The sequence below is a fragment of the Carboxylicivirga fragile genome (assembly GCF_050589805.1).
Lineage (GTDB): Bacteria > Bacteroidota > Bacteroidia > Bacteroidales > Marinilabiliaceae > Carboxylicivirga > Carboxylicivirga fragile.
On record NZ_JBNGOY010000034.1, the window covers coordinates 1 to 57671 of the forward strand.

50 protein-coding genes (1 of these 50 running past the window's edge) are annotated in these 57671 nt (G+C 37.4%); 26 read left to right on the forward strand and 24 right to left on the reverse strand.

All coding sequences use genetic code 11. The features are described 5' to 3' along the window. Positions 1-169 precede the first annotated feature (169 nt). From ACRD7B_RS14995 to ACRD7B_RS15005, 3 genes are all read right to left on the reverse strand, one after another. Positions 170-661, reverse strand: a complete 492-nt coding sequence (locus tag ACRD7B_RS14995; RefSeq protein ID WP_430825389.1) for a hypothetical protein — start codon at positions 659-661, stop codon at positions 170-172. 180 nt (positions 662-841) lie between these two features. Next, positions 842-1285, reverse strand: coding sequence for a DUF4395 domain-containing protein (locus ACRD7B_RS15000; protein WP_430825391.1), 444 nt, complete (start codon positions 1283-1285; stop codon positions 842-844). A gap of 235 nt (positions 1286-1520) precedes the next feature. Continuing rightward, on the reverse strand, positions 1521-1865 hold the full coding sequence (locus ACRD7B_RS15005; protein ID WP_430825392.1) for a hypothetical protein: 345 nt from the start codon (positions 1863-1865) through the stop codon (positions 1521-1523). A 163-nt stretch (positions 1866-2028) separates the two neighbouring features. Between ACRD7B_RS15005 and ACRD7B_RS15010 the strand changes: the two genes are divergently transcribed. The 3 genes from ACRD7B_RS15010 (at position 2029) to ACRD7B_RS15020 (ending at position 7613) form a co-directional block, all read left to right on the forward strand. Then, positions 2029-3192 (forward strand): metallophosphoesterase, encoded by a 1164-nt coding sequence (locus ACRD7B_RS15010; protein WP_430825393.1) that lies wholly within the window; start codon positions 2029-2031, stop codon positions 3190-3192. Positions 3193-3311: 119 nt separating this feature from the next. After that, positions 3312-5720: a TonB-dependent receptor gene (locus tag ACRD7B_RS15015; protein ID WP_430825394.1), complete on the forward strand. Its 2409-nt coding sequence runs from the start codon at positions 3312-3314 to the stop codon at positions 5718-5720. Between the two features lie 210 nt (positions 5721-5930). Further along, positions 5931-7613: a DEAD/DEAH box helicase gene (locus ACRD7B_RS15020; protein WP_430825395.1), complete on the forward strand. Its 1683-nt coding sequence runs from the start codon at positions 5931-5933 to the stop codon at positions 7611-7613. A 60-nt stretch (positions 7614-7673) separates the two neighbouring features. Here the strand turns inward: ACRD7B_RS15020 and ACRD7B_RS15025 are convergent, their stop codons facing one another. Continuing rightward, positions 7674-8519 carry a DUF6599 family protein gene (locus ACRD7B_RS15025; protein WP_430825396.1) on the reverse strand — a complete coding sequence of 282 codons (846 nt, stop codon included), beginning with the start codon at positions 8517-8519 and terminating at the stop codon, positions 7674-7676. A gap of 17 nt (positions 8520-8536) precedes the next feature. Next, a complete protein-coding gene (locus tag ACRD7B_RS15030) occupies positions 8537-9730 on the reverse strand; it encodes an aldo/keto reductase (protein WP_430825397.1) in 1194 nt (397 codons plus the stop codon). 230 nt (positions 9731-9960) lie between these two features. Here ACRD7B_RS15030 and dpp5 point away from each other — a divergent pair, with 230 nt between their 5' ends. Then, positions 9961-12045, forward strand: a complete 2085-nt coding sequence (gene dpp5, locus ACRD7B_RS15035; protein WP_430825398.1) for a dipeptidyl-peptidase Dpp5 — start codon at positions 9961-9963, stop codon at positions 12043-12045. Positions 12046-12350: 305 nt separating this feature from the next. Then, positions 12351-13109 carry an energy transducer TonB gene (locus ACRD7B_RS15040; protein ID WP_430825399.1) on the forward strand — a complete coding sequence of 253 codons (759 nt, stop codon included), beginning with the start codon at positions 12351-12353 and terminating at the stop codon, positions 13107-13109. Positions 13110-13207: 98 nt separating this feature from the next. On the opposite strand, the gene ACRD7B_RS15045 is transcribed toward ACRD7B_RS15040, so the two are convergent. Then, entirely contained in the window at positions 13208-15601 is a 2394-nt protein-coding gene (locus tag ACRD7B_RS15045) for a TonB-dependent receptor (protein ID WP_430825400.1), read from the reverse strand. Positions 15602-15877: 276 nt separating this feature from the next. Between ACRD7B_RS15045 and ACRD7B_RS15050 the strand changes: the two genes are divergently transcribed. Beyond that, entirely contained in the window at positions 15878-17584 is a 1707-nt protein-coding gene (locus ACRD7B_RS15050) for a chloride channel protein (protein WP_430825401.1), read from the forward strand. On the opposite strand, the gene ACRD7B_RS15055 is transcribed toward ACRD7B_RS15050, so the two are convergent. Next, a complete protein-coding gene (locus ACRD7B_RS15055) occupies positions 17581-18636 on the reverse strand; it encodes a tRNA dihydrouridine synthase (protein WP_430825402.1) in 1056 nt (351 codons plus the stop codon). The genes ACRD7B_RS15050 and ACRD7B_RS15055 overlap by 4 nt on opposite strands. Before the next feature lie 396 nt (positions 18637-19032). On the opposite strand from ACRD7B_RS15055, the gene ACRD7B_RS15060 reads away from it, so the two are divergent. Beyond that, positions 19033-19596 carry an NUMOD4 domain-containing protein gene (locus tag ACRD7B_RS15060; RefSeq protein ID WP_430825403.1) on the forward strand — a complete coding sequence of 188 codons (564 nt, stop codon included), beginning with the start codon at positions 19033-19035 and terminating at the stop codon, positions 19594-19596. Between the two features lie 104 nt (positions 19597-19700). After that, entirely contained in the window at positions 19701-21521 is a 1821-nt protein-coding gene (locus ACRD7B_RS15065) for a chloride channel protein (protein ID WP_430825404.1), read from the forward strand. A gap of 97 nt (positions 21522-21618) precedes the next feature. Here ACRD7B_RS15065 and ACRD7B_RS15070 read toward each other — a convergent pair whose 3' ends face one another. Both ACRD7B_RS15070 and ACRD7B_RS15075 read right to left on the reverse strand, forming a co-directional pair. After that, a complete protein-coding gene (locus tag ACRD7B_RS15070; protein ID WP_430825405.1) occupies positions 21619-21903 on the reverse strand; it encodes a DUF2752 domain-containing protein in 285 nt (94 codons plus the stop codon). 111 nt (positions 21904-22014) lie between these two features. Then, positions 22015-22353 (reverse strand): TM2 domain-containing protein, encoded by a 339-nt coding sequence (locus tag ACRD7B_RS15075; protein WP_430825406.1) that lies wholly within the window; start codon positions 22351-22353, stop codon positions 22015-22017. A gap of 187 nt (positions 22354-22540) precedes the next feature. Between ACRD7B_RS15075 and glyA the strand changes: the two genes are divergently transcribed. Further along, a complete protein-coding gene (glyA, locus tag ACRD7B_RS15080) occupies positions 22541-23821 on the forward strand; it encodes a serine hydroxymethyltransferase (RefSeq protein ID WP_430825407.1) in 1281 nt (426 codons plus the stop codon). Positions 23822-23949: 128 nt separating this feature from the next. Here glyA and ACRD7B_RS15085 read toward each other — a convergent pair whose 3' ends face one another. After that, complete coding sequence (locus ACRD7B_RS15085) at positions 23950-24144, reverse strand: hypothetical protein (RefSeq protein ID WP_430825408.1); 195 nt, start codon at positions 24142-24144, stop codon at positions 23950-23952. 324 nt (positions 24145-24468) lie between these two features. On the opposite strand from ACRD7B_RS15085, the gene ACRD7B_RS15090 reads away from it, so the two are divergent. From ACRD7B_RS15090 to ACRD7B_RS15125, 8 genes are all read left to right on the forward strand, one after another. Then, positions 24469-25143, forward strand: a complete 675-nt coding sequence (locus tag ACRD7B_RS15090; protein WP_430825409.1) for a hypothetical protein — start codon at positions 24469-24471, stop codon at positions 25141-25143. 124 nt (positions 25144-25267) lie between these two features. Then, the gene (locus ACRD7B_RS15095; RefSeq protein WP_430825410.1) at positions 25268-25513 is read left to right on the forward strand and encodes a hypothetical protein; all 246 of its coding nucleotides are present in this window, start codon (positions 25268-25270) and stop codon (positions 25511-25513) included. 39 nt (positions 25514-25552) lie between these two features. Then, a complete protein-coding gene (locus ACRD7B_RS15100) occupies positions 25553-26380 on the forward strand; it encodes a GLPGLI family protein (protein ID WP_430825411.1) in 828 nt (275 codons plus the stop codon). 433 nt (positions 26381-26813) lie between these two features. Continuing rightward, positions 26814-27008 carry a hypothetical protein gene (locus ACRD7B_RS15105; RefSeq protein WP_430825412.1) on the forward strand — a complete coding sequence of 65 codons (195 nt, stop codon included), beginning with the start codon at positions 26814-26816 and terminating at the stop codon, positions 27006-27008. 59 nt (positions 27009-27067) lie between these two features. After that, positions 27068-27913 (forward strand): GLPGLI family protein, encoded by an 846-nt coding sequence (locus ACRD7B_RS15110; RefSeq protein WP_430825413.1) that lies wholly within the window; start codon positions 27068-27070, stop codon positions 27911-27913. Positions 27914-27929: 16 nt separating this feature from the next. Further along, positions 27930-28769: a GLPGLI family protein gene (locus tag ACRD7B_RS15115; protein WP_430825414.1), complete on the forward strand. Its 840-nt coding sequence runs from the start codon at positions 27930-27932 to the stop codon at positions 28767-28769. Positions 28770-28792: 23 nt separating this feature from the next. Beyond that, positions 28793-31423 carry a TonB-dependent receptor gene (locus ACRD7B_RS15120; protein WP_430825415.1) on the forward strand — a complete coding sequence of 877 codons (2631 nt, stop codon included), beginning with the start codon at positions 28793-28795 and terminating at the stop codon, positions 31421-31423. 186 nt (positions 31424-31609) lie between these two features. After that, positions 31610-32380 carry a sulfite exporter TauE/SafE family protein gene (locus ACRD7B_RS15125; RefSeq protein WP_430825416.1) on the forward strand — a complete coding sequence of 257 codons (771 nt, stop codon included), beginning with the start codon at positions 31610-31612 and terminating at the stop codon, positions 32378-32380. A gap of 105 nt (positions 32381-32485) precedes the next feature. Here ACRD7B_RS15125 and ACRD7B_RS15130 read toward each other — a convergent pair whose 3' ends face one another. The 5 genes from ACRD7B_RS15130 to ACRD7B_RS15150 form a co-directional block, all read right to left on the reverse strand. Continuing rightward, positions 32486-33391 carry a TonB family protein gene (locus ACRD7B_RS15130; RefSeq protein WP_430825417.1) on the reverse strand — a complete coding sequence of 302 codons (906 nt, stop codon included), beginning with the start codon at positions 33389-33391 and terminating at the stop codon, positions 32486-32488. Between the two features lie 2 nt (positions 33392-33393). Next, positions 33394-33789, reverse strand: a complete 396-nt coding sequence (locus ACRD7B_RS15135) for an ExbD/TolR family protein (RefSeq protein ID WP_430825419.1) — start codon at positions 33787-33789, stop codon at positions 33394-33396. After that, a complete protein-coding gene (locus ACRD7B_RS15140; RefSeq protein WP_430825420.1) occupies positions 33789-34178 on the reverse strand; it encodes an ExbD/TolR family protein in 390 nt (129 codons plus the stop codon). The genes ACRD7B_RS15135 and ACRD7B_RS15140 overlap by 1 nt, the downstream gene beginning before the upstream one ends. A gap of 3 nt (positions 34179-34181) precedes the next feature. Continuing rightward, complete coding sequence (locus tag ACRD7B_RS15145; RefSeq protein ID WP_430825422.1) at positions 34182-34877, reverse strand: MotA/TolQ/ExbB proton channel family protein; 696 nt, start codon at positions 34875-34877, stop codon at positions 34182-34184. Between the two features lie 64 nt (positions 34878-34941). Continuing rightward, positions 34942-39336, reverse strand: coding sequence for a translocation/assembly module TamB domain-containing protein (locus ACRD7B_RS15150; RefSeq protein WP_430825424.1), 4395 nt, complete (start codon positions 39334-39336; stop codon positions 34942-34944). A gap of 137 nt (positions 39337-39473) precedes the next feature. Here ACRD7B_RS15150 and tsaD point away from each other — a divergent pair, with 137 nt between their 5' ends. The 6 genes from tsaD to ACRD7B_RS15180 all read left to right on the forward strand — a co-directional run bounded on the left by tsaD (position 39474) and on the right by ACRD7B_RS15180 (position 44312). Continuing rightward, positions 39474-40493, forward strand: coding sequence for a tRNA (adenosine(37)-N6)-threonylcarbamoyltransferase complex transferase subunit TsaD (gene tsaD, locus ACRD7B_RS15155; RefSeq protein WP_430825425.1), 1020 nt, complete (start codon positions 39474-39476; stop codon positions 40491-40493). 125 nt (positions 40494-40618) lie between these two features. Further along, on the forward strand, positions 40619-40918 hold the full coding sequence (locus tag ACRD7B_RS15160) for a PqqD family protein (protein ID WP_430825426.1): 300 nt from the start codon (positions 40619-40621) through the stop codon (positions 40916-40918). 2 nt (positions 40919-40920) lie between these two features. Next, on the forward strand, positions 40921-41124 hold the full coding sequence (locus ACRD7B_RS15165) for a hypothetical protein (protein WP_430825427.1): 204 nt from the start codon (positions 40921-40923) through the stop codon (positions 41122-41124). 9 nt (positions 41125-41133) lie between these two features. Next, complete coding sequence (locus ACRD7B_RS15170; RefSeq protein WP_430825428.1) at positions 41134-42018, forward strand: hypothetical protein; 885 nt, start codon at positions 41134-41136, stop codon at positions 42016-42018. Then, positions 42008-42439 carry a S24/S26 family peptidase gene (locus ACRD7B_RS15175; RefSeq protein WP_430825429.1) on the forward strand — a complete coding sequence of 144 codons (432 nt, stop codon included), beginning with the start codon at positions 42008-42010 and terminating at the stop codon, positions 42437-42439. The genes ACRD7B_RS15170 and ACRD7B_RS15175 overlap by 11 nt, the downstream gene beginning before the upstream one ends. Before the next feature lie 85 nt (positions 42440-42524). After that, complete coding sequence (locus ACRD7B_RS15180) at positions 42525-44312, forward strand: ABC transporter ATP-binding protein (protein ID WP_430825430.1); 1788 nt, start codon at positions 42525-42527, stop codon at positions 44310-44312. A 5-nt stretch (positions 44313-44317) separates the two neighbouring features. Here the strand turns inward: ACRD7B_RS15180 and ACRD7B_RS15185 are convergent, their stop codons facing one another. The 4 genes from ACRD7B_RS15185 to ACRD7B_RS15200 form a co-directional block, all read right to left on the reverse strand. Continuing rightward, positions 44318-45685 (reverse strand): outer membrane beta-barrel protein, encoded by a 1368-nt coding sequence (locus ACRD7B_RS15185; protein WP_430825431.1) that lies wholly within the window; start codon positions 45683-45685, stop codon positions 44318-44320. Continuing rightward, positions 45679-46245, reverse strand: coding sequence for an RNA polymerase sigma factor (locus ACRD7B_RS15190; RefSeq protein WP_430825432.1), 567 nt, complete (start codon positions 46243-46245; stop codon positions 45679-45681). The genes ACRD7B_RS15185 and ACRD7B_RS15190 overlap by 7 nt, the downstream gene beginning before the upstream one ends. Before the next feature lie 150 nt (positions 46246-46395). Continuing rightward, entirely contained in the window at positions 46396-46857 is a 462-nt protein-coding gene (gene smpB / locus ACRD7B_RS15195) for an SsrA-binding protein SmpB (RefSeq protein ID WP_430825433.1), read from the reverse strand. Next, positions 46854-47465 carry a hypothetical protein gene (locus ACRD7B_RS15200; protein ID WP_430825434.1) on the reverse strand — a complete coding sequence of 204 codons (612 nt, stop codon included), beginning with the start codon at positions 47463-47465 and terminating at the stop codon, positions 46854-46856. Before ACRD7B_RS15200 ends, smpB begins: the two co-directional genes overlap by 4 nt. Before the next feature lie 119 nt (positions 47466-47584). On the opposite strand from ACRD7B_RS15200, the gene miaA reads away from it, so the two are divergent. Further along, entirely contained in the window at positions 47585-48514 is a 930-nt protein-coding gene (gene miaA / locus ACRD7B_RS15205; RefSeq protein ID WP_430825435.1) for a tRNA (adenosine(37)-N6)-dimethylallyltransferase MiaA, read from the forward strand. A 9-nt stretch (positions 48515-48523) separates the two neighbouring features. Here miaA and ACRD7B_RS15210 read toward each other — a convergent pair whose 3' ends face one another. Further along, a complete protein-coding gene (locus tag ACRD7B_RS15210) occupies positions 48524-49360 on the reverse strand; it encodes a hypothetical protein (RefSeq protein ID WP_430825436.1) in 837 nt (278 codons plus the stop codon). Positions 49361-49540: 180 nt separating this feature from the next. Between ACRD7B_RS15210 and ACRD7B_RS15215 the strand changes: the two genes are divergently transcribed. Continuing rightward, positions 49541-50938, forward strand: coding sequence for an adenylate/guanylate cyclase domain-containing protein (locus ACRD7B_RS15215; RefSeq protein WP_430825438.1), 1398 nt, complete (start codon positions 49541-49543; stop codon positions 50936-50938). A 173-nt stretch (positions 50939-51111) separates the two neighbouring features. Continuing rightward, positions 51112-52752 carry a dipeptidyl-peptidase 3 family protein gene (locus ACRD7B_RS15220; protein WP_430825439.1) on the forward strand — a complete coding sequence of 547 codons (1641 nt, stop codon included), beginning with the start codon at positions 51112-51114 and terminating at the stop codon, positions 52750-52752. A gap of 395 nt (positions 52753-53147) precedes the next feature. Here ACRD7B_RS15220 and ACRD7B_RS15225 read toward each other — a convergent pair whose 3' ends face one another. The 4 genes from ACRD7B_RS15225 to ACRD7B_RS15240 all read right to left on the reverse strand — a co-directional run. After that, positions 53148-53468: a rhodanese-like domain-containing protein gene (locus tag ACRD7B_RS15225; RefSeq protein WP_430825440.1), complete on the reverse strand. Its 321-nt coding sequence runs from the start codon at positions 53466-53468 to the stop codon at positions 53148-53150. 45 nt (positions 53469-53513) lie between these two features. Then, complete coding sequence (locus tag ACRD7B_RS15230) at positions 53514-55808, reverse strand: FAD-dependent oxidoreductase (protein WP_430825441.1); 2295 nt, start codon at positions 55806-55808, stop codon at positions 53514-53516. A gap of 82 nt (positions 55809-55890) precedes the next feature. Continuing rightward, positions 55891-56532, reverse strand: a complete 642-nt coding sequence (locus ACRD7B_RS15235; RefSeq protein WP_430825442.1) for a Crp/Fnr family transcriptional regulator — start codon at positions 56530-56532, stop codon at positions 55891-55893. A 59-nt stretch (positions 56533-56591) separates the two neighbouring features. Next, on the reverse strand, positions 56592-57671 hold the 3' portion of the coding sequence (locus ACRD7B_RS15240; protein ID WP_430825443.1) for a DEAD/DEAH box helicase. It continues 63 nt past the right edge of the window; the window shows 1080 of its 1143 coding nt (coding positions 64-1143); its start codon lies beyond the right edge, outside the window; its stop codon occupies positions 56592-56594.

The following is a 57671-nucleotide window of genomic DNA, read 5'->3' on the forward strand; positions in this document are numbered from 1 at the left end:
ACTTTAGGGGAGGTTTGGAGGGGTAGAAATAAAGGTTAAGTTTTAATCTATAAGTTGTCTGGATTTTAAATTCTCTTTTGAGACAGCCTCTTTTTTTTATTGGATCAAAACAATCCATAATAAAAGACCCTGAAGCAAAATGCACCAGAGCCAAACAGACAAGTTTATTTTATTTACTTAAATACGCTTCTAACTTTCCTTCTTCAAGCACCTCAACTAATCGCTTCAGCTCCTTAGTTAATTTCATCTTATTGATAGGGTTATTGCAATAATTTAGCAACGAAACTAAAGTTCCATCCTCTATTTCTTTCTGACTCGCACCTTCATTTTCTATTACCGTTAAGGCATAGCAACTCAAATATAAATTCTTTAAATCATCGCGCTCTTCCGTCATTAAGAAAACATCCTCATTGATTAAAGCAGACAAATCTTCTGATTTTGATAACCAAGCTTTCACAAAAGCAGTAGCCCTATCACGCTGAACATCTTTTTTATCGTAGCGTGTTGCCGTTAAATAATAACAACAATCCAAAACATATTCTTCTGCATCTTTTAATTGCTCCTTATCATTTAATTCAATATCGTTTAAATAAGAAAAATCTTGAGCCTTTGTTGAAACTGCTAGAACTAAAGCTATCAGTGTTATAATTAATTGTTTCATAATTTCAGTTTTCATTTAATAATTTCTGAAAGTGTTAAGTAGTACGGCCTTACGGATAAACGACTCAATTATTTTGACAAACAGCCACATCACATAGACTAACACACAAAAATCATTAACGAAAGTTTTCAACAAAAGAGCTAACAATCAGATTTACAAAGCAGTAAAACAATGGATTATTTAAGCTCTTTTTAGCAATAAATAATTAAGGAAAGTATAGATATAACACCCAACACAAAAATTAAAGAAACACTCTAAACCAGCAAACACCATTAACAACAAACTAAAGGCATTTGCCAAGCCTGAAGCCCCAATAATATATAGAACAAATATTAAACCTGTAAATATAAAACCTAAACGGGCAGCAAATACCTTAGGCGCTCTATCAATTTGTGGCGCATTTGAAAACCATTTTGACGCAAGGTAATAAGCAATCTGACCAACAACACTATAGCGGCGGCCAACGAAACCACGCTGAAAAAAATCAAATACCAATAAAAGTGGAATTACAAATGAATTTAAAAGCATACTTACACCCAACAACAAAATAACTATAAATGCTGACACCCTTGGCTGGGCTTCCGATATACGATTTCCTGAAATGGGACAAGTAATATTTTTCATAACAATCAATTAAATAATCTTCACTATTAAGATGCTTTTATCTTTTTCCATTGCAAATATAGAAACATTTACCATATATCATTCTTTTTTAGTGTATTTTTTTATTAATAACCCCAAATAACCTTATTTTATTAGCATTATTTTTCATTGTTTTTTTATATGATTTAATGCAATAAGATAAAAAAAACCGACATAAAATATGTCGGTTGCAATACATTATACTAGAATATGATCTCTAAATCACCTGCTTTCGCTGCCTACGAAAAAACAGGAATAAGAATGTTGATTTTAATAGAACACCCGAGGCAATCAGCCAACCATACATATGCTTTAATTCAGGCGAACCCTTTACAAATACCCCTGTTAGAACCAACGACACACCAATTGGTAACAATACTATTTCTGCACCTATTTTAAATCGCCCCGACCTAATTCCAATTATCAAGTAAATAGCTTTTAGCAAACCACCCAATGAAAACAACACCACAGGCAAGATTCCTGAAACTCCAGATATACGTAGAATTATTGCAGTTAATATAAAAACACCTCCAACAATCAGGAGTGATTTAACTCTTCCCATATTCTCTTTTGTTTTATTCAATACATAAAAAGCTTTAACATCCAATGGTGCAAAGCTGAGAACTTCAAAAGTAACACATCCATTATTAAGTCCAATTATATAACAATATTATTGTGAGCTTTACTATATTTACAATACATAACACCCTAATCGAAACTTAATAATGAAAATAGCCAGCATACTAATTTTTCTTGGAATCATACTTAGCGTTCATTTCACGGTTAATTATTACATTTATTCACGTGGCATTCAATGCCTCCAAGGCGCTCCACAACTCAAGAGCTTTTTCAGAGCCATCATGATTATATTAGTCATTGCCTATCCTCTTGGTCGCTTCCTTGAAAAAATATGGTACTCTCCTGTCGCAACCAGCCTCCATTGGATTGGTGCCTTTTGGTTTGCAGGCATGCTATACTTCACTCTTAGTTTAATTACGATAGATTTAATTCGCCTTATTAACCTAGCTTTCCATTTTCTCCCGGCGAAAAACACAGATTCATACGAAAAACTAAAACTCTTTTTAGGATCAGGTGTAACTATGCTGATTCTCTTGCTAATGTTGGCTGGCTTTATCAATGCTTGGACCCCCAAAACATCACGACACAACATTACCATTAATAAATCAGCGGGAGAAATAACAGAACTGCGGATTGTTGCCGTTTCCGACATTCATCTGGGCACCATTATCGGTCCTCGAAAAACCGAAAAACTGGTTCAATCCATCAACCGCCTTAAACCTGATATTATATTACTCGCTGGCGACATTGTGGATGAAGATGTTCAACCCGTAATAAAACAAAACCTTGGCGAGAGCCTCAAACAACTCAAAGCTCCCTTGGGTATTTATGCTTCAACGGGTAATCACGAATACATTGGTGGCGTTGAACGAGCAGCAAAATACCTTTCGGAACACGGCTTGACTCTTCTACGGGATTCAAATATCCTCATAAACAATTCCTTTTACATTATCGGACGCGAAGACAAGGACAAGAACAGAAGCAGAAGTGCATCTGAACGCAAAGATTTAGATCAATTACTTCTTGACATCGACAAGGCTAAACCAATGATCCTACTTGATCATCAGCCTTTCAATCTTGATGAAGCGACCAAAGCAGGCATAGATCTGCAAATATCCGGACATACTCACCACGGGCAACTTTGGCCAATCAACTACATCACCAAACGAATTTTTGAAGTGAGTCGAGGATACAAACAGAAAGAGCAATCGCATTTTATTGTGAGCACAGGGTTTGGAACATGGGGACCACCCATCAGAACGGGGAATCGTCCGGAGATATTAGAGATTACACTTAAGTTTAATCCTTAAAATTTCATAACAATATTAAAGTACAAAATGCCATAAAATCCTATATTTGCAGCAGCAATACCGCACACACTTGTGCTTTAGAAACGATTGCTGATTAACCTTAATCTGATTTTGGCAGAATGATTCGGCTATTTTATATTTTTTTATTCTTAAGCTTTATATCAAAGGTAGCAGGCCAAACAGTACTCGTAAGAGATCACCAAAGCCTTCAGCCTCTTGAGCTCGTAACGATTTTTACTCAAAATCCAATTAAGAGTACTGTCACAAATATGAAAGGACAAAGCTCTATCCAAGAATTTGTAAACCTCGACAGCATTCATTTTAGACTAATTGGCTACGAAACCATAATTATTAATTATGCAGACCTAAAGAACAGACAGTTTGAGGTACTGATGGAGCAAAGCGAATTATCGCTTGATGAGGTGGTGGTATCTGCAACAAAATGGAAGCAAGGCAGAAGAGATACGCCATCTAAAATATCAGTTCTTAAACCCAAGGATGTTAGCTTCCTAAATCCTCAAACAGCAGCCGATCTTATTGAAAAAACAGGTGACGTATTTATTCAAAAAAGTCAGATGGGTGGCGGCAGCCCAATGATTCGAGGATTTGCAACCAATCGTGTATTAATAACGGTTGATGGTGTAAGAATGAACAATGCCATATTCCGAAGCGGAAACATTCAAAACATTATATCACTCGATCCCTTTGCAACTAACAGAGCCGAAGTGATATTTGGCCCAGGCTCAATCATTTATGGAAGCGATGCCATTGGCGGTGTGATGGGCTTCTATACATTTGATCCCATCCTCTCTCATGGAGAGCGAAACTTCGACCTAATTCGTGCAAATACCAGATACTCATCAGCCAATAGTGAAATAACCGGACATGTTGATTTCAACCTTGGATTCGACAAGTGGGCTTCCTTTTCAAGCATCACCTATTCTAAATATGGTGATCAGAAAATGGGCAAAAACGGCCCAGATGATTATTTACGCTCTGAGTATGTGGAAAGACAAAATGGTGTTGATGAAATAATCGATAATCGGGAACCAACAAATCAGATTCCCAGTGGCTATAATCAATTGAACTTAATGCAGAAGTTTAAGTATGCACCTAATGATCGGTGGCAACTTAATTACGGCTTCCATTATTCCGAATCCTCAAATGTTGATCGCTACGATCGTTTAATTCAATATAAGGACGATGCCTTACGCTATGCCGAATGGTATTATGGCCCACAAGTTTGGCTAATGAATAATCTTAACATTCAGCACTCTGGCACCAGTAAAATGTACGACCACGTTCAAATTCTAGCTTCACATCAATTCTTCAAGGAAAGCAGACACAGTAGAAGCCTTAATGCCATTGACAAGAAACACCGAACTGAAAAAGTAAATGCCTACAGTATAAACATAGATTTAGAAAAAGGCTGGAGAGATGGTAATCGCTTATTTTATGGTTTTGAAACCGTAATAAACAAGGTTAATTCCAAAGGTCAAAAAGAAGACATAAGTAATAACACCTGTATCCCAGATGCTTCACGCTATCCAGATGGATCTATATGGTTATCAATGGCAGGATACGGAAACATACTTCATAAGTTCAATGAGAAAACAAGTTTTCAAGGTGGATTAAGATACAATTACATCTATCTAAATGCCGATTTCAACAATGACTACTACGACTTTCAGTTTACCAATGCACGCATTAATACAGGTGCGGTAACAGGAAGTGCCGGGCTCATCCATAACCCTATCGACCACTGGCAACTAAGTGCTACTATAGCTACAGGATTTAGAGCGCCTAACATTGATGATGTGGGAAAAGTATTCGATTCTGAGCCTGGATCAGTTGTAGTTCCTAATCCAGACTTAAAACCTGAATATGCCATAAATGGAGAACTGGGAGCGGCTGTTGTTGTGGTTAAAAAACTCAAAATTGATTTTGCAACGTATTATACCATATTAACCGATGCCATGGTACGTCGTGATTTCACACTTAATGGTGAAGAGTACATTATGTACGATGATGAATTAAGTAAAGTGCAAGCCATACAAAATGCTGCTCATGCCTATGTTTATGGTATTCAATGCGGATTTGAGTTTAAACTTAAATCTGGCATCAGTGCCTCATCTCGCTTCAACTACCAAAAGGGCGAAGAGGAACTGGAAGATGGCACCTATTCGCCAATGCGCCATGCGCCACCTTGGTTTGGATCGAGCCACATTAGCTATAAAAACGAAAAACTAAAACTGGATTTCAACCTACAATACAATGGCCAGGTAGCCTACAATAATATGCCAGCCAGCGAAATTAGTAAAACACACATTTATGCACTCGATGGCAACGGTAATCCATACTCCCCTTCCTGGACAACCATGAATATTCGTGGGCAATATCAGATAAATGATGCTTTACTCGCCACCGCTGGCATCGATAACCTAACAGACAAACGCTATAAAGGTTATTCATCAGGCATTGCTGCTCCGGGAAGAAATTTCATTATTTCACTCATGTTATCATTGTAATGGATAAATAATCCCCCTCAAACGTTAATTAAAGCCAAAAAACACATTTAGACCAAGTCAAGACTACTCATTATCAAAAAATAGGTCTATCTTTGCGCCCGATAATAAAAACAAGACCTCTCTGGTCACTTTCCGTAGCATTTCGTAGCATAGCTAAAATTCTGGGTAACCGCTGCATGAACGTGAAAACGAGTGGTAAAAGAATTTTTTATGCAAACATTTAAAGACACAGGTCTTCCCGAGGAGATTCTGAAAGCTATTGGTGAGCTCGGTTACGAAACACCAACCCCTATTCAAAGTAAAACTATTCCTGAAATTTTAAATCACGGAAATGACTTAATTGCTTTGGCACAAACCGGCACAGGTAAAACTGGCGCTTTCGGTCTACCTGTAATACCACAGGTGGTTACCGAAGAAAAAAGAGTTCAAGCACTTATCCTTTGTCCAACACGTGAACTGTGTTTACAAATCACAAAGGATTTACAGAAATATGCTAAATATTACAAAGATTTATTTGTAACACCTGTATATGGTGGTACTGAGATACGTACACAGATGAGAGCTTTGAAAAAAGGGTCTCACATTGTTGTTGGTACGCCAGGCAGAATGAATGATCTTATCAACCGTAAGGCAATTGAATTAGGTGATGTTCGTTGGTTAATCCTTGATGAAGCTGATGAAATGCTTAACATGGGTTTCAAAGACGATCTTGAAAGCATCATGGCGCAAACACCAGAGTGGCGTCAAACGCTATTATTTTCGGCAACCATGCCTGCTGCGATTGCAAAGATGTCGAAGAAGTACATGTCTGATCCAGTGGAACTAAGCGTAGGTGCTAAAAACGCTGGAGCAAGTAACGTGGAGCATCAATTCTACATGGTGCAAGCTCACGATCGCTACAAAGCCTTAAAGCGAATTGTTGATGTTACACCTGATGTATACGGTATTATCTTTTGCCGTACACGACAGGAAACAAAAGACATTGCTGATAAATTGATGGCTGATGGTTACAATGCCGATGCTATTCATGGTGATTTATCACAAGCACAGCGCGATATGGTTATGCACCGTTTCCGCAAAAAGCACCTTCAACTATTGGTAGCTACCGATGTGGCTGCTCGTGGTATTGATGTAAACGATCTAACACACGTTATCAACTATAATTTACCTGACGATATTGAGGTATACATCCACCGTAGTGGGCGTACTGGACGTGCCGGCAAAAAAGGTATCGCTGTTACAATCATTCACTCGCGTGAGATGCACCGCATCAAAGCAATCGAAAAAATTGCTAAGAAAACATTCGAGCGTAAAATGGTTCCTAAGGCAGATGAAATTTGTGAAAAACAATTGTTCAGCTTCCTGGATCGAGTTAGCGTTACCGAACTAGAGGAAACTTCACCAGTGAATGCGTTATTACCTGCTGCCTATGATAAGCTAGCAAATATGGAACGCGAGCAATTGATCAAGCAATTTGTGGCTGCTGAATTTAACCGTTTCATGGAGTATTACAAAGATGCGCCAGACTTAAATATCTATAAAGAAGATAGAGGCCGTGGTGGTAGAGATCGTCGTGATGGTGGAAGAGGCCGTGACAATGCTGACTTCAGCCGCTTATTCATTAACGTTGGTAAGGTCGACAAGATTACCTCTGGTGATATCATTGGTTTAATTAACAGCAAACTAAAAGGTGTTACAGTAAAAGTTGGTAAAATTGAACTACTGCGTAACTTCTCATTTGTTGAAGTTGATAAAGCGTACGAGCAAGATGTAATTACCAAACTTAGCAAAGCTAAGATGAAAGGCAAAAGCGTAAACTTAGAAGTAGCTTCGCCAAAACCTTCATCTTCATCCAGAAGAAGACCGCAGTCAGGACGCAAAAAACGTTACTAAGGAATTAGTGAACTAATATATAAAAGGGGAAAATCAATGTGATTTTCCCCTTTTTTATTTCTATTGAACAGTTTCAATCAAATCATCCAATAACTTTAAGTGCTTTTCGGGTTCTTTAGCATCTAGCAAACCACAAATTACACCTTCCTTATAGTTAAGCACTACCTTGCCTATGTAAGGGTCGTCAAATTGATACCGCTTCTCTTTCAATCGCTTCTTATATTTGAGTCTAGTAAAGTAACGCTCAATTACAGCTCTGCAATGTTCATCATCTCCTTTATAAGCAAACAAACGAATTGATTCTCCCTCGTTTTCATAAACAACGGTACAGGCGCCATTAAAGCCAGTAATACCCATAAAATTCTCGGCCATATAGCGCTCAGTAGAAGCTACTTTAAATTTCTTTGGAAACCATGTGAATTGCTCAGGCAATGCACAAGGCTCGCAAATAAGCGAAGCCACTTGTTTCGAAAACTTTAGTAATTCATCTTCGGGAACAGCCGGATAGCCATTGTAAACTTTTACGTAGTAATCTTTTGCAAGAAAAAACACAGCTCCACTCTCAATAAAACCCTCAGCTCCGATGCTGCTTAATTTAGCTCCTTGCGGACGTTCTTCGGTGTAAATACCAAAGGCAAACATAGGATTCTTATGGCGATACAGCTCTAATGTCACAAGTTTTCCATCGGGATTAGCATAATCAACTACCCATAAATCCTGAAACTTGTAACCAAGGTAAAAATCTGATGCTCCGTTTATATAATCATACAAATTATCACGATCATAAAATTGTTTTTCACCAGAGATACTATAACCATCAACCTTCTTAAATTGCTCAGGATAATCCTGAGAAAAACCATTTAGTGCTACAACAAACACCAACATCACTACAAAAAATCGCCTCATCTAATATCAATTACTAATTACACAACAAAATCTTCTGGCACATCAACCAAACGACTTACTTCTTTAATTTTATCAGCAACAGCAAACTGCTTTACACAACTTACAGTACAAGAGTCACAAGTGCTACATGGATCGTTTACAACTCCCATATTTGCCAACAATTCCTTTGCCTTGCCCATTTCGCGATACCCGTAGGTATACATATACGAACGCATTATCTCAGGTATAGGCAAGTTCTTTTTACATTGACCATTACATACATCGCAAGCGTTGCAATATAATCCTGCATATTCACGTGCAAATTCTAAATCTTTCTCTTCCGATTTATTTAACTTGAGTTTTTCCATTACACTCCAACTCTCTTCCAGTTGATCAATGGTAGCAACACTAGGGATAGAAGTGCAAATATGCTCATTTTGCAAAGCCCATTTTAGTGCCGCTTTTGTATTAACAGGTTTAGTCTGATCTTTATCTAAAAAGCCACCCGCCATTACTTTCATAGCCACGAAACCAATACCTTTGGCAGCGCCTTCTTCAATCGCCATATTTAACTCTGGTAAATGATCTTGCTTGAAATTATAAGCAGTTAATACAACGTCATATATTTCGGCCTCAATGGCCGCACGTATAACTTCCGGCTCGTTTTTATGAGTAGAAACACCCAAAAATTTACACTTACCTTGCTCTTTAGCCAATTTTACAGCCTTAATAACTTCGGGATGTAATACTGCTTGTTTAGTCGAAACAGCATGCACATATAATAAATCAACACTTTTTACTTGCAGTCGTTCCAAACTGGTATCGAACATCTTTAAAAAGTTCTCAGCGGTACACTCTTCACCTATCAAACCAGTTTTCCGATCCATGTCATCAGGAACAATTTTAGTAACTGTAAATAGCTTGCTCAAATCCTGATCTTCTAGAGCCTCACCTAACATGGTTTCATTTTTACCTTTTTGATATACATGAGCCGTATCAAAGTGTTTAATACCTTTAATTAAACCGGCTTTTACCATCGACGGATCTTTCATAGCTCCCACACTAACAATAGGTAATTTTATACCTGTTCGGCCAAGTGTTCGGTAAATAACAGCTTCTTTCTTTTTTGATTTTGCGGCACTATCCGTTGTTTTAAGCAGCGACGCTCCAGCTATACCCGCTGTGGCTACTTTCAGAAAATGTCTTCTACTCTTCTTTTCAGTCTTATTCATGATATATGGGTTTTAAAGGAATTGTAAGGTAGCAATTTTAAACCATCCTTTTATCATGGTTACTAACAACATAGCCAATATAGTTTCAATCAAAATAAGCAACTGATATATCTCAGTACAATTCATAAATAAAGCCCTTATTTTTATGTCGTAAAATCGTTAACACTTTTAATATTGACTATATTGCTGATATTAAGATGTTCAAACATTAGTCTAAAAATAATCACATCATGAAACACATTGTTTTTTATGCCTTTGTAGCTCTTTTACTTGCAGCCTGTTCAGCGCCGCAACAAAAACAAGAAGAGACATTTACAAACCGCGACATCAAGGTCGAAAGTCCAATTATGACACCCGAAGTTCTATGGTCATTTGGTCGTGTTGGTAGCGTTGCCGTATCTCCAGATGGGCAAACAGTAGCGTTCACAATCTCTTACACCAAAATTGAAGAGAATAAAACCTACTCCGACATTTACACAATGCCTGCCAAAGGTGGTGACTTTAAACAAATCACATCAACTAAAGGTGGTGAATTTGAAGTAAGATGGCGACCTGATGGTGCTAAAATAACTTATATGACTGCTGCCTCTGGTGATGTTCAACTTTGGGAAATGAATGCCGATGGAACGCAGAACAAACAAGTAACAAGAGTAAAAGGTGGCATAGAAGGCTATAAATATGCGCCAACAATGGATAAATTGGTTTACACCAAAAGTGTGAAGCTTGATCAAACCATTCACGATCGTTATCCTGACTTAAAACATGCTGATGCCCGCATCGAAGACGACCTGATGTATCGCCACTGGGACCATTGGGTTGACCCAACATATACACACGTTTTTTACATCAGCTACGCGAACGGCGCCACCACTGGAGAAGGCGTTGATATCATGAAAGACGAGCGTTTTCACTCACCAAACAAACCTTGGGGTGGCATGGAGCAAATTACTTTCTCTCCAGATGGAAAAAACATTGCTTATACAAGTAAGAAAAAGGTTGGTATGGAATCAGCATTCTCAACCAATAGCGACATCTATGTATTCTCTATCGAAACTGGTAAAACAGAGAATTACTCTGAAGGTATGATGGGGTATGACATTGCTCCTACCTATTCTCCTGATGGAAAATACATTGCCTGGGAAAGCATGGAACGCGATGGTTACGAGGCCGATCAAAATCGCCTATTCATCATGGATCTTGCCACAAAAGAGAAGAAAGATTACACAGCTGATTTCGATCAGAATGTACATGGATTAACATGGACATCTGATAGCAAACAAATCTACTTTACAAGTGAGGACAAAGGTTCTAAAGAGATTTTTCGCTTTGACATAAGCAACAATAGTATTTCTCAGATTACCGATGGTATTCACAACTATAACTCAGTTGCTCCAGCTGGCGATATGTTGATTGCAACTCGTACTTCAATGCAATACCCAACCGAGATTATTTCCGTTAACCCTGAAACAGGCGAAGGCGAAAACATCTCAAAAGTAAATGAACCATTGTTAGCTCAACTTAAAATGGGTAAGGTTGAAAAGCGTTGGATAAAAACTACCGACAACAAAGAAATGTTGACTTGGGTAATTTACCCTCCTAATTTCGATTCTGCCAAGAAATATCCAACACTACTATATTGTGGTGGTGGCCCACAGAGCATGGTAAGTCAGTTTTGGAGCCTCCGTTGGAACTTCCAAATGATGGCTGCCAACGATTACATTATTGTTGCTCCTAACCGTAGAGGCTTACCAGGATTTGGTCAGGAATGGAACGAGCAAATTAGTGGTGACTATGGCGGTCAGAACATGAAAGATTACCTTTCAGCCATTGATGAAGTTGCAAAAGAGCCATTTGTTGATAATGATAACCTTGGATCTATCGGAGCAAGTTATGGAGGTTACTCTGTGTACTGGCTAGCTGGAAACCACAACAAACGTTTTAGTGCATTTATCTCACACTGTGGTATTTTCAACTTTGAGCAAATGTACAGTACTACTGAGGAGATGTTCTTCGTTGACTTCGATTACAAAGGCAACTATTGGGATAAAAGCAATAAAACAGCTATGCGTAGTTATGCCAACTCTCCACACAACTTTGTTAAAAACTGGGATACACCAATGTTAGTAATACATGGTGCGAAGGATTTCCGTATTCCTTACACGCAAGGCATGGGAGCATACAACGTAGCTAAGATGCGCGGACTACAAGCTCGCTTCTTATATTTCCCTGAGGAAAACCATTGGGTTCTTTCTTGCCACAACGGTATTCTTTGGCAACGAGAATTCTTCCGTTTCTTAGATGAAACTTTGAAATAGATCAAAACTGAAAATACTAAAACAGCCTCATTTACTCTGCAAATGGGGCTGTTTTGTTAAAAGCTCAATAGGTTAGTTACGTATGTTTCGGATTTTATTTAGATAAGCCGTAAAGAGATATGGCGGCTATCTGCAAATCAAGCAACCTGCATTTTCAATTTCAACCGTGCATTATCAAACACTACACCGGGCGTTTTTGCTCAACTTAACTTCATCTAACGAAGCTTACATTCTATAAATGTAGAACTTAAAACTCTTGGCTCATAAGTTGATAATTCAATTCCAAAATTAAAAAACATAGAGTCATGAAAAAAATTAACATTTTATTCGCGCTGCTTTTCTCATTTATAGTTGCATCCGCACAAGAAACTGAATTAAAGCAAAAGTTTATCCTCGAAACCCTTGTTGAAGCCCCAGTATTCGTAGGCCATGCTAATATTGACAAGAGTGATCAAATAACCTTTACACACTTTCTTCAGCAAGAACTAGAGTACCTATCGGAACTTGACTATCCTGACAAAGAAGGTATCGTTGGCGTCAGGTTTACGGTTAATGCTGATGGTTCGTTATCAAAAATACATATTGAAAACTCTGTCTCCAAGACATTAGATTACGCTGTATTGCATGCCATAAAGACAAGTGATAAAAAATGGTTAGCTGGAAAAATAAACGGATCAGCAACTGCTATGGAAAAAACAATGTATGTGAAATTTGATATTCCTGGCAATCCAAACCATGTTGATATGGCCAACTTGCACTTAGGTTTTGCAATGAAGCAACTAAATGACATTAAGAATCTACCTACCAGATCATTGGATAAAAACAGACTTATTATCAAGACACAGCGCAAAGCTAAAGTAGCAAGCTCTCATTTGGCCAATGCTGAAAAATATGTACCAAATGATATGTCAATTACTTTTTGGCAAGCATTTATTTATGAATTACAAGGCAACACCGAATTAATGAACCAACGTTTGGAGAAATACCTTGAATTAGTCGAATACAAAACACTTAATGAAAAGGTAAAAAAAGACATGAACCTAGCAGTAATCACATTCAAGTAAAATCGCTATTAATATAGACTTACTCAATTCATCCATAAATTAACAATACCTTTTACGCTCAATTTCCTTAATAATTTGGAAATTGAGCGTCTTTATAACTAAAACTCAATCATCAAACCAATTGTAGGTAAAACTGTACCTGAAGATGCGGCCAGTTCTTTCAATAAATAACGTTGCTCTTCATATGGATCGCCTGGATTAATTATAATTGGTAGATTGTTTTCATCTAGCTCTTGAACGAGTTGAGGCGGTTGCTCAGCCTTTTGATTATACAAATTTTGTATGTCGATATAAAAGCCTAAAGTCATATTCTTAAACTCATAGGTCTTGTCCACACGGATATCTAACTGGTGAAAACTAATCAGGCGTTGTGTATTATATTGAGAATAATCCAAATATTGTCTGTTTTGAATATCCCAGGCTTGTACCAATTCTGATTTTTCTCTATCGTAGGGCGTATATGGCAAACCTCCTGCAAAGCGCCATTTAGCACCAATGCTCCAATTACGTTTTAAAGTTTGGTTTAGTGTGATCGTAAACAAATGACGACTATCCCAAGATGATGGTACGTATGCATCTTTATAATCGGTAAATTCACTTCTCACATAGGTATAGGCCGCAATTAGGTTTAAACCTTTATGCGTTCTGGTTCTGACTAAAGCTTCAACACCATAGGCTTTTCCTCGCGAAGTGGGTGTAACTTCCTCATCGCCAAACACACCAAAATCACCTCCCTTACTAGCCATCGAAACTGAATCTTTGACTGAGAAAGGATAATTATCGTAGTTCTTATAAAACCCCTCTAAAGTAATGCGACTATGATTGTTTGGACGATATTCAAAACCGGCTACAAAATGATCGGAATAGATGTGTTTTAAACCATTCTGCTTATTCAGCAAGTTGCCATCTTCATCGCGATAGCCCATGGTTGTGTAAGCTGGATTCTGATAATAACGTCCCACGTTAGCATTGAAATATACCTCGGGCAACACCATATATGATAATGCCAGGCGCGGACTAATTTGATCGAGCAAGTTATTCATATCTGAAGAGTAGCTATTCGCATCCATCCTTAAACTAGCAGAAAGATTCAACCGATTATTAAAAAATGGATGTGATACGGAACCAAATACCGACCATTTCAGAAAATTCAAATCTGAAGAATAGTTAATCTCATTGGCTTGATCATCAATAAAAACTCGACTATAAGTGCGATTACTATATTGCACATACTCCGTTCCGGCTCCAACATTAATAGTAAATTGATTAGGACGAGCAGTGTACTCCATTCTAAACTTATTTTCTATTTCATCCGAACTATAATCGTAATTCAAATTCTGTGGCACCTCAATGTTATCCTGATATTTATATGCTTCGTTATTTAAATGGTTACGACTTAAAAAGAACGAAAAATAACTACGCTCCAAATAATGCTTAAAAGTAGATCCAATAGTGTAGTTCCATTGATTATTTACCGGCAGATAACCTAAAGTATAATTATTCTCCTCCGTCGGTTCTGCATCGGTATTAAGTTTAAACTTATCAATGGCACCAACACCAATAAAACTTATTTCATTCTTATCATCAATGCGTGTCTTGGTCTTAAACTGAAAATCGGTAAAAGTGGGCAAAAAAGGCAACTCTAATGCAGAAAACAAAAATTGTAAATAGGAGCGGCGAACGGATGCGATTAAACCTGTTTTTTCACTAATAGGCGTCATAGCCGTAAACGAAACCTCTGAAGCACCAAGCGTGGCTTTAAAGTTTGAATTATCCATATCCACATCAACCTGCTTAAATTCAAATACCGAACTTAATGCGTTGCCCTTTGCCGCGGGAAAAGCACTTGAATAAAAATCTACTTCCCGTATAAAATCAACATTTAATATACCAACAGGTCCACCAGAAGCTCCCTGTGTAGCAAAGTGATTGATATTTGGAATCTCAATTCCGTCAATAAAAAATCGGTTTTCAGATGGCCCACCACCGCGAACAAATAAATCATTTCGAAAGGTACTTGCACTCCCCACACCTGGAAAAGATTGCAAAACCTTGGAAATATCACGGTTGGCACCAGCACTTTTTTCAATCTGATCAATGCCAATACGGCGCAAAGAAACAGGCGCTTCAGGCTTAACAGCAAATGGAGAAGCCGTTATTCTAATTTCATCAATCGCTTCTGTTGTACTTTCTAAACTAATCTCAACAAAATTACCACGTATCTGCGAAATGTTGTATTCTTCGGTTATTAAATCTGCATAACCGATACTCGATAGTTGCAAACGAATAAACCCCGATGGCAAATTATTTATCTCAAAACGCCCCAGGGTATCCGTCATTGTACCATTGGTTGTTTCAAAAACAGTAACCGCTGCAAAAGGTATTGGTTTATTGGTATAAACATCACGTACCAAGCCCTTAATTGTACCTTTCTGGGCTAGCACATTAAAAGCCAACACAATAAATCCTAATAATATATATATCTTTTTCATCTGTTTATATTTTTGTTCTTTAAGGTCAGATGTAACTCGCCTCCCGATAGTCATCGGGATTAGTCATTCTACTATGTGTGAGAACTTTTTCTCATGGGTCGTTTCATGTTTAATCTTATCTGCTTAATGCTAAACAACATTAGTAGAAAAAAGTTTTCTTCAACAAAACTTTAAAATTTACTACCTTTCCACAACAATGCAATGAAAATGAACCGAAAATCCCTCTTTCGACAATTTTTAGTTTGGCGCTTAAGGCACGTAAGCAATCGTCAGTTTATGATGATACTTAGCGTCTTAGTTGGCATATCAGCCGGACTAGCTGCAGTTGTCATTAAAAACTCGGTACATTTCATAAGCGATTTCGTTCGAAATATTCTCGAAAGCGACTATGGGTATATCTATTTAATTGCTCCTAGTGTTGGGATTTTTCTCACTGTGTTATTTATTAAGTTTGTTATCCGACGACCCGTTCGACATGGTATTCCAAATGTTTTGTATTCCATTTCGAAGAATGAAGGACAAATGAATCGACACAACATGGTTTCTTCAATAGTTACCAGTGCACTTACCGTTGGCTTTGGTGGAAGTGTTGGATTGGAGGGACCTACTGTTTCAACAGGAGCAGCCATAGGTAGTAACATTGGTCAAATGTTCCGCTTAAACTACCGTCAGCTCAAACTTCTGTTGGGATGTGCGTGTGCTGGAGCCATGGCAGCCATCTTTAAGGCTCCCATTGCCGCCATTGTTTTTGCCCTGGAAGTGATAATGCTTGATTTAACACTGGCTTCATTAGTACCTATTCTTCTGGCATCCATATCCGCCGTTGTCACCTCTTATATTTTTATGGGGCAAGAAGTGGTTTATCCCTTTAAGGTAGAATATACTTATCAGCTTATCGACTTATTATACTATGGTATACTGGGAATAATAGCTGGCTTTGTGGCTACCTATTTTACACGTGTTTATATTTTGCTTGAGCGCTGGTTCGAAAACATGGGTAAAATGCGAATACGAATGCTTGTTGGCGGTTTGCTACTTGGTACCTTGCTATTCTTTTTCCCTTCCTTATACGGTGAAGGTTATGAAGTGATTAACGGTGCCCTTTCGGGAGACATTACCTATATTTTTGCTGATACAATATTTGAAAGTTGGTCAAGTAGTTTTGTTGCATTTGTAGTACTACTTAGCCTGATAATATTACTTAAAGTTATTGCAGCATCGCTAACCTTTGGTAGTGGCGGTGTTGGTGGTATTTTTGCGCCTACTCTGTTTATGGGCGCCAATACCGGTTTATTGTTTGCAACCATTGTTAATAAACTAGGTTTTCACCAGTTACAAGTTCAAAACTTTGCACTTATTGGTATGGCTGGCTTGATCGCCGGCGTATTACAAGCACCTCTTACAGGTTTATTTTTAATTGCTGATTTATCAGGTGGTTATCAAATGTTTCTACCTTTAATGATAACTGCAACGGCCTCTTTTGCTACGGCTAAAACATTTGAGAAACATTCGGTTTACACGCACCTTTTGGCTAAGCGTAATGAGTTGTTAACGCACGATAAGGATCAAGCCGTGCTTACTATGATGGAAGTTAAAAACCTCATCGAGACGGATTTTGCTAAAATTGCGCCCGAAGCCAACCTTGGGGATTTGGTAGAAGTGGTATCCGAAGCTCATCGCAACTTGTTTCCAGTGGTTGATGACAAAGGCATGATGCATGGAATGATCAAGATGGACGATATCCGTAAAATCATATTTAAGCCAGACTTATACGACTCTGTGCTTGTTAAGGATCTTATGTACATGCCTGAATATTTCATAAGTCCTGATGACTCCATGGAAGACCTGGTTGAAATGTTTCGTAAGTCGAGCCGCTTCAACATTGCAGTAATCGACAAAGGCCAATACCTAGGATTTATATCACGGGCCAATGCATTTACAGCCTACCGAAATCAACTAAGAATGTTCTCGGGCGATCATTAATTATCGACATCGTTCTGTTCTGCCTCAAGCTCCCGACGTTTCGCTTCAACAAGAAAATCATTTAGGATTTTATCTACTTCATCAAAGCCGTTGGTCTCCATTAACTGAGCCCTTAATTGAGCAGCAGCAACAAAACTATTGGTATATATTTTAAAGAAGCGTTTCAGAATCGCCCATGGCTTTTCACCTGACCATGTTCTTGCATATAAAGAAGAATGCAGTCGTAATGCTTCAATACGTTCTTCTAACGATGGTTCATGACCAGGATTATATAACCACGGATTATGAAAAATCCCACGTCCAACCATAACGCCATCTACACCGTAATCTCTAACCTTCTGCTCCGATTCGTTTAGGGACATAACATCGCCATTACCGAGTAGCTTGATACTCGGATTCATTTCATTCTTTAGCTCAACGGCTAAGGCAATTTCATCCCAATTGGCAACACCTTCCGACATCATTTTTTGAATACGGCCATGTACAATTAAAGCATCGGTTTCAGATTGCAGTAAGGTTGAAATCCATGGTTCAGTAACAATTGATTTGAAACCTACGCGCGTTTTTACACTCAAAGGCAAATCAGAAGCTTCATGAACAGCCGATATAATCTCACGTGCTAATTCTGGTGTATTAATTAATGCCGAACACGCACCTTTTTTAATGATATTCTTCATGGGGCAGCCCATGTTAATATCAATCCCGTCAAACTCGGTTTCTTCGGCAATGTACTTGGCCGTCTGATAAAATTTATCTGGATCGGTTCCCCATATTTGAGCAACCAATTTCACATTCATCTCTCGAGCTAAGGCTAACTCTTCAGGATTAATTTTAAAGCGATGAATAACTTTTTCTCGACCAATAGGATGACAAAACCCATCTGTAGATAGAAACTCACTAAATAATAAATGAATATGTCCTGGCTTACTCAAACGTAAAACCACCTCACGAAACACTGTATCAGTAACATCCTCCATTGGCGCTAATGCCCAAATAGAATCATTTGTATTCTTCCAGTAATTTGTTTTCCCTGTAACTACCCTTCCACTCATAATCTTTATATTCATCAACTATTACAAATAGCCTTAAGTCTAATACTATTGCACATCGTTCAACTAACGTGTATATGCACCATAAGTTTTATGCCAACTCAATGTTTTGCCTGAACACAATGAAATGCAATTATTCTGCAAATATATTAAATTGATCAAGATTTGAAGAAAGTCCTGCATATGCTTATGAGCTAAAATATTAATCCTTAAATAACACTTAACTTTTTTTAACAGTATTAGATTATGGTAAGATATTGCATCAACAAACCCTTTTTTATACTTTTGCTATTACTTTTGAACAGTTAGTCAGTTATAATCGTTAGAATTTTTAAACACACACCAGGTAAACAACTGACTATCTGAACAAAGTGCACAAACCCAAACTAGAACAATGTTATGAAACCAACCACCAACACACGCAAACTTCGAAAAATAGACGATGAGGAGTGGAAACAATTAACGTTCACCGACAAAAAATACGAAATAAGTAATTATGGACGTATTAAGAGTTACTGTTACGATAAAGAAAATGGACGCATTGTAAAACTTGGCAACATTAAAGGTTTTTTTAATGTAAGTCTTCGCGTGGAAGGAAAAAAGAAATCCTTTCTTGTTCATAAATTAACGGCACAATACTTTGTTGATAAAACTGCCGATGATCAGGATGTTGTAATACACCTTGATTGGAACAAACAAAACAACTTCTTCACAAACCTGCAATGGGTTACTAAAGCCGAAAGTTACAAGCGCATGCACAAGGTGCTTCAGGAAGCACGCAAGAAAGCAGGCAAAGTGGTTACAAGCTCGAAGTTAACAACTGATGATGTTGCTGTAATTAAAGGCATGTTGGTTAAAGGTGTTAAGCAAAACTTGATTTCTAAACTATTCTGCGTTAGCGAAATGCAAGTAAGTAGGATTGCACGCAAAGAAAACTGGCCTGAGATTGAGCCTAAATTATAGACTTCTATCCCTTTCGATTGATAAGTAAGAATTATGATTCAATTGTGAATTCGTGCCTGAGCCGTATGTTGAGCACTAGTTTATAATCAAATTAAATACCTATCATGGTATTTGGCATACCTTTTTGTATTACTTTTGCGGCCATTATGAAAAAGGTGAATCAACTTTTGGGGAGATTTTTGGTATGGAGGGTTCGCAACATCAGCCAAAAGCAGTTTATTTTAATTCTGAGTTTATTGGTTGGAGTTTTAAGTGGACTAGCGGCAGTTGTACTTAAAAACACCATTCACACAACACATGGTTTATTAACCAACAATTTCAACACCGAGAGTTTAAACTACCTTTATCTTGCCTACCCAATCATAGGTATATTAATCACCATTCTTATCGTAAAATACGTCATTAAGGATAATCTGGGTCATGGTGTGAGTAAAATTCTCTACGCAATCTCTAAGCGTGGTGGACACATCAAATCTCATAACAATTACTCATCCATATTAAGCAGTACATTCACAATTGGTTTTGGTGGATCGGTAGGAGCTGAGGCTCCAATTGTTCTAACAGGTGCATCCATCGGATCATCGCTAGGCCGATTGTTTCACATGAACACAAAAACCATCATTCTACTAATAGGGTGTGGTGCTGCAGGTGCTATTGGAGGTATTTTTAAAGCCCCTATTGCAGGGCTGGTATTTACACTGGAAGTATTAATGCTGGATTTAACAATGGCCTCGTTGGTACCTTTATTGATTGCAGCTGTTTCGGCCGCCACGGTGTCGTACTTTTTCTTGGGTAAAGAGGTTGAATTTGCCTTTGCCCTAGAAGCCCCTTTTCACCTAAGCAATATACCATACTATCTGGCACTTGGAATAATGGCAGGACTAATCTCCCTCTATTTTACACGAGGTGTAATGCAAGTTGAGAAACGCCTTGGTGGTATTAAAAACACCTACTCTAAATGGTTAGTTGGAGGTATCGGCCTAAGCTTTTTGATTTTTCTTTTTCCACCACTATATGGTGAGGGTTATCACACCATTACCGCTTTATTAAATGGCAATAGCCACGAAGTATTAAGCGGTAGTTTATTCTATAGTTTTCAGGACAATACGTGGGGACTACTGACTTTTCTCGGGCTTTTAATCGTCTTTAAAGTATTTGCCACAGCATTCACAACTGGTAGCGGTGGTATCGGTGGTATTTTTGCCCCAACACTATTTATGGGAGGTATCACGGGTTATTTCTTTTCTCGCTTAGCCAATAGTCTGGGTTTTGTTGATTTGCCAACCTCACATTTTACACTTGTTGGCATGGCAGGAATGATGGCAGGTGTGATGCATGCACCATTAACCGCTATTTTCCTTATCGCCGAAATAACAAATGGATATGGATTATTCATCCCATTGATGATTACCTCAACCATTGCCTACTTAACCATTATGTATTTTGAGCCACACTCCTTATATACAAAGCGATTGGCTGCCAAAGGCGAGTTAATCACGCACCACAAGGACAAAGCTGTATTAACCATGATGCGCCTGGATCGTGTACTAGAAACTGACTTTAAAACCATTCATCCGCAGATGACGCTTGGCGAATTGGTTAAAGTTATCTCTACCTCGAAACGTAATATCTTTCCGGTTATTAAGAAAAGTGGCGAATTGCGCGGTATTGTCTTGCTCGACGACATTCGCGAAATCATGTTTAACCACGAAATGTACGAGGAAACTCTGGTTGAAGAATTAATGAACATACCTCCTACCATGATTGAACGTGAAGAAAACATGGATGCTGTGATGCGTAAGTTTGAGGAAACAGGTGCCTGGAACCTTCCTGTTGTTGAAGGTGGTAAATACCTGGGCTTTGTATCTAAATCAAAAATTTTCTCTGTCTATCGTCGTGTTTTGATTCACTTCTCTGACGAATAAAACTCTAAGAAATTAGATAATAGACTTCTAGATGATAGAAGTCCATCATAATTTCTCTGAAACACGGACTTCGGACTACTTGCTACGGACTTTCAATCTAAATCCCCACTATTATACTACGGCCCCAAGCAACCAAAATTAGCACTAATAAGATAATAACATAGATCTTTGGCCACGGACGCTTCAATGCCTTCCACAAACTTGCTTCTCCATAGATCATATCACGCAACGACCAGAATAAAGCCAGAAGCAGAAAACCATTAAACACTATCCCAAATGGGTGATAGTACAAGGATGCCAACACATCGCCTCGTAGCAGTTTCCAGGTACTACGACCCATACCACAACCCGGACAAGGGATGCCACTTACCCCTTTAAACAAACATGTGCTTTGGTAATTATCTATGGTCTTAAAGAATAGTAAATACGCATAACCTGCTACAATTACTACCGCAATTATGACATTAATATATGACGATCGAAAGCGAATCAATTATAAGGAGGCGTGATAAAACTTTTCGAAATTACTTTCTTTGGTAGCACTCATAATAATAAACAGATCAACAATGTACCAAAAACCCAATCCTCCGCATGTAAGTAACTTAGCAAAACCTAATCCAACCTGTCCAATCATAAAACGATCAATACCCAAGGTTCCAAAAAAGAAAGACAGAAGAAATACCACTATCGGGCTTCTGTATTCCTGGGCGTGAACCAAAAACGCCTTTTGTTCATCCAGATTATCCAAACTTTGCTTGATCATTGGCAAACGTTCTGCTGGAAATTTATCGCTGTTTTGAGCCAGAAAAAAAGTAACTGCATTTGCGTCCATATATCTCATTATTTTAAGTGTATTCAAATCTACTAAAAATGTGAGTTTTATCAATCCTGCAGGATATCATTTTTGCAGTTCGATAAAAGTTATAAACTGCAACACTTTTTTATATCATATAGTTGCGTAAATTTGTGGACTATTGATGAAAAAGCTGTAAAAACTATTGAAAACAAATTACATACAGATGAAAAGAGATACAGTAATCTTTGACTTGATCAATCAGGAATACGATCGTCAAAAAAACGGCATCGAATTAATCGCTTCTGAAAACTTTGTGAGCGAACAAGTAATGGAAGCACAAGGCTCTTGTTTAACCAACAAATATGCCGAAGGATACCCAGGGAAACGCTATTATGGCGGATGTCAGGTGGTTGATAAAACTGAGCAATTGGCTATCGACAGAGCATGTGAATTATTTGGTGCAGAATACGCCAATGTACAGCCTCACTCAGGTGCTCAAGCTAATGCTGCTGTATTTTTCGCGGTACTTAAGCCAGGTGACACTTTCATGGGCTTAGACCTTGCACATGGTGGTCACTTAACACACGGTTCGCCGGTAAACTTCTCAGGTGTAACTTATAACCCAATTTGCTATCACGTAAAAGAAGATACTGGATTGGTTGATTACGACGAGATGGAAACATTGGCTCGTGAGCAAAAACCTAAAATGATTATTGCTGGTGCTTCTGCTTACTCTCGCGAGTGGGATTATGCACGTATGCGTCGTTTGGCTGATGAGATTGGTGCTTTGTTATTGTGCGACATGGCTCACCCAGCCGGAATGATTGCTAAAGGTCGTTTGAACAACCCTGTTGAGCACTGTCACATTGTAACTACCACTACTCACAAAACTTTACGTGGCCCTCGCGGCGGTATGATTTTGATGGGTAAAGATTACGAAAACCCATTTGGATACAAGACTCCAAAAGGTGAAACTAAGATGATGAGCGCAGTGCTTGACTTCGCTGTATTTCCAGGACAACAAGGTGGACCTTTGGAGCACGTAATTGCCGCTAAGGCTATTGCTTTTGGTGAGGCTCTTTCTGATGGTTTTGCAACGTACGTTGACCAGGTGCGCTCAAATGCACAGGCTATGGCTGGCGAGTTTGTAAAACTAGGGTATAAGATTATTTCAGGTGGAACTGATAACCACCTAATGTTGATCGACCTTCGTTCTAAATTCCCTGATATATCAGGTAAGAAAGTAGAAAATACTTTGGTTAAGGCTGACATCACTATTAACAAAAACATGGTGCCTTTCGATACACGTTCACCATTCTCAACATCGGGTATCCGCATTGGTACTTCTGCCATCACTTCGCGTGGTTTGAAAGAAGACGAAATGCGTGTGATCGTTAACTTCATCGACGAGGTTATTTCTAACATCGATAACGAGGAAGTTATTGCTGGTGTTTGCAAAAAGGTAAACGCATTGATGGCTGATAAGCCGATGTTTGCATGGTAGGTTAATAGCCACTAGCCCCCGATAGCTATCGGGGTAGCGATTTACATAATATACAAATAATTTAAGGAACGGTTCTTTACTGCTGTATTGCAATAGAGAACCGTTCCTTTTTTATATACGTTAAGCGCTTACGGCCATACATACAACACCAACCATCCTACACATGCGTCTATCAGACTTACATATAATGCTACCTGATTTACAAAGCCTTTTGGTATTAATACATATAATGCTGGCACTTTTTCATACTTCTCTGTAACGATTACATACCATACTGCTTGCCTTACATAGTCAGCTAACAATAAAACATACAACGCTGACATCTTAACATATCCTTCTACCTTACTTACACACGTTGCTTCCTAAACCACATAGCCTATCACAATTAAAGCATACTGCTCTATCAACTTTACATACAACTTTCCCATTAATACCATACAATACTTAAGCTATTGCTATCGTACCTATACTATTTACTATCACACTGGCATTTATCAAACAAAACAACCTATTCACATAAGAATACGAGTCACTCATCATAGAAATTGAATTTTCATCCCTAAAAAGGTGTTACGATTCTGCTTTTCTGCAATTAATGAGTGAGCACTCAATTTTGAGTCACTCATAACCTTAAATTTATCCAAACCATGAATGCACAGCAACGCAACAAAGTGGCCATGTTTAAGGCCGTAAAAAATGTATTTGACACCTACCCTACTGAATTGAACCTTATTAAAGCTCTGGAAGGCTTTATTGTTGACTTCGATGCTTTATTAGTAAAAATTGAGGCAGCGCATCAGGTGCAGCAGGGCAATACAACCGGTAACCGCCAACTGAAGTTAAAAGAAGAGGCCGAAATGATACAGGCCACTGTTCAAGTAGCGGGTACCATGTTTGTGTATGCACAAGTTAATGAACTACCCGATTTACAAGCCAAGTGTGCTGTTTCGGCATCGCAACTGGAACGTATGTCGGATGAAAAAGTGAGAGCAACTTGCTTAAATATATACGAAGAAGCCCACAAACTAGGTGATGCATTAACTGACTATGGGAAAACAGCGGAAGATGTGGCTCAATTGAAAAAGGAGATTGACGACTTCGCAGCCATCATTTCCTCGCCTCGATCCGCCATAGTAACGCGTTCGCAAGCCACCAAAGAACTGGCGATACTAACCAAAGATTGTAACGATCTGCTACGTAATAAAATTGATAAACTCGTAGAATTATTAAAAGACTCACAAGCTAAAGTATATAATACTTATCGGGCAGCTCGTGTAATTGTTGATTTACGAGGTGGACATCAACATATTGATGAAGAGTAAACTTAACTAAGGATGCGATCTTAATTAACAAGGTGTAAATAAAGATCGCATCCTTTTTCATTACAAGCATTAACCTACCCCAATCCCGATAATTATCGGGATCGGGGCTTAGACCTATTTTACTATGAAACTTAACCAAAAGATAACGCCTTACCAGCAATTAATTACCTTAATTGAGAACGAAACGACAGGATCGGCAAAGGAACTTTCCAATTTTATTGGTATTTCTCGAGCTACCTTATTTACTATGCTCGACGAAATTAGAGGCATGGGTGTTGGCATCAAATACGATGAAGAAATAAACAGTTACATCTATACAAACGGGAAACGCATAAAGGTGAATAAACCCATAGAAGTAATTGAAACATAGAAACATTGTAAAATACTCACAAAACTTAAGGCCCAACTTATGAGCAAATTAATGCCCCTATTCCTAATCTCCTTTATAGGCAATTACTTTAGTTGCAATAGCCAAAACCTCACTGTGCTCGATACAAGCATATACTTTTGTCAGTACAACTATGTGGTTCAGGTTGATTCAACTGATGTAGCAATTAAACAAGCAACAGTAATGAACCTCTATATTGGGAATGGCATTTCGAAATACGAGCACAGTAGTAACTTTAGAAAGGACTCATTATTAAAAGTCCACAGCAAGGAAGACCCTACTACTGCCGCATTAAAGATTTTACCATCGCTCATGAATAACAGGAGCAATTTTTTTACAAAATATCAAGTGATTAAAACAAAAACAAACAAAGTAGTGCTGAAGGAACAAATCGAAAAAACATTTTATCAAGTAGAGATGGACACTGCCCTTTCGTGGCAACTAATCGATAGAGATACCACTATACTTGGTTTAAATTGCAAAATGGCCAGAACCGACTATAAAGGAAGAAACTACAAGGCTTATTATACCACTGATATTCCAATAGGAGACGGCCCGTATATCTTCAAAGGTTTGCCGGGTCTTATCATTTCAATTACTGACGCTCACAAAGAACATACCTTTGAACTCATTACATTTCTTCCTAATAGTTATAAAAGACCAATCTACGATTATAACATAGTTTATAAAAGTATAACAAGCCAACAATACATTAAAGCAAAAGAAGTTTCGTTAAATAGTCAGATTGAAAAATATACATCCTCATCAATGACACAAGATCCTAACATAGCCCTGAGAATGCGCTTCCATATGATGAAACACAATAACTTTATCGAACGCTTTCAGTAAGTTGAACTATTCTTCATAGTGTACCAAGGAGCGGCTCTCTTTTGCTTATTGCTTATAAAGAGCCGCTCCCTTATTACTAACATTAAAATAATTATAAAAAAAGGGGGGGGGCAGTCTATTTTTTTAGACTGGTTGACACTTATATTTGTTCCTGCTTAATAAAAATGGCCATTTTAAAAAGCAAACCCTGCCTACCAAGCACAATGTTCGACGCAGTGCAGCTTGGCCGCGGTAATAACCGCTAAGCAGGGCCGCAGGATTAAACCTGCACAAATTTAATTTATACCAATTGTATTTCAAAAGAAATGCAAAGGCATTCTGCTAAATACAATGGTAAATGCCGATACACAATCACAGATTGATATTCCCCGACATTATCGGGGTCGTCTTGATTGGTAATCGGTATATTTATTAATCATTTAAATTTTGTGTGATGAAAAAAGTCAAAAGTTTATTTTTATTAATGTTATTTGTTACTGCCGTATCGCAAACAACTATTGCTGAATGCTATACTGTAAGAATGTGCGATGGTGAAGACGGAGGACGTCGATATGGATTGATATGTGGTGACACCTATGATGAAATAAGGGAATCCGTTGATGAGATGTGGGAAATACTTGAATGCTAAAACAATAAATATGAAAGAGCTACCAACAATTGGTGGCTCTTTAAATTAACTCAGTTATTATGATTACATCATTAAAAATTATTAACTTATTCTTTGTTCTAACCATAATTAGCTTTTCGGGTTATTCACAAGAAATAACACCAATTGACACGATAAAGTACGACATTGAATATAGGTATACTTTCCTTCAAGATTCCAATAATACCCTGTCTATAAAAGAACAAATAATGGCATTAGAGATAGGAGGGCGTGTATCAAAATATAAAAGCAAAAATGGCCTAACAGACGATTCCATTCTATTTGTTAATAGAAATAAAAGCTTCGGAGAAATAATGCAAATAATAAAACCACAGTTAAGTAAATCCCACACAAGTCATTTTTGCAATTATACTATATATAAAAAGTATCCTAAAAAGCAGCAACTATTATTTACAGGGCCAATCTCACCAAAGCAATGGATGTCATTCATTGAGGAGTTAGATTTCAAATGGGCATTAAGCTCATTACCTGAAACCTTAGTATTAGGATATAAATGTAAAACTGCTTACCTCGTTTATGGAGGTAGAAAATTCATAGCTCACTATACACTAGACATACCTATAAGCGAAGGGCCATATAAGTTTTGCGGTTTACCGGGTTTAATCCTTAAAATACATGATGAAGATGAGCTACATTGCTTCGAAGCAATAGGAATAAAAAAGCTGAATGAAGTAAAACCTATATTATTAACGAAAAAGGATTATATAGCAGGCTCACAAAAAGATTATATACTTGGAAAAAAAGCAAGAACTGAAGAACTATTAAGAACCTTTATATACCAACAAGGCAGTTCATATAGTGAAGAAACTAAAGCAAAGGCAGTTCACAATCTAAAATCAAGAAACAACTACATTGAACGCTTTTAATTACTAATTAAAACCAATGGTTAGAACACTTACTATCATCCTCTTTTCAATTTTATTGTACAAGCTCTCGTGGGCGCAAGATTGGAAAGTGCTAGATCAATCAGAATACATAGCAGAGTATGCTTACATAGTTCAAGAAGATTCGGCAAACGCTGATAAAACACGCCACTATTCAATGGCTTTATACATTGGTGAAAAATACAGTAAGTTTGAACATATCGGACACTATTATCGTGATTCGTTAAAGCAAGCATCTCGCCAATCAGGCAATAATGAGGCATCTAGCTATGATGTATTTTCTAAAACAAGCAATAAACCATCTAGCGGACTTTTAAACAGATATCGCATTATTAAACAAACAGATAATGATTCGATTTTATTAACAGAAGGGACAATTAACTTTACCGATCGTATTAAAGTAGAAGAAATAATTAAATTCGATTGGCATCTGGTTAAAAGTAAAATACAAACCATTAATGGTTTTGTTTGTCACAAAGCAACTACCCAGTTCAGAGGGCGTAATTATACAGCATGGTACACGCTGGAAATACCAATTAGTGATGGCCCATACAAGTTTAAGGGACTTCCTGGCCTAATTGTTAAAATAGAGGACAAGCAAAAACAACACATGTTTGAACTGGTCAAAATAGAAAGGTCAAATAGTTTTAAAAAGATTTATACCAAATCGGAGAATTATCAAGTGGTGAGCATGCAGAATTACCATCGTTATAAAAAAGCTGAAAACTTAAAATTCATTGAACTTTTTAATAATCCTGAGAAATTTAAAACGACCGGAAATATTGGTGAGATTACAGCTAAAATGAGTCGAATCAATAACTTTATTGAACGCTTTTAATTTTAAACCCTTGTAAAAAGTCAATGCGCCTAAGTTTACTCCTTTCTATATTAACATTCGCAATAAATTGCACCTGTGCTCAAGTTACCATCAAAGGGCAATTTATAAGCAATTCAGATCAGCTCATTAAGGGTATTAGTATTCTTGTACATGAGGCATCTAATGCTAATGCCATTATCACCTATGGTTTTTCGGATGAACAAGGCAAGTTTGAGTTAAAAGTCAACAGTAAATTGGATACCCTTGCCATCAGTACACGCTCGCTCAACTACCGCGATACAACATTAATTATTTCTAATCGCAACCAGGAACTTAGTATCACATTGATCAACGAGGTGCAGCAAATTAAAGAGGTGAGTGTGCGTGGCACGCCTATTATTAGCAAAGACGATACTACTAAATACATTGTTAGTGCCTTTGAAAAAAAGAGCGATGAATCGATTGGTGATGTGATTGATCGCATGCCTGGCTTTACGGTCGATAGTAAGGGTAAGATATCGTATATGGGTCGCCCCATCGATAAGTATTACATAGAAGGCATGGATTTATTGGAGGGGCGTTACAGCATCGCCAATAAAAACCTTTCGAACAAGGCAGTGGGTTCGGTAGAGGTATTACACAACCACCAGCCCATTAAAATGCTGCGCAAAAAACAATTTCACGATGGTACATCGGTGAACATTAAGCTGAAAAAGAAATACACCACAACATTTAGAGGTGAAGCGGCACTTGGTCTACCCTGGCCAAGATATAGCCTTAATGTAACACCCATGCTTTTCTCGCCCAAGCACCAGATGATTGCCTCGCTTCAAGCCAATAACACAGGCCGCGACTTATCGACACAGCACCACCCCTTTACCTTATCGTATAGCGAAATTGACAACTATACTAACACCAAACCTAACCTATTAAACATATCGTCGGTGGCTCCACCAGGCATTAGCAACAATGAGCGTTTTTTGTATAATCAGGCAGCACTTATCAGCTTTAACTACCTCTCGAAACTAAGCGACGATGAAGAACTTAAAACAAACGTGTCGTACTTCAACGACCGTATCGAAGAAAAAGCGCTGGTTGAAAGTGAATACTATCTGGAAACTGACACCACCCGCCTAAGTGAATACACCTTCAATCGCTTCAAAAAAAGCAGTATTATAACCGATTTGATATATACGAATAACGCCAGTCAAAAATACGTAAATAATAAATTCAGGCTCGAGAATTATTGGGACAAGGCCGAATCGTCGATCAACGACACTCAACAGAAGCAGCAAGGAGAACTGCCACATTTTTCAATAGCCAACGAATTGGATTGGCACCGCATGGTAAATAAGCATTTCATTAGTTTTAAAGCCTTTGTTGATTACAACCACAGTCCGCAAAGCATGAACTACCAACCTGGGGTATTTAATGACTACATCAATAATGGAGAAAACTATACTAAAGCAAGCCAACACTACTTAAAAGAAGATTTATTAGCCAAGGCTTCGGCTGCTTTCACGCTTAGCCATAAACGCTGGGCTTTTGCTACCAAACTTTATGCAAACATGGATATTAACAAACTGCAAACAACCATCGATAAAAATAATACATTGGTGGAGGCTGATAGTTTACGTAATCAAATGGATTGGCTACAGAGCGAGTTTGGAGTAGATGAAAGAATAACATACGAGACTCAAAATTTGAGGCTACGCTTTAACCTGCCCCTATCCTATGTGCATTACAACATCAACGATGATTATCATCTGGCAGGTCAAAATATCAAGCAAACATTATTTGCGCCCCGCGCCTATTTAAATTATCAATTTCTACATTACTTTAAATTCATCACATCGGGGTCTATCAGCAAGAGTCTTGGTGAAGTAGATAAACTAACACAGGGCTTTGTCATAAAAAACTACCGTAGTTTGGGAAGAGGAACCAACTTGCTTCCACAAAAATACCGTATATCTTATTTAGCAAAAGGAGAGTTTAAAAATCCTCTGTCGGGTTGGTTTGCATCCCTCGATTACAGATATAGCTTAAATCATAGCGATGTTATTCTTCGGCAAATCAGTTTGGGTAATGGCATTTTTCAGAGCGAAGCACTACCGTACGATAACGAAACCATTGACAATACTATTAACGCGGAGTTAACCTACTACATTGCCAAGTGGCGTTCAACCATTGGCATTAATACCTTTAATAACTACCGTGAAACACAATACGTTTTAAACAGCGAATTAAGCGACCGAAATAGCAAAACCAATCAGATAGCCTTAGATATCAATTGGGGATTTTGGAAAGCATTACAAGTAAAATACAAGTTTAAATACAGCCAAAGCAAGCAGGTAACTACTCAAGCCAGTAGCCAATATTACAATCGCGATCACAGTTTAGATTTCTTCTTCTACCTGAGCAAAACACAATGGGTTAACCTCAGGGGCGAATATACCTCAAGCCTAAGTAATGGTCAATCGCAAAGCACATATTTTGGTGACCTCACCTATGCGTACAAGCCTAAAAAAGGGAAACTTAGTTACAAGATACAATGCCGAAACATCTTTAACGCTGATAAACTGATTAACTATTGGAATAGTGATATTTCATTCGTGCGAAACACTTACTATTTACGCCCACGAGAAATTCTGCTTAATGTCAGCTACCGCTTTTAAGCTGATAAGCCAATGTTTGCATGGTAATAATAGATCGTTTCGCTTATAGCCCCCGATAAATATCGGGGTAGCGATTTACATGATGTAAAATAAATAATTTAAGGAACGGTTCTTTACTGCTGTATTGCAATAGAGAACCGTTCCTTTTTGTATAAGCTTTTCTCAACAATACACTACCTTTGAGGTATGGACATTACATTATTCGACGCATTACTATTGATTGTTGCCGGCCTCTTCGCCGGATTTATAAATACCTTGGCTGGTAGTGGCTCACTTATTACCCTGCCACTCTTAATGTTTTTAGGATTGTCGCCGCATCAGGCAAATGCCACCAATCGGGTAGCTATCTTTTTTCAAACCCTTGTGGCGGTGCGTAATTTTGAGAAACAGAAAACACTGGATATAAAGCAAAATCTATCTTTGGTTATTCCTGCTTTAATTGGCTCGGCTGTTGGTGCAACATTGGCCATTAACATAAACGAAGAATTGCTTAATGCCTTTATTGGTGGCTTATTATTTGTGATGTTTTTTGTGATATTATTTAAGCCCGAACGATGGGTGAAAGAACAAGCTGGCAGTGTTGATGCCAAACCGACTTTCTGGCGAATCATCATTTTCTTTGGAATCGGTTTGTATGGAGGATTTATTCAAGCCGGAGTTGGTTTTTTCCTATTGGCTGGATTGGTCTTGGGAGTTGGTTACGATCTGATAAGAGCCAATGCTGTTAAAGTTCTCATTGTATTTTGCTATACGGCACTTGCATTGGGCATCTTCATGTGGTCGGGACAGGTTAATTATTTGTTTGGGATCGTACTGGCCATTGGTAATGCAAGTGGTGCCTACATTGCTTCGCGTTACTCAAAACAGATAGGTACCAAGTATATTCGTTACATTTTATTGGTTGCTGTTATGTTGGCGGCATTGAAAGTACTGGGTGTGTTTGAATTGTTATTTTAGACCTCGACCTCGCTATTAGATTAGCAATTCTAATAGCTTGCCGAGATGATATTATTATAGTTTAGATGGATTTAAACCAGAATGATAAGCGACCAAGATGAGATTCTAATCCAATACAAAATGATAAGTAATGGTTCCTTCCTGATAGGCAGCAGCCATTTTATCAGCATTAAACTTAGCCTTTTTGGCAGCTTCAATGGCTTTTTGTTTCAAGTAGTTGTTTTGGGTAGTTGAGCCCTTAAGTTGAAATTCGGCACTGGTTACATTGCCATTTCTATCAACACGGATCTTAACATTAATAATTCCTTCTTCTTGTATGTTATAACTTGGTTTTGGCAAGCCTCCAACCAAACTACGCCCAGTTAAATCAAAACCACTTCCCGAATTACCAAGACCTGATCCCTTACGATTCTTCGAATTAGGATCACCAGACGTGTAGCCTTGATTACCCGATCCAGTATCTTCACCTTCGGAATCGCTATCGCCTGTGCTTTTACCAAAGGCACCTTTGGTTTTGTTACGTATATCAGCAGCTTGTTTATCCAAGCGCTCCTGTTCTATTCGTTTTTCCTCTTCAATGCGCTTTCGTTCAGCCTCAGCTTTACGGTCGGCTTCTAATTTCTCTTTCCTTATTCGGTCAGCCTCTTCCTGTTCCTTGCGTAACTTATCTAATCGCTCCCACTCTTCTCTTTCCTTCTTTTTCTCCGCCTCGGTTTGAACCACAGGTGCATCATCATAATCCTGCGCCTTTATAGTTTCCTCTTCAGGTTCAGGAATTACTGGTTCAGGCTCCTTAGCAGGTGGTGGTGGCGTAACTTCCTCAACTTTTTCGGGCTCTGCTTGCTTAGGTTCTACTTCTCCCCCAGCTAGTATGGTATCACCGAAATTAACCAATATCCCCTCCTCTTCTTGTGGTAAAGTTTTTAAACCAAAGAAGATTAACAACAATAACAACAGTAAATGAAAAACTGTTGTGCCAATTACACCGTATTTTTTATTCTTATCATTCATATTTATTTGGCTTGTGTGGCCAGTATCAACTTGAATTTATTACGAATGGCAATATCTCTAATTTTCCCAACTATTGAGAACGGAACCGACTGATCAACGTGCAAAGCAATGTACATTTCAGGACTATCTTCCAATATTTCCTTCAGACGTCTTTCTACCTTCCAAAATGGTAATTCCTCTCCTTCTACAAAGTATTTTCGATCCGCTGTAACCGATATCGTCGTATTTGGCTTGGCAGAAACCTGATGATCACTCTCGGGTAATTTTAGGTTTTTAACCGCTGGAGGAGTTACCAAGGTAGATGTAATCATAAAGAATATGAGCAATAGAAACACAATGTCGGTCATTGACGACATGCTAAAACCAGATTCAACTTTGCTTCTTCTCTTTAACCCCATTATCTAATGTCTAAAATAACTTTAACACCATTCGACTCCGCAATATCAAGCACTCGAGCCACATCACCAGTTGAAGCATTTTTATCTGTTCGTAGCTTCACAACCGTTTTATCGCTATTAGCAAAAGTACTTAACAAACGTGCTTCAACATTTTCAGCACCCATCCATTTTCCAGCCACAACATATCGACTAGATGCAGTTACCCTCACATCAATAAACTTAGTTACCTCAACTTTTTTTGTTGCCTTTTTAGGTATCAACAATTTAATGGCATTGGGATGCACCATTGTTGATGTTATCATAAAGAATATCAACAATAGAAACACAATGTCAGTCATTGACGACATGCTAAAACTTACGCTTATTTTTGTTCTTCTCTTTAGCGCCATCCCTTAGTGAGCAGGTTCATTTAATAAATCCATAAATTCCATGGTGCTTGCTTCCATTTTGAAAACCACTTTTTCAACCTTAGCTACCAATATATTATAAGCAAAATAGGCAATAATACCCACTACCAAACCTGTTACAGTTGTTACCATTGCCGTATATATTCCCGACGACAGAACGCCTACATCAATGTTATTACCTGCATTGGCCATATCGTAGAAGGCTCTGATCATACCAATAACGGTTCCCAAAAATCCAATCATTGGAGCTCCACCAGCCACAGTTGCCAATGTTGGCAAGCTTTTTTCTAAGCGACTAATTTCGAGGTTACCTACATTTTCGATGGCTGTATTTACATCGTTCAATGGCCTGCCAATACGTGAAACCCCTTTTTCAATCATTCGTGAAATCGGAAAATCGTGCGATTGACAAAGGGCAATGGCAGAATCAATTTTACCATCGTGTATGTAATCCTTAATCTTATTCATAAAACCATCATCTTCCTTAGAAGCCTTTTTGATGGCAACAAAACGTTCAAAAAAGATATACACCGAAATGATGGACAATAAGGCTAGCGGAATCATAATCCAACCACCATTCATCGCCATTTCAATATAATTCATGCCTTGTTCAGCACCTTCTTCTAATTCAACATCATTTAAGTTCTCAGCTGTTGCCTGAATAAATAATAATAGGTTCATATTGTTCTTTTTATTTCTAACACGGCTAATTTAGCAAAAATGTATTTTGTATTCGCATTTGAAACTATAACGTTTCCTTTTCTTCTTTAGTCTCCACTTCCTCTTCCTTTTTACCTTCCCCTCTAATTTTCATCCAATACCTGTGCATTAGCTCCCTTAATGTATCAAATTCTTCGTTAAAAGAAATACCAACACCCTGAGTGGTTGGAGAACTGGTGTAAACGATATCGTCATTAGAATGCGTATAAGCTTTGGCACGTAAGCTACCCGATGCATTTAGTTTTACATCTACATCAAAATCACCAATAAGTGCGCTTGTTCGTGTTTCATCTTGTCCATATCCAACATTACCATTTATGGAAACACGATTATTAAATACTTGGGTAGAGAGAGCTACCTCCACCTCATCACTCGTCACCTCATCACCTGGGCGATAACTCACACCGATGTCAAAATCATTACTAATTTGTGATAACCAATTACTAAGCTGATTCGACAACATCTCAGATGTGGTTACAAGAGCTGCATTATTACCTGTTGAACGATTTCCATTACCTACGTTTGCCGACTGGTTTTCGTCGGAATAAAAACGATTAAGTACCAGTAAAGAAAGCACCTGTCTATTCAATTCCTCTTCGGAATTAATAAAGGCATCAATAAAATCCTGATTATTTTTCTGCGCCGATGGTGTTACAATCTCAAATTGAATGGCTGGTTTCGTTAATCGATCAGTCAGTAACATATTACAATGCACTGGAATTCGCCTTCTATACTCATCCAACGAAGGATCATCCTGCATACTAGAAGCAACCAAATCGTAAAGCGATGTTTTTAATTTGTAGGTCGCATTTAAGTCTATATTTGCATCATATGGATTACCGTTCCATTGAATATTACTGCCTTGATTAATTAAAAAACGCTTGTTCAAAACATTTTGAAGGGTAAATAAATAATCGCCTTCGGTAAAACTAAAATCACCATAGAAATTAATTCCACCTTCCTTGTCCATCTTTATTTGAAGATTACCGTTGCCACTTCCTTTCAAGATATCCCCACTTTTAGAATCAAAAATAACTTGGGTTTTAGCTTCTGGTGTAATATCTAAATCCATTGTCACCGTCATTCCCGACAAGTCTGCTTCGTACCCCTGAACTTCTTCCTTATCCACTATATCATAGAGTGTTTCATCCTTAACAAATCGAATAAAATTCGATTCTTCAACACTTTCCTCACCCCTCAGTGGAATATAAAAATTGGTATTTTCCTCAGTGGTTCCACTAATATCAATAATGATATCGCTTGTTGTACCTGTTATCGACATGTTACCATTGGAAAAAACCGTTCCGTAGTAAAGCTGATTATCAACACTCTTCGTATCTAAAACCAACATATTGTTGGTCAGTAGAACTAAATCATAGGACATATCGTGAAAGCCAGTATGGGTAATGTCACCATTAAACGTTCCCGAATTACCAAAACGATCGGATAAATTAAGCCCTTGAAATAACATTCTATTAGGTTCAAAAATAACAGAATCACTAATGGAATAGGTTGTCTTCAATAAATCAACGTCGAAAAAAGCTTTGTTAATATTAAGTCTACCAAGCAACTCTGGTTCTGATATAGGCCCAACAACGGCAATATCACCTGAAGCTGTTCCTGACAGATTTTGCATGATTCGTTTTAGATAGAGATTAAGAAAACCTATTTCTAAACTATCTATTTGAAAAGCCATATCCATGCTCAATTTGTCCATATCAAAATACCCACCACCAGACAAGGGCACAGTATTGTTCTTCATCACTTTTGAATCAAGTAGTAGGTGTTTATTGTCTGGCTCATAATTCGTTTCCAAATAAAAGTCGCCTATCATATCTTTATTAAACTCAAAGTCTTTTATAGCTAGATCACTGGTTACAATAGGTACACGAAAAACATCTTTAATACTGATATTTCCATTTAAGAGACCAGAAATATCCATACTACTCAAATTTTCTTTGCTTAATATATGCCCAAGGTTTATATTCTGAATGTGAATATTCAAACCATCGGAAATAGTTTTATGTAGAAAACCATTGATGCCAATCTCTTGATTTTGATGATGAACTCTAAAATTCTTAAATGATAGACCCAAAGGATGATAATTAACTCTGCAAGGCTGTACCTCCCACAAACTATCACGTATCATTACATACGAAGGCTCAATGTCAATAAGCGCATATAAGCCTCTATCGCTCGAACGCAGATGTGTTTTTGTGAGAATTGAACCACTATTGGTATACTCGTTCCAATTATTCCAAAACACATTAAATACAACTGTGTCCCTGTACAGATGTTGATGCAAGCTCAAATTCTGAAATATTGTTTCTTCATCAATATCAATATTTTTAAAGCGTGTGATTAGTGATAAACTCTCATCTCCCTTTGAGCTAATGTTTAATTCTGGTCGGATTGCACTAACGTTTTTATACTTTAAATAACCAAGTTCACCACTCACATCAACGTAACCAGTCTCACTATTATACCTTCCCAAAACCAAACCTTCATCGGATATCACTATGTTTGGTTGAATTAAGTTCATGATAGACGACACCTTCTTTAGACGACACGAAAATGTGAACTCATTGGCATGGTATTCAAACTCTTTTACCTCCAACTCTTTTTTTAATGCAGGTAAATAATCAACTATTTTACGGTTAATAAGCGACCCCAGGTATTTAAAATTATATTTTCCAATTAAATCGCCTTCAGCCAAATCAGACTGTAATATCAAGTGTTTGTCATCTCCCTCTCGAACAGAAATAATTAACAATGAATCCATTTTAACATCGTGGATTGGCGATTCAAAAAGAGCATCTTTCACCTTTACAAATCCAACAATATCATTTAAATCACGCCCACTAAAATTAGTTTCCAGATTTAATGAAAAGTTATTATCCACAACGCTCGGAACAATATTCAACTTATCTAATTTAGCACCCCTAATTGTTGCATTAAAATCAAAATTTGGGACATCTCCTGAGAAATCTATCTTTCCATTAAAAGCCAAGGCACCATTGGGATCTTTAACAGCAAAATGTCCATCGAACTTATTATTAGCAAACAATCCGTTCAAATTAATATTGGTATAATCATAATCATTGATTCTCAAAGAATCAATATTACCTTGTAAATGTGCATAAAAGGAACTAGCTGACTTACGTTGCCCCTTGATAGTAACTGACATTGTTACATTCTCCATTAAACTGTCAGCTTTAGCTAATTTACCAATATTAAAACCTTGTGTAGATAAGTTCCCTGCAAACAGTAACCCCTTTTCTTCATCAATTTTAACACCAATATCCGTATCTATACTTCCAAGTGCAGAATTAAATTGCCCATAGGCCACCATGTCACTTAAGAAACCAGTTAAATTACCCTTATATCTTATCTCTTCTAAACTTTGTAGCGCACTAGGCAACTTCACAGCAGTTCCTCTGGAAAATGAAAGCAAGCGTTCTAAATCATTTGGCGAAGATTTTAAATGACTAATATTTAAGTATAAGAATGATTCATCTATATTCGGCAGACCACTAATATCAAAACTCGTCGCGATTGAAGATTGCGAACCAAATTCGAGCCTTACCTTGCGCCCTTTAATATTGTCAATTCTTCCATAAAAGTTACCTGATAAACCAACAGGCACTCGTAAATAATTCTGATTTGGATTAAAGAACGAAAAATCTAAAGGTGAAATATAAGATGGCTTGACTCCCAAGTGAAAGGTTCCAAGCTGTTCTATGCCCTCAAACTTTTTATTTATCTGACAAAAAACAGAATCAATATACAATGAAGAATACGATGTATTTAGTTTTATCTCGGTTGCTGAAACAAATGTATCGTTAAATTTAGCCGTGCAGGAGCCATCCATCATCCTAAAGCCTCGTTTTTCAGAGAAACTTATGGCTTTCAAGGCAAAAGACACGATACTATCTTGTTTTATATTACTTATAGCCACATTTAAATTATGAATATCGGCGTCTATATTACTGCCTCTATCCCCATACCTAAGGGCACCATTTTTTATGTGGATATTACTAAGTCCCACTGACCAACGATCATGAATTACAGAATCCTTCTTCCCCAAATGCGCCAATAAAAATGAATAGTTATATAAACTATCAACTTTCTCAACTTGAATCAATGGTTTGTTAAGTTGAATATTTCGAAAAAAGATTTGCTTTTTACTCAATCGAAATGAATCAATAGCCGAACTCATTTTCTGCACAAAAACTAAAGTATCTTTCTGTTCATCCAATAGTAAAACATCATCCAGAACCAGATGCTTAAATGGCTTAAAATAAACACGTCCTACAGAAATATCCGTATTAAACTCTTCTGATAATTGTGCGGTAAAATAATCAAGTGCCTTGGTTTGAACGGCAGGAATTAAAATGATGGTATACAACAGTATGGGCACTGCCAAAAGCACTGCCGAAACATACAATCCTATTTTGATATTTTTTTTTATACTTTTATCCCGTTTTATAACCCACCAAAATTAGCAAAAACGTGGGATATTATGCGGATTTAAAGGTAATTCATTAAAATCAAATTATGAGTGTTGTTATTTTGGGTATTGAGTCGTCGTGTGACGATACTTCAGCATCGGTTTTTCGTGATGAAGTTGTGCTATCAAATTGCGTCGCCAACCAGGACGTTCATCAAGCTTACGGGGGAGTAGTACCCGAATTAGCTTCGCGTGCCCACCAACAAAATATTATCCCTGTTGTCGAAAAAGCAATTCGTGATGCAAAAGTCTCAAAGGATGAAATTGATGCTGTGGCTTTTACACGTGGCCCAGGATTAATGGGGTCATTATTGGTAGGAACTTCATTTGCGAAAGGTTTTGCACTTGCCAATAACCTACCTTTAATTGAGGTTAACCATTTACATGCTCATGTATTAGCACATTTTATTAAGGAGGACAAAGACGATAATAACCAACCAAAATTCCCGTTTTTGTGTCTTTTGGTATCAGGCGGAAACAGTCAAATTGTGCATGTCAAGAGTCACCTTGATATGGAAATAATTGGTCAAACCATTGATGACGCCGCTGGAGAGGCTTTTGATAAGTGTGCAAAAGTAATGGGATTGCCATATCCTGGAGGACCGTTAATTGACAAATTAGCTAAAGAAGGTAATCCCGATGCATTTCAATTTAGTAAACCACGAATAGCGGATTTCAATTACAGCTTTAGTGGATTAAAAACTTCTTTTCTTTACTTCTTGCGTGATCAACTTAAAGTTAATGCAAATTTCATTGAAGAAAACAAAGCTGACATCTGTGCTTCCTTGCAAAAAACCATAATTGATATTCTTATGGATAAATTAATTAAAGCATCGAAAGCCACAAACATAAAGCAAATCACGCTTGCTGGAGGCGTTTCCGCCAATTCAGGCTTACGAAATCGTGTTGAAGAATTAGCTAAATCAAACAATTGGGTAACCTATGTGCCAAAATTTTCGTACACAACCGACAATGCTGCAATGATTGCCATAAACGGTTACTACAAATACTTGAAGAAAGAGTTTGTAAAACAGGACATAGCACCTTTTGCAAGACTTGAGTTTTAAATATTTTAAATGTCAAGTATTTGGTAGAATAAAAAAGCCGATTAGTCAAAATAAAACGCATTTTTACCGTAAAAAAGGGAGCTTTGAGGGTTTTTTTATATTTTTGCAAGCATATTTAGGTAATTGTGGGGGAGTTATATTACGAAAAAGCATCGGGATTTGTTGAAAAGCATATTGGAAATGAATTAGTTATTGTTCCATTAGTTGGAGCAGTAGCACAGATGGATAAAGTATTCTCTCTTAACGAAATTGGTTCTTTCATCTATTTTTTAATTGATGAACCTAAAACAAAAGGTGAGATTTTAGATAAAATCTTAACCGATTTTGATGTAACTGAAGAAATTGCTAAAACAGACTTAGATAGTTTTTTGTTAAAAGCTAAGGAAGCGGGAATCGTCAATATCATAAATGAAGTGACAAGATAAGAATGAGCGTAAAGAGGAAATACATAAAACCAAGTATTGAGGTTTACAATATAGATCAAGAAATTAGTTTGGTTATGGCTTCAGTTCCTGTCGATCCGCCATGGGGAGCCGCAGCTCCTGCGGAAGAATCTCTACCAGATTACCCTAATACATTAAAAAGTGATTCTCCTTTTGGAGGAGACAAACCGGATTATGATAACATGTAAAGGCCAATAGTGAATAAGACTTTAACTTATAATATAGGGGGCATAGGAATACAAGTAAATTTCCTTTGCCCCTTTTTATTTCCTGACAATAAAGCTGGAAGCCATTTCTTTCAAGATTCATTCCACTCGTGGATATTAAACATTTGCTCTACAAACGACATTAATATTAAAGATTACAGACTCACATTTGCTGGGTCTGAAGAGTTTGACATAGAAATACCATATAAATGGAGTCTCTATTCAAGTAGCATTAAAAAGGCAATTGTATTCGAGTTTGAACAAGATGATTATTTCTCAAAAGGAATAGCAGAAATAAATATTGAAACCAAGACTATAGAACTTAGCTTGGTTCATCACCAGCAATCAGAAAAAAAAATAGACCCGTTTTTTCATCCCTTCGGAATATTGCTTTTGCAATACCTTGTCCACCTGAACAGCGGAGTTATTATTCACGCATCGGCTGTTGAGTACAAAAACAAAGGTTATCTTTTTTCTGCCATTTCGGGAACAGGTAAGTCAACAATGGCTAATCTCTGGAAAAGTTGTGGAGCTAAAATCATCAATGACGACCGAATCATAATATCGCCTCAAAAATCAGAGTATTATTTACACAATACTCCAATGCCGCACTATCAAGATCAAAATAAAAAAGCCCCGCTATACAAAGCCTTCCTTTTAAAACAAGCAAAGGAAAATTACATTGAACCATTATCACCCATTAAAAGTACAATGGGACTTTTAAGCAACTGCATTCAATACCAATACGATGAAGGTCAGGTTAAACAACGTTTGAATACACTCGAAAACATCGCCCAAAATTACGGCGTATTTGAACTAGGTTTTAAACCAGATACATCAATAGTATCATTTATTGAAAACTATTTTGAAACTTGATAATGTAAAACATATCGTCGAAGAGCTATTGAATGATGGTAAAAGCACTGAGATAACAGCGCAAGGAATTAGCATGTACCCACTTCTACAGCCAAATGACAAATTACTGGTAAAGAAGTACGATAAATATAAAAAAGGGGATATCGTTATTTTTGATCGAGGTGATGTTTTTGTTGCACATCGCGTTATAAGTATTCGGAACGAAAAAGTAATTTGCAAAGGTGATAGCCTGATTAAAGCAGACCCAATGATCAATAAAAAAGAGATACTTGGTAAAATCACTGCTAGAACCAGACACACTAAAACTATTACTACTAGGCATTGGAAATTCAGACTAATGACACATATAATGCCTACATTTCATCCTCTTTTAGCATACCCTTTTATGGTGATGGCAATACTCCATCAAAAATACATCTAACACAAGCACATTAAATCTTTCCTGCTTCAATATTAAATTCAATCAGATTATATAGTATTTTAGTAACTGATTTATGAATTAGCCAATGAACATTCATCCGAAAGAAAGATTCACATATTTAATACAAGCGATAAAACTAGTGTATTACAGTTCGCCAAAGTGGACTGTAATAAATATACTTACAACAAGCCTAAGAGGCTTTATTCCACTTCTCTTACTATATGTTGTAAAGGAGTTAGTGGATGTTGTTGCACAAACAGTTGAAACAAATGGATCAAACATAAACCTAACCGAAGTTTATACAACAGTTGCTTTGGCTGGGATTTTCTTTCTTCTGAACGCTGTAAGTGGTTCAATAAACGCATTGGTGCGCGAACGCCAGGCACACTTTGTCAACGATCATATTCAATCATTAATACAAGACAAAACAGTTAATATCCCGTATCGTTATTTTGAAGATGCGAATTATCAAGACATTTTTTACCGTGCCATTAATGAAGCACCCTATCGACCTGGTGCCATTTTTTATAGCTTATTAGGCTTATTACAGAACCTCATTACCTTGGGGATCGTAATTATTATTTTAAGTACTTTTCATTGGAGTTTAATTCCTGTTTTATTGCTTGCGGGCGTTCCAATTATCTTATTTCGATTTTATTACTCGCGCAAATTGTATGCAATAAAAAAGGAGCAAACTGAAGATGAGCGCAAAATGCATTATTTTAATCGCCTATTAACGGCCAAGGATTTTGCTAAAGAGCTTCGAATTTTTAATCTTAATGATACCTTTCGCGATAAATATGTTGAAGTACGCGACAGGTTAAGAGCTAAACAATGGCAACTATCGAAAAACAAAACTGCTTGGGAAAGCATGGTTCAAATTCTTTCCACATCAGTTCTTCTCATTGTTTTTTCCGTTATTATTTTAGGAGCCATCAAAGGAGAAATAAGCAATGGTTCGATGGCCATGTATTTCCTAGCCCTACATAGAGGTTATGCTGTTCTTCAGGTTCTATTGAGTAAAATAACCTCCCTTTATGAAGATAATCTGTTTCTTAAAAACTTTTTCGAGTTTCAAAAAATAAGCTTACCTAGTGAAGAAAGCACAAAAGCTGACTTTCCATCGCCATTAAACAATGGCATTACTTTTAATGACGTAAGCTTCAAATACCCAAATACCAAGCGTTGGGTCTTTAAAAACATCAATTTACACATTCCATCAGGAAAAACAATTGCCTTAGTTGGCGAGAATGGTTCTGGTAAAACAACCTTGGTGAAAATGCTTGCTGGCTTATACCAACCAAGCAATGGAAATATTAAGCTCGATAATGTTGATATAAACAACATCAAGCATGAAGAGCTAGCGCAGAACATCAGTGTAATTTTTCAGGACTTCATGCTATACAATATGTCGGCATCCGATAATATTCGATTTGGAAATGTAAAACGCCCATTTGAAGCTGATAATATAATTAAAGCAGCCAATGAAGCTGGCATACACAATGTTTTCAATGGTTTACCCAAAGGGTATGATACAACTTTAGGAACACTTTTTAAAGATAGCGAAATGCTTAGCCGCGGCGAATGGCAACGTACAGCCCTTGCTCGCTCATTTTATAACGAAGCCCAATTGGTAATACTTGATGAACCAACGAGCTCGCTCGACGCCTTCACCGAAGCAAGTTTAATAAAACATTTCAAACAGATTATTCATGGCAGAACGGCCATTATTGTTAGTCATAGATTAACGACGATAAGCATGGCCGACATAATAGTGGTATTAAAAGATGACGGCATTGCGGAATACGGCGAATATCAGCACTTAATGCAAACCAAAGGAGAACTATATAGAATGATCGAATCCTTAAAATAAATAACCTATTTAATCAATACTGTTATGCCTCCAAAAAACGCGAAAGAATAAGGCTGGAAACTATAGGCATCGTTACTACTTACCGAGCCCATATAGTACTTAAAACGAGGCTCAATATTGAAGCGTACTATTTTGGATAAGGGCAATTCCATGCCAATCCCCACCGAACTACTCAGCGCCATTGGCTTAATATCGGCCGTTTCTCCAATTTCAATTTTCTTACCATCCGAAATCATATAAGCATTATTACCAATTAAGAAATTAGTGCTAACACCTCCTGACAAGGAAAGATTAACAAAAGATTCTAGTACCTGATATCGCGCCATTAATGGCACCTCCAAATAATCAAGTGTTTGTCGTAAGGCATCTGATTGAGCTAACATTGAATTAGTAGTAATAATATTCATTCCTTCATTTTTCAGATCATTCGCAAATTCGATACTCGACCCCTCATTTAAACTTATCGCCCCCATCGAATTACTTAAGTCAGCAGGCGTCGGCATTACACTTGACATATCTGAATGACCATACATAGGATAATCACTATACAATCCAGCGGTCTGACTAACCTCTTGCCCTAACTGAGCAAATAACACACCGGTTTCAAAACTCCAACGTGATTGCCCTTCAATCCTGACATTGATGCCGCCTCCAAGAGTAATGATACCACTTTCGGTATTTCTTGATGATCCGTGACTATACATCACAGATTGATTAGCACTACCCGATTGCTTTGAATTATAGGCTGATGAAACTGAACCTCCCAAATGCACTCTTAATTGTTTTCTTTTAGAAGAAGTATTATTAGATGCAAACATTACCTCTTCAAATTCTTTGAATCGACTATGCTTATGAAGAAATTTAGTTGAAATTATAGAGATTGGAAGCTGAACATCATCTTTACTATCCATTCCTACCCATTGTTCGCGCTTTACTATTTCCTCTTCTTCATTTTCCTGAGTATCAACAATGCTATTAATAACAGTCTTTGTTGGTTCAGAATTAGTAGAAACAGCAGACACAAGTGCTATCGGGTCACTTTTCTTTCCTTCAACTATCACCTTTTTACTTAGCTTTATTTCTTTGTCTATACCATTGCTTGTACTCTCCGAATTTAAAACATCACCTGCTGTCAATAATGCCTGATTGTTTTCCAAAGGCGACAATAAATCAAAAACAATAAACAAACCTAAAAGAGTAACTATGGATGCTGCAATGCCTACTTGGTGATAAAATATAATTCGCTTTTTCTTTGCAGTAGCACTAAGGTGAGATTCAATACCAGCCCAAACTGCATCGGAAGGAGCAGAACTTAAATCATTTAGTCCTCCTTTGAATACCTCATCTATTTTATTGCTATTCAAATTCAACATACTTCCTGTTTTTTACTACTTACTTCCAACTCTATTTTATTTTTCAGCCATTGTTTTGCCCTCGACAGATTGGATTTCGAAGTTCCTATCGAGATACCAATATCTTCAGCAATTTCCTTATGCGAATAGCCTTCAATAACATACATGTTAAATACTAAGCGATATTGGCTGGGTAATTCCTGAATTAAGCTTAGCAATACCTTCTCGTTTACAACTGGCACATAAATATCCGCCTCTTCATTTTCTCTCATTAAAGGAAACTCATCAACCAACACTTCTAACTTTTTCTTACGAAAATGCTCAATTACAGTATTAACAATTATTCTACGCACCCAACCTTCGAACGAACCTTTAAATCCAAATAAATGAATCTTAGTAAACACCTTAATAAAACCTTCTTGCAAACAATCCTCAGCCTCCATGCGATCTTTACAATAGCGCAGACAAACACCCATCATTTTATCAGCATACAACTGATACAATTGATGTTGCGACTTACGTTTGCCTTTTTGGCAATTCTTGATTATTTCTTCTATTTGGGTCACAGACAATTGAAACATTCAGACTTAAAAACCTAATGTTTGAAATTAACTCTTTTAAGTGAATCCTTCAACCAGTTGATTAAAGAACTAATTTAGCATGGCCACCAGAGCTTCTTTTCTCACTTATTGAGACGTCTGTTTAAATGAAGGGTTGCGTGCAGATGATAATTAATAATTCTTTTTCACCCGATCCATTTCACGATTGGCATCCTTCTGCTTAAGTGTTTCGCGCTTATCGTGTCGTTTCTTACCTTTTGCTAAGGCTATTTCAACCTTTGCCAATCCTCGGTCATTTAAAAATAACTTAATTGGAATAATGGTTAAACCCGAATCCTTAGTTTTGCGTTCAAGTTTCTGCAACTCTTTTTTCTGTAGTAATAACTTTCTTTCGCGCTCCGGTTGATGATTATTATAGGTTCCGTAGAAATACTCTGACACACGCATACCCTTTAACCATAACTCACCTTTCACAAAAAAACAGTATGAATCCACCAAACTTGCCTTCCCAAGACGAATTGATTTTATTTCGGTACCTGCAAGCTGAACACCTGCAGTAAAACGTTCAATCAACTCATAATCAAAAGTGGAACGTTTATTTCTTATATTTATTCTTGGTGCAGTCTGGCTCATAGGTTAAAAGTGAATCCGCTTAAACGAATTAGTAAAAAATAGACTAAATATGGCAATGAAAGAACTAGAGCTGAAACACTTATGGTTTGCCAAAATCGTGTTTCCTTGCTAGCATTCCCTAATTCACAAATGGCTTCCCAAACAATGTAGGCTGCGTATAACATTAAAAAACTCAAGAAAAACGTTTCAGGAAACAACACTGTAACAATTCCTACCAGGTAAATCGAAACAGATGGATAAGCAGCTATTTTAAACGCATCATCTTTCTCAAGCTTTAAGCCCAAAAACGGTAGTACATTTAGTATCACAATATAAGCAAGGTACAAACCAAAAAAGCAGGCCGAAAAGGTAAATATTGCATACTTCAAAGCTAACTCAAAATCAACCCCTTGATGATTAAATATATACCCTAAAAAAGTAGCAAGTGTAAAAGCTCCAATCAGCGGCAAGCTAAAATACTTTAACACATCGTTAAGCCCTGTTTTTTCAGACCAAATTATCGTCCAGGCCTTACGTGGTGTGAAAACCAATTCCCTTATCGTGAAGAATAATTTTTTATAAAATTCTCCCAAGGTCAATGTTTCGTTATTCATTTTTTCCTTCGCCATAGTTGTCACAAAAATAACAAAATTATCCTATCTTATATTCAACGGATATGACATCGAACGATTATCACAATTCAAAGTTTCATTAATTTGTTCTAATTTTGGATATAAAATAAATCGAAATGACTTCAATTGATACACCATATAATCTGTTAGTGATATTAGGCCCAACGGCTTCGGGCAAAACAAGCTTTGCAACCCAACTTGCACTTCGTCTAGATGCTGAGATCATTAGCGCTGACTCGCGACAGATATACAGAGGTATGGATTTAGGAACAGGTAAAGATATTGAGGACTATACCATTGGTGATGTTACCATTCCGCATCATTTGATCGACATAGTTGATGCAGGTTACAAGTACAATGTATTTGAATACCAAGCTGATTTTTTTAAAGCATTTGAAAAAGTCAAAGCCAATAATCACTTTCCTATTATGTGTGGTGGAACTGGTATGTACATTGAATCGGTATTAAAAAAATACAAATTAATTAATGTGCCTAATAATGATGAATTAAGAAATACGCTTCAAAATAAAACACTTGAAGAATTAAGTCAACGCCTTAACGAATACAAATCGCTACATAATCAAACAGATACCGATACTGTTGCGCGTGCTATTAGAGCTATTGAAATTGAAGAATATTATAAAACGAATCCGGAAATTAAACTTGACCTCCCCGAAGTAAACCCTTTAATTATTGGCGTTAACATCAATCGTCAAGCTCGCCGCAAGAAAATAACAAATCGACTTAAAAAGCGTTTAGAAGAGGGTATGATCGACGAAGTCAAAACACTTTTAGCTCAAGGGATTAATCCAGATGACTTAATTTACTATGGACTAGAATACAAGTATCTAACGCTTCATGCCACTGGTCAAATCACATACAAAGAGATGTTTGATAAATTAAATGTTGCCATTCATCAGTTTGCGAAACGACAAATGACATGGTTCAGAGGTATGGAACGCAAAGGCGCCAACATTCATTGGGTTGATGCATTTGAACCCATTGATGAAAGAATCGATCGTGTAATCAAGCTCTTAAAAGCATAGAGCTGACAATTACTCCATGCGATAAGCAATAATTCTGTTATCGAAAAAAGTAGGCACAAGTATTAATTTGCTTTCGTGAATAAAACCAATATCAGCACAGTTTATTTTCTGTTCCACAGTATTTAGCAAAACAATAGGTTTTTCGTCGGGTACTACATGAAACAACATACCTTGCCACGATGAAAAGTAATAGCCTCCTTCGTTATCCGCTTCAATACCATCAATTGCAACTGTTTCGGGAACATATATTTCGTGAGTCTTCTCTGGCAAGCTAACCTTTAACATATTATTCGCAGTTCCAACTAATAAGTGATAGTCTTCATAAAACAAGCCATTAACTCCTTTTAAATAATCACCTTCCAACCAAAGGACTAATTTATCATCTTCCAATTTCAAAATCTGACCTGTCGCCGCATCTGAAACAAAAACATCACCAGTTTCGGTCATGCACACATCATTTAAAAATTTTGCTGATTCATATTTTATTCGGTTGTGAATCTGTTTCAATTCAATATCAATTATTACCAATTCATTAATATCAGACACATACAGGTATTTAGCATCAGCTGCCATGCCTTTGGGTGCACTTATTCCGCTAACCCACTGTAATTCTTCAACGGAGCCATCCACCTTCACAAGCGAAATAAATCCTTCCCCATCCTTATCTGCAGGACCTCCTTGAATATTCGAAACAAAAATTCGATTACTAAACTTATGATAAAGTACACTTTCAGGCACATTAAAAACTGCTTCTGAGCTCCAAATTCGATTTAACTCTTGACTGTTAGCTCCATGAGATAAAATAACAAGTGCTAAAAGTGGAAAAAGACGTAAATATTTCATCATAATGCATTTTTTATTGTTCCGATACAACGAAGAGTTATTATCTTGTCATAACATTTTGAAAAAATCAACGTAACAGGATGTGTTCGTTTTAAATTTTTACCTATTCATTAACAAAAATAACTAAACTGAACTAACCAACAATTACTTGATTACAAAAATACCCTAAATTAGCACCCAACAATGGAGAGCATTGAAGAATACATCTTAAGGATTACAAAATTAGCCAACCGTAATAAAGAATTAAACGACCAATTACAAGGATTAGTTGGGTGGTACGAAATTCTTCAGCGGCAAAATGAAAAATACCTGCACTTACTCTCCGAATATTCTTATGAAGAAATAGAAGATCGTTTAAAGGTCCCTAGCAAGAGGAGTATTAAGCGTTTTAAAATGGTTTCTATTTTATACGCTACTATTTCTGGTTTTAAAAAGCTCAATGGTCACCCCAATGCCCAATTATTGATTGATGCTCTTGATGAATTATATCTGACATTTGATGATATTGCTAAAAAATATGGCGTTCTGAAGGTTAAAACCATTGGTGACACTTTTTTATTTGCAGGTGGTGTATTGGAAGAGAATAGAACTAACCCCATAGATGTAATTAACACAGCTATTGAAATGCAAGCTGCTGCCAAAAAATGTATCATAAGCGGTGATGATGATCCGTTTTGGAGTATTAGCATTGGCATACATACCGGACCGGTTCTTGGTGAGCCAACGGGCAAGAAAAACTCACCTTACACCTTAACTGGTGAAAGTGTAAACATCGCCTCACGCATGGGTATGGCAGCTGAAACTGGACAAATTAACATCTCGGCCATGACCTACGAATTGGTTAAGGAGTTTTTTGAGATGCAATTAAAAGGTCACATGCCGGCTAAATATAAAGGATTACTTGAGATGCATAATATCGAAGGTATTCTGCCCGAAATATCGAGCGAAGGCAAAGGTTTATTCCCGAATAATAAATTCACAACAAAATATCGCCTCATCCAATTTATGGATATCCAAGAGGAAGTACTAGATTTATTAGAACAAAAACTTCCCGCAAGTCTTTATTACCACAACATCAAACACACAATTGATGTTGTAACCGAAGTTGAATTAATAGGCTGGGCCGAAGGTTTGAGTGAAGAAGATATTCTTACGCTTAAACTGGCTGCAATATTCCACGACAGTGGTCATATAGTCGATTATGAGGAACATGAATTAAGGGGCAGCGAAATTGCGCGCGAAACACTTAAACGTTACCATTACACGGAGAAAAAAATTGATGAAGTTTGTCGCTTAATTATGTCGACAAAATTCCCGCCTGAACCAAAAGATTTATTAGAACAGGTTATTTGTGACTCCGATTTGGATTACTTGGGAAGAAGTGACTTCATTCCTGTTTCTACCAATCTTTATCACGAATTAAAAGAACGTAATTTAATCGGTTCGCTTGAAGAGTGGAACATGATGCAATTGAATTTCATTCGTAAGCACCAATATTACACCGAAACAGCTCGTAATCTTCGACAGGTCAACAAAGACAGTCAGGTTTCAAGACTAGAAAAACTATTGCGAATTAATTAGTTACAAATAAATACTTCTTTTACATCAGAAATATGTCGGGTAACATATGCTGTTATTTGCCGTCATTACACTTGTTATGTAATTTAGTCAGCCTAACAAGAAAATGTTCTTGCCTGGTAAAAGTTGATAATCCCAACTATTCATAAAAAATAAAATCACTAAATTAATCTTGTATGAATAAATTAATCTTGGCCATGATGGCCATCTTTGTACTTTCTGCATGTAATCAAAAACCAGCTAAAGTGTACACTGCATCAAATCCTGATTTAAAACAAAAAGTGGAAGAGTTTATTTCGGTTAAATTAACAACCGACATGAGCCAGCTCACTGAAAAAGAAAAGCAGATGTTACCCCTATTATTTGAAACGGCTCAAATAATGGACGACCTATATTGGAAACAGGCTTGGGGCAACAAAAAAGAATTACTTGACAATTCTGCTGACGAGTATTTGAAAAAATTCATTCAAATAAACTACGGCCCCTGGGAACGTTTAAATGATAATTCATCATTTGTTGAAGGCATAGGTAAAAAACCTGCTGGTGCCGGTTTCTATCCTGCCGATATGACCAAAGAGGAATTCGAAGCTTTTGAAGCTGATAACAAAGATGAACTTTATACAGTCATCAAACGAAAAGAAGATGGTTCGTTAAATGCTATTCCTTATAGCAAAGCGTACAACAAAGAATTGACTAAAGCCGCTGATCTATTAAAACAAGCTGCTTTACTAGCCGAAGATGAAGGCTTAAAAACTTATTTAGAAACAAGAGCCAAAGCATTATTATCAAACGAGTATTTGGAAAGTGATTTGGCTTGGATGGATATGAAAACCAACACCATTGATTTTGTTGTTGGACCCATCGAAAATTACGAAGATGCCTTATATGGCTATAAAGCAGCATTTGAAGCATTTATTCTAATTAAGGATAAAGAATGGTCAGATAAATTAAGTCGATTTGCTTCGATGTTACCTGAGCTTCAAAAATCTTTGCCTGTGGCAGACGAGTATAAAGCTGAAGTTCCGGGTAGCGATAGTGACCTTGGTGCTTATGATGCCTTATATTATGGCGGCGATTGTAATGCCGGAAGTAAAACCATTGCCATTAACCTTCCGAACGATCCACAAGTTCATGTTGAAAAAGGAAGTCGTAAATTGCAACTTAAAAACTCAATGCGTGCTAAATTCGATCACATTCTTATCCCAATAAGCAAAGTATTAATTGCCCCTGAACAACAAAAACATGTGAAGTTTGATGCCTTCTTCGAGAATACTATGTTCCATGAAGTAGCTCATGGTTTGGGCATTAAAGAAACCATCAATGGAAAAGGTGGCGTTCGTGAAGCGCTTAAAGAAACTTACTCTTCAATTGAAGAAGCCAAGGCTGATATTCTAGGCTTGTACATGGTTAGCGAATTAGATAAAATGGGCGAACTACCTGGTAAAGAAATAATGGATAACTATGTTACGTTTATGGCAGGCATATTCCGCTCAGTGCGTTTTGGAGCAGCAAGTGCACATGGAAAAGCAAACATGATGCGTTTCAATTATTTTCAAGAAACAGGTGCATTTAGCTATGATGAAGAAAGTGGTTATTACACTGTTGACTTTGATAAAATGACGGCAGCTATGAATAGTCTTTCTGCCGAAATTCTTACCATGCAAGGTAACGGTGATTACGAAGCAGCCAAAGATGCTCTAGCGAAAATGGGTACTATCCGACCTGCTCTTCAAAAAGATCTTGACCGCATTGCAGCGGCAGGAATTCCACGAGACATTGTTTTTGAACAAGGCCCTAAAGCTTGCGGTTTAAAATAAACAATAAAATACAAGCTACTACAAAGGTCACTCTTATTCAAAGAGTGACCTTTTTATTTCGTTAATAGCCACTGTATTACCGAAATAAAAATTCGACTTTTTGATTCAAACATGCTACTCCGCTTTATATTAATCAACATATTCTTCATGTTCATGTAAAGGTTACGTCAATTAATCAAAGCTAAATAATAGGCTCAAGTAATCTATCTATATTGCGGCCGTTAACAGGAAATTAAAGTATTTAAAATATATCTACCCTAACCATTAAAGCCCGTTATCGATTAATTTCGATAGCGGGCTTTTGTGTTATACATACAAAAAGCGCAGGCTTAAAAATAAACCTGCACTTCCATCAAAACTAAAATATCTAATGACTATGAAACCAATATAAATATTTAGGCACTTTGCATTACGCGAAAAACTTTGTGCCAGCTACCACCGTTATGCACATCATCTACACCACTTGATCTTAAAGTGTACATTGCTGAAGCACTTCTTGTACCCGAAGCACAACAAAGCAATACTGGACGATTCAGCTTTTTAATCTTCTTTATCGTTGTTGAATTTAACTTGTCTAATGGTATATTAACCGATCCATCAACATTTCCCATTCTAAATTCTTGAGGCGTTCGCACATCAATTATTTTAGCATCGCGCTCCAAAGCCTCTAATATTATCCTCTTACGTTTTCCAAATAGATTACTGAATAATCCCATAATTTTTATTCCTCAATTATTTAAACTTCTTATCACTACACTCTTTTATACTTGTGCCATCATAGATGCAATTCCGCCTCCATTTGTAACATTGGTAAATCCTCTTTGGTTCAATACTTGTTGAGCATATGCTGATCTGGCGCCCGAAGCACAATAAACAATTATTTCACGCTCTGAATTCGATCCAAGATCCGCTTTACCAGCCATAATATCATCGAGTGGGATATTTACTGCATTTGGAAAAGCGCCGGACATGAACTCGCCAGGTGTGCGAACATCAATAACTAATCGCTCTAATTCATCCTGCCCAACACGATCATTACTCTCCTCTTGATCTTCACTAGGATAATTAGCCATCATCGAGCTAACACCTCCACCATTGGTGATATTGGTATAGCCATTTTGAAGCAGAAATTGCTGTGCATATGCTGATCTGGCGCCCGAAGCACAATAAACAATAATCTCACGATCTTTATTAGTTTCCAAATCTGCACCTGAAGTTATATCATCAAGCGGTATATTAATGGCTCCCGGATACGCTCCCTCTTCGAACTCTTCCTGAGTACGTACATCGATTACCAAACGTTCATTATCATTTGTATTTATCTCCTGATTACTCTCAACACTTTCCTCAACAGATGATTCAATGCTTTTCTTTTCAATTGGTAAGGCTACAACCTGAAAGTTTTTATAACCTACAGCAGCTGCGTGACGTTGTAACGATATATGTCCACCTGAAATATTATACACTTCAGTAAATCCAGCTCCAATAAGTGTTCTTAAAGCTTGATGCCCCTTCTTACCTATTTCATCATATACAAGAATTGGAACTTCTTTAGGAATAGACTCTAGTTGCTCTGACAACATTTCTAATGGTAAATGATGCGCACCTTTCAAGCTACTTTTCTGGAACGAGAAAACATCACGAACATCTAACACAACCAATCGTTTTCCTTCTATAAATTCATCTAATTCTGATGCCAACAAACTTGGGCTATAACCCGACATCTTGTTTTCAGCAGTATAAGCCGCCATATTCATAGCATCGTTTGCAGTTCCAATAGGAGGAGAATAAGCAAAATCCATATCGGCAATCTCACTTACTTTTATTTTTGCAGCCGCAGCTGTGGCCAGTACGTCTAAACGTTTATCCGCACCTTTATATCCTGCAGTCTGGCCACCTAGTACAACACCAGTCTTTTTATCATAGATCACCATTACACTAACAGTTTCCGCACCTGGATAATAAGATGTATGATGTTCCTTGTGAACAACAACAGCATCAGCATCGATACCTGCAGCCTTAGCTTGCTTCAACGACATACCAGTGATACCAGCCACCGCTTCAAAAACTCTTACCACAGAAGTTCCAACAGAACCCTTATAAGCATGCGCACCACCTAAAGCATTCTCGGCAGCAATGCGCCCTTGTCGATTAGCGGGACCTGCCAATGGAATGCGTACCTTCTTACCGCTTACCCTGTGCTCAATCTCAACCATGTCACCTCCTGCATAAATATCTGCATCTGATGTTTGCAAATATTCATCAACCAACAAACCGCCTGCTTCACCAATCTTTAAACCAGTATCGATGGCCAACTGAAGCGTTGGACGAACACCAACAGATAACAATACCATATCGGCATCCAAAGTTTTACCATTATCCAATTCAACTGTATTACTTCCAATGGATGTTACGGCAGCATTGGTATGAACCCCAACTCCATAGGATAATAGCTCGCGAGTAACAAACCCGGCCGTCTCAGCATCCATCAATGACATAACGTGAGGCATCTTCTCTACAACATGCACTTTAAGTCCACGTTTAACCAATGCTTCAACCATTTCTAATCCAATGAATCCGCCACCAACAACAACCGCTGTTTTAGGCTCATTATTGGTAAGATGAGCATCAATTTTATCCATGTCATCTAAAGTCCATAGACTAAAGACATGATCGTCAGTGGCACCTGGCAAATCAGGTTGAATTGGACGCCCGCCTTGGGCAAGTATTAATTTTGTGTAGGTAAATTCTTTCTTTGTTCCGTCTTGTGTATTTTCGGTATGTACAACATGTGCTTCTTTATCGATGGAATTAACCAGTGTGTGAATATGCACATCCACATCGTACTGCTCCTTAAAGCTTTCTGGACTTTGAAGAATTAATTTTGAGCGACTTTCAATATCGCCAGCAATGTAATAAGGTAAACCACAGTTAGCGAACGACACATCTGGCCCTGCTTCCAACATAGTAATTTGAGCATCAGGCGATAATCTTCTTGCCTTTGCGGCAGCTGTTGCTCCAGCTGCGACCCCTCCAATTATTACAATCTTTTCCATATCCTATATTTTTATTTTTTTGTTTTGTCTTTTTTGATGTGACAAAACTAATACAGGCCGAAAAAGTGATTTGTGCCTATTGTCACATAAGGTTGATAATTTCAATCTTATTACGAGACAAACGCACTCTACCTAGCTTTTCAAGTTGCTTTAACAACCTGGAAACCACCTCTCTTGATGTATGTAAGTCATCAGCAATCTCTTGATGTGTACCAAGTAAAATTGTTGTATTAATTTCGGCAGATCGTTGAGCTAAGTACTTTTCCAAACGTTCATCCATCTTCATGAACGCGATGCTATCTATTGTCTGCAACATCTCTTCGAAACGAATGCTATAGGATTGCATAATGAAATTGCGCCAACTGCTATACTTTTTCAACCATTCATCCATGCAGCGAATTGGCACCAAAATAGCTGTTAAATCATCAATAACTGTCGCTCTAATTTCACTACTCACTTTATTCATGCAGCAACTTAAGGTTGATGCACATGTATCTCCCCCATTAAGGTAATAAAGTAATAACTCATTGCCATCTTTATCTTCACGAACTACCTTAATACTGCCTTCTATTAACAATGGCATGGCAACAACTTCATCGCCTATCTCAATAAAATTACTTCCTGCAGGCATGGTGCGCGATGTGCAATACTTTTCCATTTCGTTAAGCAACTCTGGCTCAACAAGAATAGGGAATTTCTGCTTTACTATTTCTTTAATAGTCATTTTTAATCCATTTTTCGAATTGTAAAAATGGGTATTTTTAGATATAGTTGAAAATAATTTTAAAAGCCATGCAAGTTTATCTTATTTGCATCAATACGATCGACCCACTTCCCCATTTTTTTCTGGATCACCCTGAAATGATGTTCTTCATCGGGATTAACCAAGGAAATGGCTTCCCCAGGAGATTCCGCACGACCTGTACGACCGATACGATGAATATAATCCTTTGGTGAACGCGGCAACTCATAATTAATAACACACGGCAAAAACTCGATATCAATACCTCGCGCCAATAAATCGGTGGTAACCAAAACTCTTAATCGACCAGCCTTAAAATTGGTGATCGCTTTGGTTCTTGATGTTTGTCCTTTTTTACCATGAATGGCTGTTGCTTCGATACCATTATTTCGCAGCTTATCAACCACTGCATCGGCCTTAAATGTAGATGACACGAAGACCAAGACTTGTTGCAGATCTTGTTTCTTTATAATGTAGCGCAACAATGGGCCCTTCTTCTCTTCAGCCACATAATAGGCCAGCTGCTCTATTAAATCGACCTTTTCACTTTCATCAACCACCTTTATAACAACAGGATCGTTCAACAGAATCTGCTTCACTTGATCTAAATCTTCGCTTAAAGTAGCCGAGAATAATAAATTTTGGCGCATGGCAGGAAGCATCTTGAAGATGCGATTCATTTCATCCTTGAATCCCATGGTAAGCAGCTTATCAGCTTCATCTAATATCAACATTGAGATAGCTGAAAGTTTTACCGCATTTTTCTCTACCAATTCCAACAACCTACCTGGTGTTGCTACCAATATGTTTATTCCCTGAAGGGCCTGCATCTGTGGATTTATTGCAACTCCACCAAAAACAGCTTGTGTTTTTATACGCTCTGGAATGATGGAACCAAATTGTTGAAACACATCCTTCACCTGAACAGCCAATTCCCTTGAAGGAACCAAAACCAACACGTTAATATGTCTGTTTTTTGTTTCCCTGTTCCGCTGAAGATTACGTAGCACAGGTAAAACATAACTAGCTGTTTTTCCAGAACCTGTTTTTGCGATTCCAAACACATCCTTATTGTCCAAAATAGCCGGGATGGCTTTTTGTTGGATTGGATAAGCTTGGGT

Coding starts and splice junctions, on each gene's coding strand:
- ACRD7B_RS15180 (WP_430825430.1), top strand. CDS start 42,525: ATGAACATTCATCCGAAAGAAAGATTCACATATTTAATACAAGCGATA.
- ACRD7B_RS15075 (WP_430825406.1), bottom strand. CDS start 22,353: ATGGACGCAAATGCAGTTACTTTTTTTCTGGCTCAAAACAGCGATAAA.
- ACRD7B_RS15190 (WP_430825432.1), bottom strand. CDS start 46,245: ATGTTTCAATTGTCTGTGACCCAAATAGAAGAAATAATCAAGAATTGC.
- ACRD7B_RS15135 (WP_430825419.1), bottom strand. CDS start 33,789: ATGGGGTTAAAGAGAAGAAGCAAAGTTGAATCTGGTTTTAGCATGTCG.
- ACRD7B_RS15025 (WP_430825396.1), bottom strand. CDS start 8,519: ATGAGGCGATTTTTTGTAGTGATGTTGGTGTTTGTTGTAGCACTAAAT.
- smpB (WP_430825433.1), bottom strand. CDS start 46,857: ATGAGCCAGACTGCACCAAGAATAAATATAAGAAATAAACGTTCCACT.
- ACRD7B_RS15005 (WP_430825392.1), bottom strand. CDS start 1,865: ATGGGAAGAGTTAAATCACTCCTGATTGTTGGAGGTGTTTTTATATTA.
- ACRD7B_RS15090 (WP_430825409.1), top strand. CDS start 24,469: ATGAATGCACAGCAACGCAACAAAGTGGCCATGTTTAAGGCCGTAAAA.
- ACRD7B_RS15200 (WP_430825434.1), bottom strand. CDS start 47,465: ATGGCGAAGGAAAAAATGAATAACGAAACATTGACCTTGGGAGAATTT.
- ACRD7B_RS15055 (WP_430825402.1), bottom strand. CDS start 18,636: ATGAGTGGAAGGGTAGTTACAGGGAAAACAAATTACTGGAAGAATACA.
- ACRD7B_RS15120 (WP_430825415.1), top strand. CDS start 28,793: ATGCGCCTAAGTTTACTCCTTTCTATATTAACATTCGCAATAAATTGC.
- ACRD7B_RS15165 (WP_430825427.1), top strand. CDS start 40,921: ATGAGCGTAAAGAGGAAATACATAAAACCAAGTATTGAGGTTTACAAT.
- ACRD7B_RS15235 (WP_430825442.1), bottom strand. CDS start 56,532: ATGACTATTAAAGAAATAGTAAAGCAGAAATTCCCTATTCTTGTTGAG.
- miaA (WP_430825435.1), top strand. CDS start 47,585: ATGACTTCAATTGATACACCATATAATCTGTTAGTGATATTAGGCCCA.
- ACRD7B_RS15100 (WP_430825411.1), top strand. CDS start 25,553: ATGAGCAAATTAATGCCCCTATTCCTAATCTCCTTTATAGGCAATTAC.
- ACRD7B_RS15210 (WP_430825436.1), bottom strand. CDS start 49,360: ATGATGAAATATTTACGTCTTTTTCCACTTTTAGCACTTGTTATTTTA.
- ACRD7B_RS15045 (WP_430825400.1), bottom strand. CDS start 15,601: ATGAAAAAGATATATATATTATTAGGATTTATTGTGTTGGCTTTTAAT.
- ACRD7B_RS15030 (WP_430825397.1), bottom strand. CDS start 9,730: ATGAATAAGACTGAAAAGAAGAGTAGAAGACATTTTCTGAAAGTAGCC.
- ACRD7B_RS15040 (WP_430825399.1), top strand. CDS start 12,351: ATGAAAAAAATTAACATTTTATTCGCGCTGCTTTTCTCATTTATAGTT.
- ACRD7B_RS15000 (WP_430825391.1), bottom strand. CDS start 1,285: ATGAAAAATATTACTTGTCCCATTTCAGGAAATCGTATATCGGAAGCC.
- ACRD7B_RS15095 (WP_430825410.1), top strand. CDS start 25,268: ATGAAACTTAACCAAAAGATAACGCCTTACCAGCAATTAATTACCTTA.
- ACRD7B_RS15060 (WP_430825403.1), top strand. CDS start 19,033: ATGAAACCAACCACCAACACACGCAAACTTCGAAAAATAGACGATGAG.
- ACRD7B_RS15125 (WP_430825416.1), top strand. CDS start 31,610: ATGGACATTACATTATTCGACGCATTACTATTGATTGTTGCCGGCCTC.
- ACRD7B_RS14995 (WP_430825389.1), bottom strand. CDS start 661: ATGAAACAATTAATTATAACACTGATAGCTTTAGTTCTAGCAGTTTCA.
- ACRD7B_RS15020 (WP_430825395.1), top strand. CDS start 5,931: ATGCAAACATTTAAAGACACAGGTCTTCCCGAGGAGATTCTGAAAGCT.
- ACRD7B_RS15225 (WP_430825440.1), bottom strand. CDS start 53,468: ATGGGATTATTCAGTAATCTATTTGGAAAACGTAAGAGGATAATATTA.
- ACRD7B_RS15065 (WP_430825404.1), top strand. CDS start 19,701: ATGGTATTTGGCATACCTTTTTGTATTACTTTTGCGGCCATTATGAAA.
- ACRD7B_RS15145 (WP_430825422.1), bottom strand. CDS start 34,877: ATGAACCTATTATTATTTATTCAGGCAACAGCTGAGAACTTAAATGAT.
- ACRD7B_RS15105 (WP_430825412.1), top strand. CDS start 26,814: ATGAAAAAAGTCAAAAGTTTATTTTTATTAATGTTATTTGTTACTGCC.
- ACRD7B_RS15050 (WP_430825401.1), top strand. CDS start 15,878: ATGATGATACTTAGCGTCTTAGTTGGCATATCAGCCGGACTAGCTGCA.
- tsaD (WP_430825425.1), top strand. CDS start 39,474: ATGAGTGTTGTTATTTTGGGTATTGAGTCGTCGTGTGACGATACTTCA.
- ACRD7B_RS15085 (WP_430825408.1), bottom strand. CDS start 24,144: ATGTCAGCGTTGTATGTTTTATTGTTAGCTGACTATGTAAGGCAAGCA.
- glyA (WP_430825407.1), top strand. CDS start 22,541: ATGAAAAGAGATACAGTAATCTTTGACTTGATCAATCAGGAATACGAT.
- ACRD7B_RS15015 (WP_430825394.1), top strand. CDS start 3,312: ATGATTCGGCTATTTTATATTTTTTTATTCTTAAGCTTTATATCAAAG.
- ACRD7B_RS15110 (WP_430825413.1), top strand. CDS start 27,068: ATGATTACATCATTAAAAATTATTAACTTATTCTTTGTTCTAACCATA.
- ACRD7B_RS15185 (WP_430825431.1), bottom strand. CDS start 45,685: ATGTTGAATTTGAATAGCAATAAAATAGATGAGGTATTCAAAGGAGGA.
- ACRD7B_RS15230 (WP_430825441.1), bottom strand. CDS start 55,808: ATGGAAAAGATTGTAATAATTGGAGGGGTCGCAGCTGGAGCAACAGCT.
- ACRD7B_RS15115 (WP_430825414.1), top strand. CDS start 27,930: ATGGTTAGAACACTTACTATCATCCTCTTTTCAATTTTATTGTACAAG.
- ACRD7B_RS15215 (WP_430825438.1), top strand. CDS start 49,541: ATGGAGAGCATTGAAGAATACATCTTAAGGATTACAAAATTAGCCAAC.
- ACRD7B_RS15220 (WP_430825439.1), top strand. CDS start 51,112: ATGAATAAATTAATCTTGGCCATGATGGCCATCTTTGTACTTTCTGCA.
- ACRD7B_RS15140 (WP_430825420.1), bottom strand. CDS start 34,178: ATGGCGCTAAAGAGAAGAACAAAAATAAGCGTAAGTTTTAGCATGTCG.
- ACRD7B_RS15010 (WP_430825393.1), top strand. CDS start 2,029: ATGAAAATAGCCAGCATACTAATTTTTCTTGGAATCATACTTAGCGTT.
- dpp5 (WP_430825398.1), top strand. CDS start 9,961: ATGAAACACATTGTTTTTTATGCCTTTGTAGCTCTTTTACTTGCAGCC.
- ACRD7B_RS15130 (WP_430825417.1), bottom strand. CDS start 33,391: ATGAATGATAAGAATAAAAAATACGGTGTAATTGGCACAACAGTTTTT.